At 64.0% G+C, this 56,719-nt stretch carries 54 protein-coding genes (2 of these 54 cut by a window edge); 37 read left to right on the forward strand and 17 right to left on the reverse strand.

Annotated features, from left to right (window positions below):
- From NOV72_RS12830 to NOV72_RS12845, 4 genes are all read right to left on the reverse strand, one after another.
- A protein-coding gene (locus NOV72_RS12830; RefSeq protein ID WP_106854967.1) for an MFS transporter crosses the window boundary here: on the reverse strand, positions 1–396 show its 5' end (the start). The gene continues 1,017 nt to the left of window position 1, outside the view; the window shows 396 of its 1,413 coding nt (coding positions 1–396); its start codon is at positions 394–396; the stop codon falls past the left edge of the window.
- Between the two features lie 50 nt (positions 397–446).
- A complete protein-coding gene (locus NOV72_RS12835) occupies positions 447–1,151 on the reverse strand; it encodes a GntR family transcriptional regulator (protein WP_106854968.1) in 705 nt (234 codons plus the stop codon).
- 83 nt (positions 1,152–1,234) lie between these two features.
- Entirely contained in the window at positions 1,235–2,050 is an 816-nt protein-coding gene (locus NOV72_RS12840) for a cytochrome c (protein ID WP_106854969.1), read from the reverse strand.
- Between the two features lie 57 nt (positions 2,051–2,107).
- Entirely contained in the window at positions 2,108–2,986 is an 879-nt protein-coding gene (locus NOV72_RS12845) for an NmrA family NAD(P)-binding protein (protein ID WP_106854970.1), read from the reverse strand.
- 201 nt (positions 2,987–3,187) lie between these two features.
- On the opposite strand from NOV72_RS12845, the gene NOV72_RS12850 reads away from it, so the two are divergent.
- The 3 genes from NOV72_RS12850 (at position 3,188) to NOV72_RS12860 (ending at position 5,212) form a co-directional block, all read left to right on the forward strand.
- Positions 3,188–3,778, forward strand: a complete 591-nt coding sequence (locus tag NOV72_RS12850) for a TetR/AcrR family transcriptional regulator (protein WP_106854971.1) — start codon at positions 3,188–3,190, stop codon at positions 3,776–3,778.
- 192 nt (positions 3,779–3,970) lie between these two features.
- Positions 3,971–4,807: an alpha/beta fold hydrolase gene (locus tag NOV72_RS12855; protein ID WP_106854972.1), complete on the forward strand. Its 837-nt coding sequence runs from the start codon at positions 3,971–3,973 to the stop codon at positions 4,805–4,807.
- An 87-nt stretch (positions 4,808–4,894) separates the two neighbouring features.
- Positions 4,895–5,212, forward strand: coding sequence for an HNH endonuclease (locus NOV72_RS12860; protein ID WP_106854973.1), 318 nt, complete (start codon positions 4,895–4,897; stop codon positions 5,210–5,212).
- A gap of 8 nt (positions 5,213–5,220) precedes the next feature.
- On the opposite strand, the gene NOV72_RS12865 is transcribed toward NOV72_RS12860, so the two are convergent.
- Entirely contained in the window at positions 5,221–5,499 is a 279-nt protein-coding gene (locus NOV72_RS12865; protein ID WP_106854974.1) for a hypothetical protein, read from the reverse strand.
- 331 nt (positions 5,500–5,830) lie between these two features.
- On the opposite strand from NOV72_RS12865, the gene NOV72_RS12870 reads away from it, so the two are divergent.
- Positions 5,831–6,889: an NAD(P)-dependent alcohol dehydrogenase gene (locus NOV72_RS12870; protein WP_106854975.1), complete on the forward strand. Its 1,059-nt coding sequence runs from the start codon at positions 5,831–5,833 to the stop codon at positions 6,887–6,889.
- 9 nt (positions 6,890–6,898) lie between these two features.
- On the opposite strand, the gene NOV72_RS12875 is transcribed toward NOV72_RS12870, so the two are convergent.
- Complete coding sequence (locus NOV72_RS12875) at positions 6,899–7,795, reverse strand: LysR family transcriptional regulator (RefSeq protein ID WP_106854976.1); 897 nt, start codon at positions 7,793–7,795, stop codon at positions 6,899–6,901.
- Positions 7,796–7,895: 100 nt separating this feature from the next.
- Here NOV72_RS12875 and NOV72_RS12880 point away from each other — a divergent pair, with 100 nt between their 5' ends.
- The 8 genes from NOV72_RS12880 to NOV72_RS12915 all read left to right on the forward strand — a co-directional run bounded on the left by NOV72_RS12880 (position 7,896) and on the right by NOV72_RS12915 (position 20,149).
- A complete protein-coding gene (locus NOV72_RS12880; RefSeq protein ID WP_106854977.1) occupies positions 7,896–9,200 on the forward strand; it encodes a CitMHS family transporter in 1,305 nt (434 codons plus the stop codon).
- 12 nt (positions 9,201–9,212) lie between these two features.
- A complete protein-coding gene (locus NOV72_RS12885; RefSeq protein WP_106854978.1) occupies positions 9,213–10,571 on the forward strand; it encodes an acyclic terpene utilization AtuA family protein in 1,359 nt (452 codons plus the stop codon).
- Entirely contained in the window at positions 10,558–10,869 is a 312-nt protein-coding gene (locus NOV72_RS12890) for an AtuA-related protein (RefSeq protein ID WP_106854979.1), read from the forward strand. Before NOV72_RS12885 ends, NOV72_RS12890 begins: the two co-directional genes overlap by 14 nt.
- A gap of 227 nt (positions 10,870–11,096) precedes the next feature.
- Positions 11,097–12,299 (forward strand): non-hydrolyzing UDP-N-acetylglucosamine 2-epimerase, encoded by a 1,203-nt coding sequence (wecB, locus tag NOV72_RS12895; protein ID WP_106854980.1) that lies wholly within the window; start codon positions 11,097–11,099, stop codon positions 12,297–12,299.
- Positions 12,300–12,493: 194 nt separating this feature from the next.
- Positions 12,494–14,722, forward strand: coding sequence for a cellulose biosynthesis cyclic di-GMP-binding regulatory protein BcsB (locus NOV72_RS12900; protein ID WP_106854981.1), 2,229 nt, complete (start codon positions 12,494–12,496; stop codon positions 14,720–14,722).
- Positions 14,722–16,899 (forward strand): glycosyl transferase family protein, encoded by a 2,178-nt coding sequence (locus NOV72_RS12905; protein ID WP_245933012.1) that lies wholly within the window; start codon positions 14,722–14,724, stop codon positions 16,897–16,899. Before NOV72_RS12900 ends, NOV72_RS12905 begins: the two co-directional genes overlap by 1 nt.
- Positions 16,896–19,298: an NfrA family protein gene (locus tag NOV72_RS12910; RefSeq protein WP_106854983.1), complete on the forward strand. Its 2,403-nt coding sequence runs from the start codon at positions 16,896–16,898 to the stop codon at positions 19,296–19,298. Before NOV72_RS12905 ends, NOV72_RS12910 begins: the two co-directional genes overlap by 4 nt.
- Positions 19,298–20,149, forward strand: a complete 852-nt coding sequence (locus tag NOV72_RS12915) for an alpha-amylase family protein (protein ID WP_106854984.1) — start codon at positions 19,298–19,300, stop codon at positions 20,147–20,149. The genes NOV72_RS12910 and NOV72_RS12915 overlap by 1 nt, the downstream gene beginning before the upstream one ends.
- Positions 20,150–20,160: 11 nt before the next feature.
- On the opposite strand, the gene NOV72_RS12920 is transcribed toward NOV72_RS12915, so the two are convergent.
- Positions 20,161–20,436 carry a hypothetical protein gene (locus NOV72_RS12920; protein WP_245933013.1) on the reverse strand — a complete coding sequence of 92 codons (276 nt, stop codon included), beginning with the start codon at positions 20,434–20,436 and terminating at the stop codon, positions 20,161–20,163.
- Positions 20,437–20,581: 145 nt separating this feature from the next.
- Here NOV72_RS12920 and NOV72_RS12925 point away from each other — a divergent pair, with 145 nt between their 5' ends.
- The 10 genes from NOV72_RS12925 (at position 20,582) to NOV72_RS12970 (ending at position 30,779) form a co-directional block, all read left to right on the forward strand.
- Positions 20,582–21,214 (forward strand): TetR/AcrR family transcriptional regulator, encoded by a 633-nt coding sequence (locus tag NOV72_RS12925; protein WP_106854985.1) that lies wholly within the window; start codon positions 20,582–20,584, stop codon positions 21,212–21,214.
- A gap of 160 nt (positions 21,215–21,374) precedes the next feature.
- Positions 21,375–22,457, forward strand: coding sequence for an alpha/beta fold hydrolase (locus NOV72_RS12930; protein WP_106854986.1), 1,083 nt, complete (start codon positions 21,375–21,377; stop codon positions 22,455–22,457).
- A gap of 222 nt (positions 22,458–22,679) precedes the next feature.
- Positions 22,680–23,660, forward strand: coding sequence for a hypothetical protein (locus NOV72_RS12935; protein ID WP_106854987.1), 981 nt, complete (start codon positions 22,680–22,682; stop codon positions 23,658–23,660).
- A 222-nt stretch (positions 23,661–23,882) separates the two neighbouring features.
- Positions 23,883–24,641 (forward strand): flagellar brake protein, encoded by a 759-nt coding sequence (locus tag NOV72_RS12940; RefSeq protein ID WP_106854988.1) that lies wholly within the window; start codon positions 23,883–23,885, stop codon positions 24,639–24,641.
- 52 nt (positions 24,642–24,693) lie between these two features.
- Positions 24,694–25,035 (forward strand): hypothetical protein, encoded by a 342-nt coding sequence (locus NOV72_RS12945; RefSeq protein ID WP_106854989.1) that lies wholly within the window; start codon positions 24,694–24,696, stop codon positions 25,033–25,035.
- An 87-nt stretch (positions 25,036–25,122) separates the two neighbouring features.
- Positions 25,123–25,788 carry a MarC family protein gene (locus NOV72_RS12950; protein ID WP_106855105.1) on the forward strand — a complete coding sequence of 222 codons (666 nt, stop codon included), beginning with the start codon at positions 25,123–25,125 and terminating at the stop codon, positions 25,786–25,788.
- A gap of 66 nt (positions 25,789–25,854) precedes the next feature.
- Entirely contained in the window at positions 25,855–27,618 is a 1,764-nt protein-coding gene (gene araD / locus NOV72_RS12955; RefSeq protein ID WP_106854990.1) for an L-arabinonate dehydratase, read from the forward strand.
- Positions 27,619–27,631: 13 nt separating this feature from the next.
- Complete coding sequence (locus tag NOV72_RS12960) at positions 27,632–28,363, forward strand: ribonuclease activity regulator RraA (protein ID WP_106854991.1); 732 nt, start codon at positions 27,632–27,634, stop codon at positions 28,361–28,363.
- Between the two features lie 103 nt (positions 28,364–28,466).
- On the forward strand, positions 28,467–29,723 hold the full coding sequence (locus tag NOV72_RS12965; RefSeq protein WP_106855106.1) for an MFS transporter: 1,257 nt from the start codon (positions 28,467–28,469) through the stop codon (positions 29,721–29,723).
- Positions 29,724–29,729: 6 nt separating this feature from the next.
- Entirely contained in the window at positions 29,730–30,779 is a 1,050-nt protein-coding gene (locus NOV72_RS12970) for a LacI family DNA-binding transcriptional regulator (protein ID WP_245933014.1), read from the forward strand.
- On the opposite strand, the gene NOV72_RS12975 is transcribed toward NOV72_RS12970, so the two are convergent.
- Together NOV72_RS12975 and nudC are read right to left on the reverse strand one after the other, a co-directional pair.
- Positions 30,780–31,364, reverse strand: coding sequence for a histidine phosphatase family protein (locus tag NOV72_RS12975; RefSeq protein WP_106855108.1), 585 nt, complete (start codon positions 31,362–31,364; stop codon positions 30,780–30,782). It abuts the gene before it with no gap.
- A gap of 84 nt (positions 31,365–31,448) precedes the next feature.
- Positions 31,449–32,363: an NAD(+) diphosphatase gene (gene nudC / locus NOV72_RS12980; protein ID WP_106854992.1), complete on the reverse strand. Its 915-nt coding sequence runs from the start codon at positions 32,361–32,363 to the stop codon at positions 31,449–31,451.
- A gap of 133 nt (positions 32,364–32,496) precedes the next feature.
- Here nudC and NOV72_RS12985 point away from each other — a divergent pair, with 133 nt between their 5' ends.
- Positions 32,497–33,201 (forward strand): glutathione S-transferase C-terminal domain-containing protein, encoded by a 705-nt coding sequence (locus NOV72_RS12985; protein ID WP_106854993.1) that lies wholly within the window; start codon positions 32,497–32,499, stop codon positions 33,199–33,201.
- A gap of 3 nt (positions 33,202–33,204) precedes the next feature.
- Here the strand turns inward: NOV72_RS12985 and NOV72_RS12990 are convergent, their stop codons facing one another.
- Together NOV72_RS12990 and NOV72_RS12995 are read right to left on the reverse strand one after the other, a co-directional pair.
- On the reverse strand, positions 33,205–33,912 hold the full coding sequence (locus tag NOV72_RS12990; protein ID WP_106854994.1) for an MgtC/SapB family protein: 708 nt from the start codon (positions 33,910–33,912) through the stop codon (positions 33,205–33,207).
- 76 nt (positions 33,913–33,988) lie between these two features.
- Positions 33,989–34,498, reverse strand: a complete 510-nt coding sequence (locus tag NOV72_RS12995; protein WP_106854995.1) for a response regulator — start codon at positions 34,496–34,498, stop codon at positions 33,989–33,991.
- A gap of 227 nt (positions 34,499–34,725) precedes the next feature.
- On the opposite strand from NOV72_RS12995, the gene NOV72_RS13000 reads away from it, so the two are divergent.
- From NOV72_RS13000 to NOV72_RS13015, 4 genes are all read left to right on the forward strand, one after another.
- A complete protein-coding gene (locus NOV72_RS13000) occupies positions 34,726–35,385 on the forward strand; it encodes a glutathione S-transferase family protein (protein WP_106855109.1) in 660 nt (219 codons plus the stop codon).
- A 27-nt stretch (positions 35,386–35,412) separates the two neighbouring features.
- The gene (locus NOV72_RS13005; protein WP_106854996.1) at positions 35,413–36,129 is read left to right on the forward strand and encodes a DUF899 family protein; all 717 of its coding nucleotides are present in this window, start codon (positions 35,413–35,415) and stop codon (positions 36,127–36,129) included.
- Positions 36,130–36,380: 251 nt separating this feature from the next.
- Positions 36,381–36,869 (forward strand): septal ring lytic transglycosylase RlpA family protein, encoded by a 489-nt coding sequence (locus NOV72_RS13010; RefSeq protein WP_425428727.1) that lies wholly within the window; start codon positions 36,381–36,383, stop codon positions 36,867–36,869.
- 68 nt (positions 36,870–36,937) lie between these two features.
- A complete protein-coding gene (locus NOV72_RS13015; RefSeq protein WP_106854998.1) occupies positions 36,938–37,999 on the forward strand; it encodes a phytoene/squalene synthase family protein in 1,062 nt (353 codons plus the stop codon).
- On the opposite strand, the gene NOV72_RS13020 is transcribed toward NOV72_RS13015, so the two are convergent.
- Positions 37,977–38,828 carry a LysR substrate-binding domain-containing protein gene (locus tag NOV72_RS13020; protein ID WP_106854999.1) on the reverse strand — a complete coding sequence of 284 codons (852 nt, stop codon included), beginning with the start codon at positions 38,826–38,828 and terminating at the stop codon, positions 37,977–37,979. The genes NOV72_RS13015 and NOV72_RS13020 overlap by 23 nt on opposite strands.
- Before the next feature lie 103 nt (positions 38,829–38,931).
- Here NOV72_RS13020 and NOV72_RS13025 point away from each other — a divergent pair, with 103 nt between their 5' ends.
- A complete protein-coding gene (locus NOV72_RS13025; RefSeq protein WP_106855000.1) occupies positions 38,932–39,801 on the forward strand; it encodes an alpha/beta fold hydrolase in 870 nt (289 codons plus the stop codon).
- A gap of 12 nt (positions 39,802–39,813) precedes the next feature.
- Here NOV72_RS13025 and NOV72_RS13030 read toward each other — a convergent pair whose 3' ends face one another.
- Positions 39,814–41,466, reverse strand: coding sequence for a D-alanyl-D-alanine carboxypeptidase/D-alanyl-D-alanine-endopeptidase (locus NOV72_RS13030; protein ID WP_106855001.1), 1,653 nt, complete (start codon positions 41,464–41,466; stop codon positions 39,814–39,816).
- A 312-nt stretch (positions 41,467–41,778) separates the two neighbouring features.
- Between NOV72_RS13030 and NOV72_RS13035 the strand changes: the two genes are divergently transcribed.
- Together NOV72_RS13035 and NOV72_RS13040 are read left to right on the forward strand one after the other, a co-directional pair.
- Complete coding sequence (locus NOV72_RS13035; RefSeq protein WP_245933027.1) at positions 41,779–42,183, forward strand: hypothetical protein; 405 nt, start codon at positions 41,779–41,781, stop codon at positions 42,181–42,183.
- A 164-nt stretch (positions 42,184–42,347) separates the two neighbouring features.
- On the forward strand, positions 42,348–43,244 hold the full coding sequence (locus NOV72_RS13040) for a fructose bisphosphate aldolase (RefSeq protein WP_106855110.1): 897 nt from the start codon (positions 42,348–42,350) through the stop codon (positions 43,242–43,244).
- A gap of 10 nt (positions 43,245–43,254) precedes the next feature.
- On the opposite strand, the gene NOV72_RS13045 is transcribed toward NOV72_RS13040, so the two are convergent.
- On the reverse strand, positions 43,255–44,487 hold the full coding sequence (locus NOV72_RS13045; RefSeq protein WP_106855111.1) for an NAD(P)/FAD-dependent oxidoreductase: 1,233 nt from the start codon (positions 44,485–44,487) through the stop codon (positions 43,255–43,257).
- Positions 44,488–44,736: 249 nt separating this feature from the next.
- Between NOV72_RS13045 and NOV72_RS13050 the strand changes: the two genes are divergently transcribed.
- Positions 44,737–45,039, forward strand: coding sequence for a DUF4148 domain-containing protein (locus NOV72_RS13050; RefSeq protein ID WP_106855003.1), 303 nt, complete (start codon positions 44,737–44,739; stop codon positions 45,037–45,039).
- Between the two features lie 56 nt (positions 45,040–45,095).
- Here the strand turns inward: NOV72_RS13050 and NOV72_RS13055 are convergent, their stop codons facing one another.
- The gene (locus tag NOV72_RS13055) at positions 45,096–46,037 is read right to left on the reverse strand and encodes a LysR family transcriptional regulator (RefSeq protein ID WP_106855004.1); all 942 of its coding nucleotides are present in this window, start codon (positions 46,035–46,037) and stop codon (positions 45,096–45,098) included.
- Positions 46,038–46,149: 112 nt separating this feature from the next.
- On the opposite strand from NOV72_RS13055, the gene NOV72_RS13060 reads away from it, so the two are divergent.
- The 3 genes from NOV72_RS13060 (at position 46,150) to NOV72_RS13070 (ending at position 49,870) form a co-directional block, all read left to right on the forward strand.
- On the forward strand, positions 46,150–47,661 hold the full coding sequence (locus NOV72_RS13060; protein WP_106855005.1) for a CoA-acylating methylmalonate-semialdehyde dehydrogenase: 1,512 nt from the start codon (positions 46,150–46,152) through the stop codon (positions 47,659–47,661).
- A 179-nt stretch (positions 47,662–47,840) separates the two neighbouring features.
- Complete coding sequence (locus NOV72_RS13065) at positions 47,841–48,755, forward strand: LysR family transcriptional regulator (protein ID WP_106855006.1); 915 nt, start codon at positions 47,841–47,843, stop codon at positions 48,753–48,755.
- Positions 48,756–48,784: 29 nt separating this feature from the next.
- A complete protein-coding gene (locus NOV72_RS13070; RefSeq protein ID WP_106855007.1) occupies positions 48,785–49,870 on the forward strand; it encodes an NAD(P)H-dependent flavin oxidoreductase in 1,086 nt (361 codons plus the stop codon).
- 131 nt (positions 49,871–50,001) lie between these two features.
- On the opposite strand, the gene NOV72_RS13075 is transcribed toward NOV72_RS13070, so the two are convergent.
- Both NOV72_RS13075 and NOV72_RS13080 read right to left on the reverse strand, forming a co-directional pair.
- The gene (locus NOV72_RS13075) at positions 50,002–50,376 is read right to left on the reverse strand and encodes an ester cyclase (RefSeq protein ID WP_425428728.1); all 375 of its coding nucleotides are present in this window, start codon (positions 50,374–50,376) and stop codon (positions 50,002–50,004) included.
- Between the two features lie 30 nt (positions 50,377–50,406).
- Positions 50,407–51,960 carry a hypothetical protein gene (locus NOV72_RS13080; protein WP_106855009.1) on the reverse strand — a complete coding sequence of 518 codons (1,554 nt, stop codon included), beginning with the start codon at positions 51,958–51,960 and terminating at the stop codon, positions 50,407–50,409.
- 508 nt (positions 51,961–52,468) lie between these two features.
- Between NOV72_RS13080 and NOV72_RS13085 the strand changes: the two genes are divergently transcribed.
- The 3 genes in view from NOV72_RS13085 to NOV72_RS13095 are tightly spaced (at most 50 nt apart) and all read left to right on the forward strand, a layout consistent with a single transcriptional unit that may run on beyond the window.
- A complete protein-coding gene (locus NOV72_RS13085) occupies positions 52,469–54,703 on the forward strand; it encodes a GNVR domain-containing protein (protein WP_106855010.1) in 2,235 nt (744 codons plus the stop codon).
- A gap of 50 nt (positions 54,704–54,753) precedes the next feature.
- Positions 54,754–55,959, forward strand: coding sequence for a hypothetical protein (locus tag NOV72_RS13090; RefSeq protein WP_106855011.1), 1,206 nt, complete (start codon positions 54,754–54,756; stop codon positions 55,957–55,959).
- Positions 55,960–55,987: 28 nt separating this feature from the next.
- A protein-coding gene (locus NOV72_RS13095) for a right-handed parallel beta-helix repeat-containing protein (protein WP_106855012.1) crosses the window boundary here: on the forward strand, positions 55,988–56,719 show its 5' portion. It continues 1,149 nt past the right edge of the window; only the first 732 of its 1,881 coding nucleotides appear in the window; its start codon is at positions 55,988–55,990; its stop codon lies off the right edge, out of view.

Below are 56,719 nucleotides of genomic sequence, written 5' to 3' on the forward strand. Positions count from 1 at the left end.
GCCCAGTCCGAGCCCCATGAAGAAGCGGCACACGATGAGCCACGTCATGTTCGGCGCGAACGCACCGGCGATCGATGCGAGGCCGAACACCGCGAGATTGAACTGATACGTGAACTTGCGGCCTTTCGCGTCGCCGAGCACGCCCGCCGCGAACGCGCCGATCAACATGCCGACGAACGTCGAAGAGAGGAACGCGGCGTTGAGCTGCATCGTCGACCAGCCGGTCTTCGCCAAAGCGCCGAGCACGCCGCCCGCGAGATAGATGTCGAACGAATCGAGGAACATGCCCGCGCCGATCAGCCACAGCACGCGTTTGTGAAAGCCGGAGATCGGTAATCGGTCCAGACGCGGGCCGGCGTTTACGGTGCTTATGGTTGTGCCATCGGTGCTCAGCATGTCGTGTCTCCTGTCGCTTCGTGACTCTTCAACGACTCGCGGCTGCAAACTCAGGGCGCGGGATGCTCCCGGTCGTAGCGGTCGAGCACCGCCTTTTCGGCGGCGAGAATATGGCAGCGCGTGATGGCTTCCGCCCACGCGGCGTTGCGCTGTTCCAGCGCCAGAACGATTTCGACGTGCTGGCGCGCGCTGCGCTCGCGGTCTTCGTCGCTATAGGTGTCGAACGTCCACTTGATGAGCGGCGTTTCCTTCATCGACTTCAGCGAGCGGTCGAGGCGCGCGTTGTTCGCGGCGGCCGTGATGATCGCGTGAAATTCGCCGTTCGCGGCGAACCACGCTTCGCAGGATTCGGATGTCGATGGACGCTGCGTGATGTCGAGCATCGTATCGGCGAGCGATTTCAGGCGCGCAATGTCCGATGCGCCGATTGCAAGCGCCGCGCGCCCGGCGAGATACGGCTCGATCAGAAGACGCGCCTCGAAGATCTCGCGCGCGTCCTGCAAGGTCCACGCTTTCACGCGCACGCCGTAGTTCGGGCGCGTTTCGACCCAGCCTTCGGCGTCGAGCCGGCGCAACGCTTCGCGCACGGGCGTGCGGCTCACGCCGAGGCTCTTGGCGACCTGTTCCTCGCGCAGATACTGGCCCGCGCCGTACTGGCCGTCCGCGAGCGCGTCCTTGATCGCGATGTAGACGTCATCCGCCGAACGCGCCGGTTCGGGCGAGATTGTATGCAAAGCGGGTTGAGTCTGCGCCACTTCGGCCTCGTTTCGCGCTATCGACGAGACTATTGTATGCAATGTTGGCGCGATGAAACGTGGGGATTTCCCGCAGTGTCCGCTTACTTCCGGCGTTTCGCCATGTAGCCGAGATAGGCGATGACCGCGTCGAGATCGCTGTCGCTGATCGCGTTCTTGTCGAAGGCGGGCATTTTCATGTCGGGCCACGCGCGAATCGACTTCGGATCGCGGATGAACGACTTGAGCACCCACGGCTGGAAGTATTCGGTCGGATTGTGCGGGCGATTCAGGTCCGGCCCCACCGATGCATCGCCCGCGCCGTTCAGCTTGTGGCACACCATGCATTGCGCCGCGAAGACGGTCTGTCCGCGGCGAATCGGCGAATTGGCGGGCACGCTCTTGCCGACCGCGATTTGCGGGAATCGCGCGGCGAGCGTCGGCGCGATGCGGATCGCGTCCACCTTGAAGGGCCACTGCTCGCTCGACACGCCCGACGCGGCCGGATCGATCCACACGATATAGAACGGACCGATATCGCCGCTGCCCGGCGTCTTCGGCCAGGGATCGTCCGGCGGCTCGATCGCGAGCCACGGCTCGGCGCGCTTCTTCGCGTCGCCGAAAAGCAGCTTCGAGGAAAAGTGCGTGACGAAGCCATCGCTCGCGGTGACCTGGAGTTCCTTGCCGGCGGGCAATTCCGTGATGCCGAGCAGCGCGCGCAACGGAACCGCGCGATACGTCATCGGGCGATGAAACGTGACGTCGTTCGGCACGCGGATGGTCGCGACGTCCGGGCGCGCGAGCAACTGCTCGGTCGTGAGCGAGCGCTCGCCGCCGACGTTGATCGCGAGCGTCGCGGCCATCGACGAGGCGCAGGCGAACAGCAGGCTGGCGAGCGCGAATGCTGGTCTGAAGCTCATTCGATTTCTCTTCGGGTGAAGCTCGCCCTCATACTACCGCGCCGATCACGACCGGCTTTATCCGAAGACCGCGCGATTCGCCCTCACGAAGTCTTCGACCGTCTGCGGAGCCGTTCCCGTCACGCGCTCGATGATGCCGTCCGTGCCCTCGAAGACGCCGTTCTGATAATCGACGGCCACTTCGACGAAATGCTGGATCATGAATTCCGGCAGGTCGTAGTGGCGCAGATGGTCCCGATAGCCGTCGAGCGTCGCCGGACGGTAGACGATTTTCCTGCCGAGGACATCGCTCATCACGGCCGCGATCTCCGCTTGATTCATTTGCGTCGTTCCGCACAACTCGTAGGACTTGCCGACGTGTTCATCGGGTTTTGCAAGCACCGCGGCGATGAAGCGCGCCTGATCTTCCGCCGCGATAGCCGCGTGTCGGCCCTCGCCGAACGGCAGCTCGATCGCACCGTCGCGAACGATCGTGTCGCGTACCCACGGAAAAACCAGCCACTCGGAGAAGAACGTCGGCCTGATGTGCACGGTCGGCACGCCCGACCAGTCGAGTATGCGTTCGGCGATCCAGTGGTCCCGCGCCGCGTGACTCTTCGCGTTTTCGCGAGCCGAGATCTGCGACATGTTCACGACCGCATCCAGTCCCGCACGGCGCGCCGCATCCGCGAAATAGGCCGTCGCCTGAATGAAGCCCGGACGAACCGGATAACAGAGATACGCCGCGTCCATGCCTTCGGTCGCGCGAATGGCGTCATCGTGCGAGAGAAGATCGCCGGTCATGATTTCCGCGCCGGCATTCCGAAGCGCCTCGCTGCGCTCGTCTTCCTTGCGCACGAGCGCGCGCACGGCGTGACCGCCGTCGATAAGGTCTTTTACAGTGTGAACGCCGGTCTTGCCGGCTGCGGCGGTGACGAGAATCTTGCGTTGTTCCATGATGTATCTCCTTTGAATGCCTGAAAAGTGCATATGCACTATTTGCGACGAGAAAACGCTATAGGAATGCGTTGATCTGGATGTTAGTCATAATCCAGAAACGCGGCAACCGTTCGTGACTCAACTCAGAATTGCCGGATGCACACCAATGGAAAACGCCTGGCGGGATTACACTTTGCCGCCGAAGCAGGGAGAAGCTGAATGGGTCATTCGCAAGCACAGAAGGTCGAGACGCGTCAGCGCATCGTCGAGGTGGCGGCGCGGCGATTGCGCGAGCGCGGCATCGATGGCGCGAGCATCGCCGATCTCATGAAGGAGGCCGGACTCACCGTCGGCGGCTTCTACAAGCACTTTGCTTCTCGCGACGAACTCGTGCGAGAAGCGTTCGAGTATGCGCTGCGAGACATCGAGTCGTGGCAGGCATCGATTCCCACCGAACCGCAACGGGCGATGCGCGCGTATCTGTCCGAGGCTCACCGCGACAACATCGAACGCGCCTGTCCGATTTCCGCGCTGGTCAACGACGTGAGCCGCTGCGCGGGCGCGACGCGCGAGGTGTATTCCGCCCGCGTCGAGAAGATCGTGGGCCTCATCGCTCGGGCATCGCCTGCGCTGCTCGACGCAACGAAGCGCGCGGAAGCGTTCCACATACTGAGCGCGTGCGTGGGCGCGGTGACGTTGTCGCGGGCCGTATCGGACCCCGAGTTATCCAGTCGGATTCTCGATGGCGCGCTGAGCGGTGTGCTCGCGATGCTGTCCCCCGAACGCGACGCCGGCCAAGAAAGCGCGTGACGGAGTCGTGCGCCGAAACCCCTTGCAGGCAATCGTACGTCGATGGCGGTAAGCGTGTACTGTTCTACTCGGACGAAGAAGCGAGCGTCGTCCGTCACCGTTGTCTTGCCTGCAAGAACGTCGAAGCCGGCGTCGAGTTACAAACTCGGCCCGGCGTCCTGTTTCCCCCCTTCTTACAAGTGAGGATTAACCATGCCGTTCGTCACGACCAAAGATAACGTCGAAATTTTCTATAAGGACTGGGGCCCGAAGGATGCGCAGCCCATCGTCTTTCATCATGGCTGGCCGCTTTCCTCCGACGACTGGGACACGCAGATGCTGTTCTTCGTGCAGAAGGGATATCGCGTGGTCGCGCACGACCGGCGCGGGCACGGCCGCTCGTCGCAGGTTTCCGATGGCCACGACATGGACCACTACGCCGCCGACGCCTTCGCGGTCGTCGAAGCGCTGGACCTGAAGAACGCGATTCACATCGGACACTCGACGGGCGGCGGCGAAGTCGCTCGCTATGTCGCGAAGCACGGCGAACCGGCGGGGCGCGTCGCCAAGGCGGTGCTCGTCAGCGCGGTGCCGCCGCTGATGCTGAAGACCGAAGCCAATCCGGAAGGTTTGCCGCTCGAAGTCTTCGATGGCTTTCGCAAGGCGCTCGCCGACAATCGCGCGCAGTTTTTCGTCGATGTTCCCGCCGGTCCGTTCTACGGCTTCAATCGCTCGGGCGCGACCGTTCATCAGGGTGTCATTCAGAACTGGTGGCGTCAGGGAATGATGGGCAGCGCCAAGGCGCATTACGAAGGCATCAAGGCATTCTCGGAGACCGACCAGACCGAAGACCTGAAGTCGATTTCCGTGCCGACGCTCGTCCTGCACGGTGAAGACGACCAGATCGTGCCTTACGCCGATGCCGCGCTGAAGTCCATCAAGCTGCTGAAGAACGGGACGCTGAAGACGTATCCGGGCTTGCCGCACGGCATGCTGACGGTCAACGCGGATGTGCTCAACGCCGACCTGCTCGCCTTCGTGCAGGGCTGACCGAAGAGCGGGAACGAGCCGGTACCGAGACCGGCTCGCACCTCACAGCGTCAGCCGAGCGTGCCGACGCGTTCGTCGAGGACTGCAATGGCGAAGCGCGCACCGGAGCCGTGGTATCACCCGCCGCAGGAGGAAATCTGCGCGCTGTGCGGCCGCGGGGTGCCGCCATCGGAACGCGATCTGCATCATCTCTTGCCGAAATCGCAAGGCGGAAAGCAGACGGCGGTGCTGCATCGCATTTGTCATCGGCAATTGCATGCGCTCTTCACCGAAAAGGAACTGGCGCAACGCTATTCGACCGTCGAAGCATTGCTCGCGCACGAAGCGGTGCATAGCTTCGTCGAATGGGTGAAGACCAAGCCGGACGCGTTCTATCAGCGCACGCGGCGCGCGCGTTCTCGCTGACAGCGCCCTCACTGCGCGCAGGAAGCCTCGCTGCGGTACGCCGTCATGCCGAAACGCTGAAGGATGAAGTTCTCGACGACGAGACGGATATCCGCTTCGCGCGGCCGCGTGCCCCAGCGGCTGTTTCCCGCCACCGACGCCACCGTGAACCACGATTGCGGCGGAAACAGTTCGACGCGCAGCACGTCGCGTTCGAAAATCCTGAGACGCCCCGTATCGATGTGAAACTCGGCGCTGACCGCGCCACCCGGCATGCCGATGCTTGCCGTAATTGCCTTCGCATTCATGTTTTCGTTCTCTCAGAGTGCGACGATGCTGTCATCTTTTCGCGCACGATTGTCAAATTCTCCAGCAGCGTAAATGCGCAGTCCTTTCGAAAGGCATAATCGCGCGGCCATTTCGGCAGAGTTTTTCCTATAGGCATACAGTAGCGGCGTTGCGATTTGCCGCCGAAATATCGGCGCAATCGGCAAGTCACTCGCAACGCTCGCAGTGAATGGCGGCGACGGTTCGCTGCCGCACATATCGATCACCTGACACGTCTCATCGGCCGGCCTTTCGCATCGCGCCGGGCCGGTCTGTGCACGCAAAAATCAAACCAAAGAGGGAAGCAGAATCATGCTGAAAGCGTATTCCTATGCAGCCGCCGCAGCCGACAAACCACTCGGCCCGCTCGACATTCAGCGCCGCGATGTCGGCCCGAACGATGTGCGCATCGACATTCTGTTCTGCGGCGTATGTCATTCCGACCTGCATATGGCGAGAAACGAATGGGGCGGCTCGAACTATCCGGTCGTGCCGGGACATGAAATCGTCGGGCGCGTCGCGGAAGTCGGTTCGGATGTATCGAAGTTCAAGGTGGGCGATCTCGCGGGCGTCGGCTGCATGGTCGATTCGTGCCGCACGTGCGCGGCCTGCCAGGAAGGACTCGAACAGTTCTGCGACGGCCCCGAAGGCTTCACGCAAACCTACAATTCGCCGGACAGGAAGTCGGGCGGCGTGACCTTCGGCGGCTATTCGACGAGCATCGTCGTCGACGAGGCGTTCACGCTGAGCATTCCCGCGAATCTGGAACTGGCGGCGGTCGCACCGTTGCTGTGCGCGGGCATCACGACCTACTCGCCGCTGCGCCACTGGAACGTGCAGAAGGGCCACAAGGTCGGCATCGTGGGGCTCGGCGGTCTCGGTCACATGGGCGTGAAGCTCGCCGCCGCGATGGGCGCGCATGTCGTGCTCTTCACGACATCGCCGGGCAAGATCGAAGACGCGAAGCGCCTGGGCGCGCATGAAGTCGTGATCTCGAAAGACCCGGATCAGATGGCGGCGCACGCGAACAGCTTCGACTTCATTCTGAACACGGTGGCCGCGTCGCACGATCTCGATCAGTTCATGGCGCTGCTCAGGCGCGACGGCACGATGACGCTCGTCGGCGCGCCGGAGCATCCGCATCCGTCGCCTTCGGTGATGAACATGATCTTCAAGCGCCGCTCGCTCGCGGGATCGCTCATCGGCGGCATCGCCGAGACGCAGGAGATGCTCGATTTCTGCGGCAGGCACGGTATCACGTCCGACATCGAAATGATCCGCATGGACGAGATCAACCACGCGTACGAGCGCATGTTGAAGAGCGATGTGAAGTATCGCTTCGTGATCGATATGGCGACGATGGAGAAGTAAGCGCGCGATTCAGCGGGGCGCGTTCATCGTCGCGCGCATGCGTTCGACGAAGCGCTCCGTCACCGCCGGCAGCGTCCTGCCGCGCTTCTTCACGATGGCGATCGGCCGCGCGAATCCCGGATGGTCGATCGCTTTCACGACGAGTCCCGGCTCGGCGCGCACCTCGCGCGCGGTTTCCGGCAGGATCGTCACGCCGAGACCGCCGCGCACCATCGCGACGGCGGTCATCATGTAAGTCGGCTCGCATGCGATATCGAGCGCTTCACGCGTTTCGCTGAGCGCCGCATCGACGACCGCGCGCACGCTCGTGCCTGGCGCGGTGAGCACCAGCGGCGAGCGCGCGAGATCGCTCAGGCCGACGCGGCGCTTCTTCGCGAGCGCATGTTCCTTCGGACACACGGCGACGAGCCTGTCCACGCCCGCATGCAGCACTTCGAGCATCGGGTCGAGCACATCGCCGCCGGTCAGCCCGATATCCGCCTCTTCATTGCGCACGAGCGCATTCACGGTGCTCGCCACCACGTCGCGAATCTGGAAGACGACGCGCGGCACGTCGCTCCGCATGCCGATGATCAACTCGGGCAACACGCTCGCCGCGAACGTGGGCAGGCACGCGATGCGGATCGTGCCGCTTTCGCCTTCGCCCATCGCGCGCGCGTCGCGCAGCACGGTCTCCATGTCGCGCAGCGATTTGCGCAAGAGCGGCAGCAGTTCGCGCCCGGTCGGCGTCAGCGCGACGTTGCGGCTGTTGCGATCGAAAAGCCGCGCGCCGACCGCTTGCTCCAGCCGGCGTATCTGCACGGTGAGCGCGGGCTGCGAGAGATGCAGCCGTTCCGCCGCGCGCGTGAAGCTGCCCGCCTCGGCCACCGCGACGAGTGCGCGGATATCGCGAAGATTCAGATCCATTATGGTTCGTGATAGCTGCGATCAAATCATTTCAATTGTGTTATCGCCGCTCCGAACTTACTCTCGGTCACATCAAAAGACAAGATTCGGAGACACGTTCATGCTGCCGTTGCTCGGCCTCGCCACCATCGTCGTCCTGCTCGGGGCGATTCTTTCGAAGCGCATGTCGCCGCTCGTCGCGCTCATCATCGTGCCGATCGCGGCGTCGCTGATCGGCGGCTTCGGCCTTTCGACGAGCAAGTTCGTCATCGACGGATTGAAGAGCCTCGCGCCCGTCGTCGGCATGTTCGTGTTCGCGATTCTCTATTTCGGCACGATCACGGACGCAGGCACGCTCGATCCGATCATCGACCGCATCCTGCGCGCCGTCGGCACGAAGCCGACGCGCATCGTGATGGGCACGACGCTGCTCGCGCTGCTGATTCACCTCGACGGCTCCGGCGCCGTGTGCTTTCTCGTCACGATTCCGGCGATGCTGCCGCTCTACGAGCGTCTGAACATGGACAAGCGCGTGCTGGCGGCGGCGGTGTCGATGGCGGCGGGCATCAACTTTCTGCCGTGGACCGGGCCGATGATCCGCGCGTCCGCGTCGCTGCATCTGCCGATATCGGCGCTGTTCAATCCGCTGATTCCGGTGCAGGTCATCGGCCTCGTGTTCGTGTTCGGCATGGCGTGGTGGCTCGGCCGCCGCGAGGAAAAGCGCCTCGGCTATTCGAGCGCGAGCGGTTCGATTCCCGTTCCGAAGCGCGAGCTCACGCCCGAGGAGCAGGCGCTGCGCCGCCCGAAGAACTTCTGGTTCAACATCGTGCTGACGATCGTCGTGCTCGGCACGATGGTCGTGATGGGCGAGAAGATTCCGCCCGCGATCATGTTCATGGTCGGGCTGTGCATCGCGCTGATGGTGAACTACCCGAACGTCGACATGCAGCGAAAGCGCATCGACGCCCACGCGCGCGCCGCGCTGATGATGGCCGGCATCCTGCTCGCGGCGGGCGTGTTCACCGGCATCATGCAGGGCAGCGGCATGCTGAAGGCGATGGCGCAGTCGGCCGTCGGCTTCGTGCCGCCCGCGATGGCCGGACACATTCCGGTCGTGCTCGGCCTTCTGTCGATGCCGCTCTCGATGCTCTTCGATCCCGATTCGTTCTATTTCGGCGTGCTGCCGGTGATCGCCGAAGTGGCGTCGCAACTGGGCGTGCCGGCGGTGCATGTCGGCCAGGCGGCGCTGCTCGGGCAGATGACGACCGGTTTCCCCGTGAGTCCGCTCACACCCGCGACGTTTCTGGTCGTCGGCTTGTGCGGCATCGATCTCGCGGATCATCAGAAGTTCACGTTCCCGCTGCTGTTCGGCGCGTCGATCGTCATGACGATCGCGTGCGTCGTGCTGGGCGTGTTTCCGTTGTAAGAGGTGAGCACCATGAAAGACACCATCAGAATTGGCGCGGGCGCGGGCTATTCGGGCGACCGTATCGAGCCCGCCGTCGAACTCGCGGAGCACGGCGCGCTCGATTTCCTCGTGTTCGAATGCCTCGCCGAACGCACGATCGCGATTGCCCAACAGGCGCGCCGCAACGATCCGGAGCAGGGCTACGACCCGCTGCTCGAAGCGCGCATGCGCGCGGTGCTGCCGGTCGCGGCGAAGAACGGCGTGCGCATCATCTCGAACATGGGCGCGGCCAATCCGCGCGCGGCGGCGAGAAAGACGGCGCACATCGCGCGCGAACTCGGCCTGCACGGATTGAAGATCGCCGCGGTCACCGGCGACGACGTGCTCGACGCCGTTCTCCAGTCGCGGCTGCGCTTCGAGGAATCCGGCGACGATGTGAGCGCGTATGCGGATCGCATCGTCTCGGCGAACGCGTATCTCGGCGCGGCGCCCATCGTCGATGCGCTCGCGGCGGGCGCGGATATCGTGCTGACGGGACGTGTCGCCGATCCGTCGCTGTTCACGGCGCCGCTCATCCACGCATTCGGCTGGTCGATGGACGACTGGAACACGCTCGGGCAGGCGACCGTCGTCGGTCATTTGCTCGAATGCGCGGGTCAGGTGACGGGCGGCTATTTTGCCGATCCGGGTTACAAGGACGTCGGCGATCTCGCGCGCCTCGGCTTTCCGATCGGCGAAGTGAGCGCGGACGGCTCGGTCGTCGTGACGAAGCTGCCGCACGCGGGCGGCGCTGTGACCGAAGCGACGTGCAAGGAGCAATTGCTCTATGAGATTCACGATCCGGCTCGCTACTTTCAGCCGGACGTCGTCGCGGATTTCACGAACGTTCGCGTGGCGCGGGAAGCGCAGGACCGTGTGCGCGTGACGGGCGGACGCGGCGCTCCGCGCACCGATACGCTCAAGGTTTCCATCGCTTACGCCGACGGTTTCATCGGCGAAGGACAAATCTCGTACGGCGGGCCGGGCGCGGCCGCACGCGGGCGGCTCGCGCTCGATATCGTGCGCGAGCGGCTCGCGATCACAGGCGTCGATACGAGCGAACTTCGCTTCGACCTGATCGGCGTGAACGCGCTCTACGGCGACACGCTGGCTTCTCGACACGACGAACCGTGTGAAGTGCGCGTGCGCGTCGCGGGGCGCGTATCGAACGCGAAGGAGGCGGCGCGCATCGGCAACGAGGTCGAAACGCTGTACACGAACGGCCCGGCTGGCGGCGGCGGCGTGACGAAAGCGACGCGCGAAGTCGTCGCCGTGCAGTCCGTGCTGCTCGCGCGCGAGCATGTGAAGCCCGTTTTCGAATTCGTGGAGGCAAGCGATGAAACTGCGTGAACTGGCGCACGGCCGCACCGGCGACAAAGGCAACACGCTGAACGTGTCGGTGATCTGCTTCGACGCGAAGCATTACGCGATGCTGCGCGAACGGCTGACGCCCGAGCGCGTCAAGGCCCATCTCGCCGATGTCGTGAAAGGCGATGTCGTGCGCTACGAGTTGCCGCAACTCGGCGCGTTCAACTTCGTGCTCGGTCATGCGCTCGGCGGCGGCGTCACGCGTTCGCTCGCGCTCGACGCGCACGGCAAGTCGATGAGTTCGGCGCTGCTCGACATCGATATCGGCGAGATTTCGTAAGACGAAAACACGCGACGATGCGGTGTCCGAATTTCGCATCACCGGTTGCGCCCAGATGTCGGGAAAGCTAACTGGTTAGGTAAAAAGCACCGCTCGAATCTGGACAAAAACTCGCCAAAAACGCGCACAAAGCTCTCGTTAGACTTTTTTACACTTTAGTTGGCTGGCGGTCCTAAACGTCTGAATACAATCGAAATTGTTAAAGATTGTGCAATCGTCGGGGCTGAATGAACACGAAGCGAAAAACGATACTTTCCATTTTTGGAACGCGGCCAGAAGCCATCAAGATGGCGCCGCTCGTGAAGGCGTTGGCAGCGGAACCCGGTATTCGTTCCGTCGTGTGCGTGACCGGCCAGCATCGCTCGATGCTGCAGCAAGTGCTGGATCTGTTCGACATCACGCCGCATCACGATCTCGCGGTGATGTCGGAGAACCAGAGCCTGAACGGGCTGATTGCGCGCCTCATCACGTCGATCGATGACGTCGTCACGAAGGAGCAGCCGGATCGCGTGCTCGTGCACGGCGACACCACCACCGCGACGGCGGGCGCGCTCGCCGCGTTTCACCGCCAGGTGCCGGTCGCGCACGTCGAGGCGGGCTTGCGCACCGGCGACATGAGCAGCCCGTGGCCGGAAGAGATGAACCGGCGCTTCGTCGATGTCGTGAGCGACCTGATGTTTGTCCCGACGCCGCGCTCGCACGCGAATCTCGTGAAGGAAACGCTGCACGGACGCGCGTTCGTCACGGGCAACACGGTGATCGACGCGCTGCACTCCGTCACGAAGCGCATCGATTCGCAGGATGCGCTGCGCCGCAAGCTCGACGCGCGCTTTGCGTTTCTCGATCCGTCGAAAAAGCTGATTCTCGTGACGGGGCATCGGCGCGAGAGCTTCGGACGCGGCCTGCGCGATATCTGCGCGGCGCTCGTGCGCATCGCTAAGCGCACCGACGTGCAGATCGTCTATCCGGTCCATTTGAATCCGAACGTACGTGCGACGGTGATCAGCGCGCTCGGCGGCGCGCCGAACGTGTTTCTCGTCGAGCCGCAGGACTATCTCGGCTTCGTGCGGCTGCTGCAGCGCGCGACGCTCGTGCTGACCGATTCCGGCGGCGTGCAGGAAGAGGCGCCGGCGCTCGGCAAGCCGGTGCTCGTGATGCGCGAGGTCACCGAGCGTCCCGAGGCCATCGACGCGGGCACCGCCGTGCTCGTCGGCACGGACAGCGACGCCATCGCCGCGACGGTCCATCTGCTGCTCGACGACACGAGCGCCCGTGCGGCGTTCTCCCGCAACGTCAATCCGTACGGCGATGGGCGAGCCTCGGCGCGCATCGTCGCGGCGCTCGCGGGCCGCCCCTTCGAGGAATTCAAACCGGTCACGCCCGGCGGAACGAAAGATTCGGCGCGTGTCTCGCGCGAGGCGTTCGCGTAGTCCTTCGGTTGCACACGCTAGCCTGTCGCGCCAAAGGCCGGGCCGCGACCTCGGGCATCGAATATTTCTTCGGCGTCGAGCGTTCGACTATTCCGGCCAGGAAGCAGGCTTCACGCCATCGAGGCGATCGCGCGCGACGTGCATGTGCCTTCGCGGCCATCCCGCCACGTTGCGTCAACTTCGAGTCATTCACCTTGGTCAACGACATCTTCAAGCGGCGCGGTCTCCGTGCCGTTCTGGTTTCAATCGCGCTGTTCGCGGGTTTGCAGCACGCAGCCTTCGGCGCCGCGACGGCGGACACCGGCATCGCGGGCGCGTTCGGGCGGCTCGGACTCGACGTGCCGGAAACGCGCACCGTGACCTTGCGCGAGCTCGGCCTGCTCGAAAGCGTGACGCTCAACGCGCCCGACACGCGCCGCGAGTTCTTCCTGCCGGTGCCCGCCGGCGTTCCGATCACCGATGCCACGCTGCAACTCGACGGCGGCTATGTGCGCGGCGACGGCGGCCGCGTGACGATGCTCCTGTCGCTCGACGGCGCGCCCGTCCTCGCGCGCGCGTTCACGCAGGACGCGGGCGGCGTGTCGGTCAATCTCGGCGTCGATGGCGCGGCGCGTTCCGCCGGCTTCGTGCGCATGGGCCTGGGCTTCGCGTCGGTGGTGAGCCAGGGCGAGTGCTCGGATCAGACGGCCATCGGCAACGTGCTGCGCGTCGATCCGACCACGCGCCTCACGTTCCGCTTCAATCCCGCCGACGTGCAGGACCTGCGCACCGCATGGAGCGCGCTGCCTTACGCGCCGGTGCTCGCGGTTTCGGGCCGCACGCTCTCGACGAACGCGTTCGACACCGCCTGGCGCACTGACGCGCTGCTGCAACGCGACGGCAAGCGGCCCGTGATGCAGGCGCTTCCCGCCGTGGGCGATACGGCCGACCTCACGGGCCTCGACGTGCCCGCGCCGCTGCGCGGCGTGCCCTCGTTCGCCGCGCTGGCGGCGGGCGGCAAGCACGTGATCGCCGACGACGCGGAACTCGGCGCGCTCGTCGCGCTCGGCGCGCGCGCGGCGTTCGGCCCGGATGTGGTCGTCGCCGACGAGACGATGCGCAAGACGATCAACCGCGCGCTCGACGCATTGCGCGCGCAGCTCGCGAACACATCGGGCGATGCGCTCGCCGCCTTCGACGCATGGCGCAAGCAGAGCGCCTCGCAACTGACCTCGCCGCTCGCGCCGGGCGAAGTGCGCGTCGCGCATGCGGGCGGCCGCGCGATGATCGTCGTCGGCGACACGCGCGGCATCGGCGCGCTCGCGCATGGCTGGCGGCCCATCGACGTATCGAACCGCGTGGTCGTGCATCGCATCGACGTGGCGCAGCAAACGCGCGGCGACACCATCGCGCTGTCCGATCTCGGCGGCGAACCGCGCAGCGTGGACGTGCAAACGGCCGCGTCGTGGGACGCGCGCTTCGACCTCGCCGCGGCGTCCGGCAACGGCCGCCTGCCGGAGCAAGTGGTGCTCGATCTCGCGGCATCGCCGACGCTCTCCAACGGCGGCGCGACCGCCACCGTCTACTTCAACGACGTGATGATCGGCGCGAAGCTCATCAACGTCGATGGCGCGCGCCAGCGTCTCGTCGCGCCGATTCCACGCTACGCGCTCGCGCGCACCAACGATCTGCGCGTGACCTTCCGCCGCCAGCCCGACGGCGGCTGCCAGGCGCGCCAGACGTATCCCGTCGCCGTGCTGCCGTCGAGCCATCTGCGTCTCGCGAAGGGCGCGCCCGACAACACGTTCGCGGGAATGGCGGCGCGCTATGCGTCGTCGGCGACGGTGTACGTGCCGCGCGCCTGGCTCGACGATGCCCTGAACAGCGTGCCGCGTCTCGCCGTGCTGACCGGCGCGGCGGGCATCGCGCCGGTATCGGCGAAATTCGCGGTGAGCGCCGCGCAAGCCGCCGCGCAGCCCGACGGCCCGTTCCTCGCCGCCGACGTCAAACTCGCCGACGAGAAAAATCCCGCCGTGTATTCGTCCGAGCGTCTTTCGCTGACATCGCCCGCGGGCGACACGCTGCTCGACATGTCGGGCTTGTCGCGCGTCGCGGTGGTGAGCGTCGCGAGCGCGGGCGGCGAGAGCGGCGTCGTGTATCGATCGGCGGGCGCGGCGCCGGTGCTGACCGACAAGCTCCAGCTTTCGCGCGGCAATATCGCTGTCGTCGACGGCAGCGGCGTGCTCAAGCAGTTCGATACGGTCAATCCGGAAGAGATGACCGACGAGCCCGCGTCTAGCGCCGACTGGGTTACGCGGCACTGGGCGCGCTGGGGCATTCCGGCCGTGCTCGTGGTGCTGCTGCTCGCGTTGATCGCGCTCGCGGGACACGCGCGCCGGCGTCATCGCAACGGGCGCGCCGGCGATGACGAGGACGGCGCGTGATGCTGGAAGCGCTCAGGTGGTACGGCGAGATTCTGCTCGCCGAGTACTACCAGGGACTCGAGTACGTGGCCGCGACGGTCGCGGCGATCATCCTGCTTTCGAGCCTGGACGATCTGTTCATCGACATCTGGTATTGGACGCGGAAGTGCTGGCGGCGCGTGACGGTCGAGCGCCGCTATGCGCCGCTCACCGTCGAGCAGCTTTATGCGCGCGACGAACAGCCGATAGCGATCATGGTGCCCGCGTGGCACGAGCACGACGTGATCGCCGCGATGATCGAGGATCTCGTGCGCGTGCTCGACTATCGCGCGTACACGGTGTTCGTCGGCACGTATCAGAACGATCCGGCGACGATCGCCGAAGTGGAGCGCATGCGGCATCGCTACAAGCATCTGCATCGCGTGGAAGTGCCGCACGACGGCCCGACGTGCAAGGCCGACTGCCTCAACTGGCTCGTGCAGGCGATCCTGCATTACGAGTTCGAAGCCGGAATGGAGTTCGCGGGCATCGTGATGCACGACAGCGAAGACGTGCTGCATCCGGTCGAGCTGAAGTTCTTCAACTATCTGCTGCCGCGCAAGGACATGATCCAGTTGCCGGTGGCGTCGCTCGAACGGCACTGGTTCGAGCTCGTCGCGGGCACGTACATGGACGAGTTCGCCGAATGGCACGGGAAGGATCTCGTCGTGCGCGAGAGTCTTGCGGGCGCGGTGCCTTCGGCGGGCGTGGGCACGTGCTTCTCGCGCCGCGCGATCCTCACGCTCGTCGAAGAGACGGAGCACCAGCCGTTCAACGCCGAAAGCCTCACCGAGGACTACGACATCGGCACGCGCATCTCGCGGCTCGGCATGCAGTCGATCTTTCCGCTCTTTCCCGTCGAATTCACGACGCGGCGCAAGGGCTGGTTCGGCCTCGGCCCCGAGCGCGAGATCAAACTGACGATGCCGCTGTGCGTGCGCGAGTTTTTCCCCGACACGTTTCGCACCGCGTACCGGCAGCGCGCGCGCTGGACGCTCGGCATCGGCTTGCAGGGCTGGGCGCTGACGGGCTGGACCGGATCGCTCGCGAACCGCTATCTGCTGATGCGCGACCGCAAGGGCGTGGTGACGGCGTTCGTCGGCATGCTCGCGTATCTGCTCGCCGTGCAGTTCATGCTCTTCGCCACGGCTTCGTATTTCGGCCTCGCGAGCGATTTCTTTCCGTCGCCGTTCATCGATTCGGGATGGCTGCAGGCGCTGCTTGCGGCGAATTCCGTCGCGCTCGCGCTGCGCGTCACGCAGCGCATCGTCTTCACGACGCGGCTCTATGGCTGGGAGCACGGCGTGCTTTCGGTGCCGCGCATGGTCATCAGCAACGTCATCAACTTCATGGCAGTGGCGCGCGCGTGGCGGCTTTTCATCGTGCATATGGTGACGGGGCGGCGGCTCGCGTGGGACAAGACGATGCACGATTTCCCCAGCAACGAAGGCCTGCGCGACACGCGTCAGGATCTGGGCGAACTGCTCGTTTCTTGGCAGGCGATCGCGCCCGAGCGGCTCGAAGAAGCGCTGCGCACCGATCACGCGCGCGAAGCGCCGATCGGCCGCGTGCTTGTCACGCGCGGCTGGCTCGACGAGGAAACGCTCGCGGAAGCGATCGCGTTCCAGGCGGACTTGCCGCGCGGACGTTTCGACGCGGCGCGCATGGATCTCGCGCCCATCGCGACGCCCGAGACGCTCGTGCGGCTGCGCGTGCTGCCGCAGGGCATCGACGCGAACGGGCACGCCGTGTTCGTCTGCGCGAGCCTGCTCGACGACGCATCGCTCGCCGAATTGCGCGCGATGGCGGGCCGCACGGTCGCGTTGCATATCGTGCGCGAGAGCGAGGTCGCGGCGGGTTTGCGGACGCTGCGCGCGGTCGGCATGCCGGTCTATATGGGCGATGCCGAAGACGACGCGGCGCCGGCGCTTTCGGATGCCGCCGCCGCCCGTGGCGTGCCCTTGCTCGGCGACATCATGATCGAGATGGGGCTCGTCACGCGCGGCGCGTTCGAGTCCGCGTTGCGGAACTATCGGCCGGAGCGGCACGGGCGCATCGGCGACTACATGGTGGCGAAGCGGATCATCGCGCCCGATGCGCTGACCGCCGCCGTCGCGGAGCAGCGCAGCCGCTATCTCGCGCGCGCCGGCATTCGATGACGTCGCGCGTTCGCATTGCGATGTGCGCCGCGCTCGCGTTGTGCGCGGCGGGAGCAGCGCGCGCGGACGAAACCTTGCCGCTGCCGTTGAGCGGCGCGGCGTATCGCGTGGCGCGCGAAGCGTTCGCGGCGTACGGCGAGCATCGTTATGCCGACGCCATCGCGGGCGCGCGCGAAGCGATTCGTCAGCGGCCCGATGTCGCGGAGTTGCGTGTGCTGCTCGCGAATTCGCTCGCGGCGCGCGGGCGTCTGAAGGACGCGCGCCGTGCGCTCGACGAAGCCATCGCGCAACTCGGTCCGCTGCCTGCGCTGAGCGCGCGGCGCAGGCAGATCGATATTCTGATCGCGTCGGGCGGCGCGGGCGGCGTGCCGGGCGACTTGCCGGAGCCGGCGCTGAAGGCGGCGCGCGCGGCGTATCGCGATTATGCGAAGAAGGATTACGCGTCGGCGGCGGCCGGGAGCCGCGAAGCCGTGCGCCTCGCGCCGCAGGCCGAGCGTCTGCGCTACTTGCTGATCGATTCGCTCGCCGCATCCGGCGACGATGCCGCAGCCTACGCCGCCGCCGTCGATGCATCGATGCAATTCGGCGACAACGACGCCTTGCGCGAGCGGCGGCGCTTCATCGGCGACCGGCTCGCGCCCGCGGAATCGAAGTCCGCGTATGCGGCGCGCGAACGCGGCGATCCGGACGCGGCGCAAGCCTTCGCACGGAAGGCCGTCATGTATGCACCGGCGCGGATGGACTTTCGCATGCAGCTCATCGAGATATCGTTCGCGCGCGGCGATCTCGCCGGCGTGGAAGCCGCGGCGAGCGACGCGATCGCCGTCGATCGCGACGATGCGCTTGCCTGGGCGTTGCGCGGTTATGCCCGCGCGGCGCGTGGCGGCGATGCGGACGCCGATTTCGCGCACGCGCTTTCGATCGACGCGAACGACGCGCGCAAGAATCGCGACGCTCGCGTGGCGCGCGCGATCGTCGCGGATGTGCGGCTCGCGCAAGGCAACCCGCAAGCGGCGCTCGATGCGCTGCCGCCGGTCACGACGCGAACGCCCGACGACGCCGACGCCGCGATCACGTTGCGCCGTCATCGCGCGCAAACGATGTTGCGCATGGCCGCGACGCAAGCCGTGAAAATCGATCCGCGCGCGCGCCCGGCTTTCGAGTGCCGCGAAGACCGGTTCGGCGCATCGTGCGATGTCTACGCGCACGATCCCGCGCTCGCCGCGACACGCGAGGCGCGTCTCGCCGAACGTCGCGGCGACCGCGGCGCGGCCATCGGTTTCTGGCGCACGGCGATTGCCGGAGTGCCCGACGATCCGCAGCCGCGCATCGCGCTGATCGACGCGCTCGCGGCGACGGGCCGCACGCGCGAGGCATCGAACGAAGCGCGCGCGCTCATCGACGCGAATCTGCTCGATTCGATGACCGATGTGCAGGCCGCGTTCATCGCCCGTCGCGCCGGCGACAATGCGCTCGCGCTCGATTACTTCGCGCGCGCCGAGCACGACGGCAAGCTGCCCGCATCGGCCGAGGCGGACGCCGGCTATGCCGCGCTCGGTCTGCATCGCAACGAGGAAGGCGCGAAGTATCTGGAACGCGCGATCGATCACGACGACGAGACGATGACGCCGCAAGCCCTGAACGACGCACGCGCCGCGCACGCCGAAGCCACGCGCAACTGGGGCTTCAGCGCGTCGGTGAACTATCGCGGCAACGGCGCGCAGCAAGGCTTCGCGTTCGCGCCGACGCCGGGCGTGTCGAACAACTGGCAGGCGGGCGCGGAGGCGTACTGGCGTCCGTTCGGCAGCCTCGGCGACCGCATGTTCGAGGTGTACGCGCGCGGCTACGAGAACTTCGGCGTGAAGGGCGGCGGGCCGTCGGGCGTGTCGACGTTGCAGGCGGCGATCGGCGCGCGCGTGAAGCCGTTCGCGTCGGCGAATGCGATTTTCGCGCTCGAAAAGATTCTGCCGATCGGCTCGGACGTGCGCTCCGACTGGCTCGCGCGCGCCGCGTACTCGAACGGCTTCGGCGACACGCGCAGGCTCGACGTGCCGAACTGGTGGACGGGCACGGTGTACGGCGAGGCGGGCCATTACATCGGGAACGATTCGACTTACGCGACCGCGAACGCGCGGCTGGGCCGCACGTATCGCGTCGATTCGGTGAGTCCGCGCCTGACGGTGTTTCCGCATGCGGTCGTCGGCATGGACTACGATTCGGCGATCGATCACAGCGTGCCGGTGGGCGTCGGCGCGGGCGTGGCGGCGCGCTACTGGTTCCGCGGCGGCCCGTATGACGCGCCGCGTTCGTTCGTGGACGTGACGGTGCAGTACCGCTTTCGCGTCGCCGGCGACGACCGCGCGCGAGGCGTGTTCTTCGGCGCGGTATTCTCGTACTGATGATGCGTTCGCTACTTTCTTCGTTGACCGTGCTCGTCGCGCTCGCGTGCGTTTCCTGCGTCGCGAACGCGGACGCGTCGCGCCTGCATCTCGTCGATGGCATCGTCTGGCAGCCCGACAACGCGCACGCCGATCCGCGCGGCGACTGGGACAGGCTCGGCGCGCATGAACTCATCGTGCAATGGACGGCGGTGGACGGCATCGCGTTCGTGCCCGCCAGCGGCTTGCGCGATGCGCCGCGCATGCCGGACTGGGAGCGCATCGGGCAGGAACCGTGGGCGCGCGATGTGATCGTCGGGCTCGCGGGGCGTTTCGACGAAGCGGCGGCGCGCGCGAATGCGGCGCAGTTGTTCATCGAATCGATGCGGCTCGCGGAAGTTCATCCGCCGGTGCATGTGACGGGCTACTACTTTCCCGTCGAGATCGATCCGACCTGGCAGAACGCGGGCACGCTGCGCACGATGCTCGATGCGCTGCCGCGTCCGCTGTGGGTCAGCGTTTATGATCGCGCGAACGTCGGTGGCGCGGCGCTCGCGCAATGGCTCGATCAATGGCTGCCGCGCGATGTCGGCGTGTTGCTGCAGGACGGCTGCGGCGTGTACGCGCGCGAGCCGCGCGTCGCGCGCGAGTATGCGAACGAGATCGCGGCGAAGCTCGGGCGGCATCGCGTGCGGATCATCGCGGAAGCGTTCCGGCCGCAAGTGGGCGGCGGCTTTCGTTCAGCGACCGTCGATGAACTGAGGCCGCAGATCGACGCGTATCGCGGGTACAAGACCTATCTCTTCGATGGCCCGCATTACGTGCCGGCGGACATCGTGCAAGGGCTGCTCGATGCTTATCGACGGCACTAGCGGCGTATCGCTTATTTGACCGAAGCCGTGTCGATCTGACGCGCCGAGTCAGCGGGCAACACCGACGTCAGCACATTGGCCGGCACATGCTGCGCCTCTTCCTTCGACACCGCGCCGACGAACTTCCATCCCGACGGCATCTTCACGAACGTAAAGCCGGTCGGCTGATCCACGAACACCGAATACGGCGCGGGCGCTGCCGACGTTGCCGTGGCTTGCGCGTGCGACATCATGGGGCTCATTAGCAGCAACGTCGCGGCAAGCGCGGACAAGGTCGATTTCATCATGACACTCCTTTCGGCATTTATGTAACGATCGATACAGATATTGAAGCATCGTCGCGTGACGGTGTCCAGATATTTTGTTACGATCGACACATAATTCAGAATTTCAGTGCGCGTACTAATCGATGGCGCGCGCGAGGAGCGAGACATGTCGGCGGAAATGCGGGACACGCAGCACAAGACGCGCGGGCGGCCGCGCGCGTTCGATCGCGAAGCCGCGCTGCGAAGCGCGATGGAAGTGTTCTGGGACAAAGGCTTCGACACGTGCTCGATGGCCGATCTCGTCGATGCAATGGGCATCAATTCGCCGAGCCTCTACGCCGCGTTCGGCAGCAAGGAAGATTTGTACCGCGAGGCGGTCGAGCTTTACACGGACACGGAAGGCGGCGCGGCCCTCAGGCAGTTGCAGGCGCACGAAGCCGTGCGGGACGGCCTGCGCGCGATGTTCCGCACGAGCGTCGAGCTTTTTACCGGCACGCGCAATCCGCGCGGCTGCATGATCTTTCTGGGCGCGATGTCCGTCGGCCCGGAGCACGCGCAGTTGCGCGGCGAGATGCAAAAGCGCAGGCGCAAGGTGGCGTCGATCGTGGCGGCGCGGCTCGCAGAGGGCGTCGCGAACGGCGAACTCGACGCGCGCACCGATACACCGGCGCTCGCCGCGTTGTGCATGACGCTGTTCGCGGGATTGTCGATTCTGGCGCAAGACGGCGTGCGCAAGGCGGCGCTCTTTGCGGCGATCGATCAGTTCATCGCGACGCTGCCGCTGCGTGCGAAACGGTGAAACGTCGAACGATTCCGGCTGGCGTCGCACGGACTGAAGCAGACTTTCCTCGCGCTCTATCCTTGACTTTCTAATCCATTACGCGCGAGCATGAGCCATCGCGCGGGGCTGCCGCGCGGGCATCGCCTTTGTACGTAGTCCCTACTTACACATCACTCCGATGGCGCCGCGCCCGTCCATGCCACGGCAGCAGATCCGCCTTTGCCAGGCGAGCGACGGCGTGTGCATCGCGTATGCGACGTGCGGCTTCGGAACGCCGCTCATCAAGGCGGCGAACTGGCTGAGTCATCTGGAACTGGATTTCACGAGCCCGGTCTGGAGTCATCTGATGCTGGAGTTGTGCAGCCGCCACACGCTGATTCGCTACGATCAGCGCGGCTGCGGTCTCTCCGATCACGACGTCGCCGACATTTCCTTCGACGCCTGGCTGCGCGATCTCGAAACCGTCGTCGATGCGAGCGGCCTCGAACGCTTTCCGCTGCTCGGCATATCGCAGGGCGCGTCGATCGCCGTCGCTTATGCGGTTGCGCATCCGGAGCGCGTCACGCATCTCGTGCTGCACGGCGGCTACGCGCGCGGCCGGCTCAAGCGCACGCGCGACCCGGCGCAGGTGGAAGAAGCCGAAATGCTCGTGAAGCTCGCCGAACTCGGCTGGGGCAAGCAGAATCCGGCGTTCAGGCAGTTCTTCACGACGCAATTCATTCCCGGCGGCACGCCGGAGCAGCATCACTGGTTCAACGAGCTAGAACGCTTGACGACCACGCCGCGCAACGCGGCGCGCATCATGCGCGTGTTCAACGAAATCGACGTGGTCGATCTGCTGCCGCGCGTGCAATGCCCGACGCTCGTGCTGCACGCGAGCGGCGACGCGCGCGTTCCCTTCGACGAAAGCCGGCTGCTCGCCGGGCAGATTCCCGGCGCGCGCTTCGTGCCGCTCGAAAGCGAGAACCATCTCACGCTCGAATTCGACGCCGCCTGGCAGCGCTGGCGCGAGGAAGTGCGGGCGTTCCTGCCGTCGGCGCAGGTGAGCGATCCCGCGTTCTCCGCGCTGACGCCGCGCGAGCGCGATATCGTCGAATTGATCGCGGGCGGGCGCGACAACGCGCAGATCGCCGCGCGCCTCGCGCTGAGCGAGAAAACCGTGCGCAATCACATCACCAGCATCTTCGCGAAGCTCGAAGTCGAAAATCGCGCGCAGGCGATCGTGCTGGCGCGTCGCGCGGGCTTCGACGCGTCTGCCTGAGCGCTTCGGGACACACGTCCCTCCTTTATCGCTGAAAACGCTCCGTCCCGGTTCGCGATCGGGACAAGCGCCTCATGTGCGAAAACGCGGCCGTCCCGAGAATGTTTCGCAGAACGGTGACGCGATCCGAGACCTCCATGCCGACCTGTTCGACGCAGCGCGCCGCCGGTTCCGCGCGCATTTCCTCGCAGCACCGAAACAGAGTCATCCCGGAGTTCTTACATGAAAGCCGTTCAGCACGAGTCCAGCAGGATCAGCACGCAACAACGCTATGCGAAGTGCATCGAAGTGTCTCGCCGTATCCGATGGGATACGGACCGCGACGTTTTGCGCGGCCGTCGTTTCGATCCCGCGCACAAGTTCATGCCCGACGGGTTGTCCGAAGTGAATCGCCTGCCGTTTCTAGACACGCGTGAACGCCGGCTCATGTCGCAGATTCAGGGCCGCACGTACGCCAACATGTTCGGCATGATCGAGCGCTTCATCGGCGCGAAAATGCTGGAAGTCGGCCGCGATCACGCGCTCGGCGATCAGACCGCGCTCGAAGCGATCGTTCGTTTCACCGATGAAGAGTTGAAGCATCAGGAACTGTTCCGCCGCGTCGAGGCGCTCGCGGCCGAAGCGCTGCCGCCCGGCTATCGCTTCGTTCCGCACGCCGACGAAGTTGCCGCGTTCGTGCTCGGCAAGTCCACGTGGTCGATTCTCGCGCTGACGTGCTGCATCGAAATCGTCACGCAGGTGCATTACCGGCAAAGCATGGAGAGCGACGCGACCTTGTCGCCGCTCTTCAAGGACATCTTCCTGTTTCACTGGAAGGAGGAGTCGCAGCACGCGATCATCGACGAGCTGGAATGGCTGCGCGAGGACGCGCGTATCGGCGACGACGCGCGCGATGCCGCCATCGTCGATCTGATCGATCTGGTCGCGGCCATCGACGGCATGATGCAGGCGCAGGCCGCCGCCGATGCGCATTATTTCCTCACGCAACTGGACCGCGCGCTGTCCGAAGACGAAGAGGCGCGCGTGCATGCGGGGCTGATCGACGCGTATCGGTGGCAGTACATCATCTCGGGCGTCGACGAGCCGCGCTTCGGCGAGATGCTGACGAGTCTCGTCAGCGAGGCGCAGGGCGAACGGCTCGGGGCCGCGCTCGCGCCGATGCGGCGCCGCGCGCTCGAAAGCGAGTTCGACGCGCTCGCCTGACGCGTTCAGCCGGAAGCACGAAAGGCCGGGCGAGCGCGCCCGGCCTTTCGCCGTTTTGAAGGCGAGCCGTAAGACAAATGCGTTTGCTGCCCTGCAAAACCCTGAATTAGCGTGGAAATCTAGTCGTTACCGACGTACTGAAGCGCTTTGTTTTCGGGCAACATATGAGCAATCAGGTAGTCGTCGCTCGCTGTCCCAAACTGATAACTAGATTGGACCATCATGCTCGCCGAACCATTGCCGCACGCATCCGACATCGAAAAATTAGCGGAAGACCACGAGCGCTTCGCGCGACACGCGCCATCCGAAATATCGATCGTTCTGCGCAACCTCGCGCAGCGTCGCGACATGCTGACGGTCACGAGCGGGAAAGGGCAGATCGTCACGCAATTGCTGGAAGTCGACGTGCGCGGCGCGCGCATCGTGTTCGATTGGGGCGGCGTGGAATCGGACAATCTCGCACTGCTCGAAGCGCGTCAGTTGTATTTCAAGAGCGCGCCGGAGGGCGTGCGCGTCGAGTTCACGACGCAGGCCGCCCAGGCCGTGACTCACGAGGGACGGCAGGCGTTCGAAGTCTCCTTTCCCGAGAAGCTCTATCAATTCCAGCGCCGCGAATACTTCCGCGTGCCGACGCCGATTCTCGATCCGTTCTACGCGAAAGGCGCCTTCGCCGACGGCGAAGCGTTCCGCTACGAAGTGCATGATTTGTCGCTCGGCGGGATCGCGCTGCGCATGGACACGCCGCGTCTCGCGGAAACCGAGATCGGCACCCTGTTCGACGACGTCGTGCTGCATCTCGGTCCGGGCGCGGCCTTCCCCGTCGATATCGAACTCGTGTCGCCGCGCACCGTGACCACGCCGCGCGGCGATGTGCGCTATGTCGTCGGGTTCCGTTTCGTGCAGCTTTCGGGCGCGGCGGAAAACGTGCTGCAGCGGCTCATCACGCGCATGGAGGCCAAGCGCCGCAGTCTGTCGGCGTGAGCGGGGCACGCGTGGAGTAGAATGCGTGCCTCTTTCCACTGCATGACGACGCATGTTGCGCAAGGCCTGGCGCGGAGAAGAACGCTTCTGGAAAGTCTGGTGGCTGTTGGGCGTGCCGATCCACCTCGCATGGTGGTTCGTCTATCTCGACCTCTGGACGAGCGGCGTCGCTCCCGAAACATTCCTGTTGATCACCGTCTGGTTCTGGCCCGGCATGGTTGGCGTATTCGTCATCTGCTCGGCGCTGTATCTGCTGTGGTGCATGCTTGCGTGGCGTTGCGCGGGCAATGTCGATCGCCGCGTGTGGACGGTCGTCGCGCGCGTGTTGATCGGCGTCGGGCTCGGGTCGTTTCTCACCGAATGCGCGCTGATTCTCACGGCGCCGTTCGCCTGAATCGTCGATCGCCGCGCACGCGCCCCGACTTCGCGTGCAAAATGTCCGGGCTTGCAGCAAGCCAACGACGAACGGACAACGACGCGCATGCTCAACGAATTCGCCAAGACGGTTCTCGTGATCGTCGCCGGGTTGTTTCCCATCATCAATCCGCCGGCGACGGCGCTCGTCGTGCTGAGCATGCTGCCGCATATCAGCGACGCCGATCGCGCGGAGCTCGCGCGGCGCATCTGCATCAACAGTTTCGCGATCCTGCTGGCGTCGCTCCTGATCGGCGCCTACGTGCTGACGTTCTTCGGCATCTCGATTCCGGTGTTGCGCGTGGCGGGCGGACTCGTCGTCGCGATGGCGGGCTGGAGCCTGCTCCAGGCGCCCGATGACGACGACGCCACCGAGACCGCGCCCAAGCCGCGAAGCGGCGCGACGCTGCGCGCCAAGGCGTTCTATCCGCTGACGCTGCCGATCACCGTCGGGCCGGGCGCGATCGCGGTCGCCATCGCGCTCGGCACCGGCTCGCCGCGCCACGGCCTGCAACCGGTGCATCTCGCGGGCGTGGGCGTCGCGCTCGTCATTCTGTGCGCGAGCATTTACGTGTGCGTGCGCTTTGCCGGGCATCTCGAACGCCTGCTCGGCACCGCCGGCACGCAGGTCGCGATGCGGCTCTTCGCGTTCGTCATCTTCTGCATCGGCGTGGAGATTCTCTGGCTCGGATTGTCGGAGCTGATCGCGTCGGTGCATCTCACCATCAAGTAGCGCCATTCCCCGGACAAACCCCAAAAGACGCTGCCGAATGACAGCGTTACCATCGGTCGGCATTGAATGGTAACGCTACCATCAGGGAGACGCCGCTTGACGCTGATTCGCAAGAAGCCGGAAGAACTGCGCAGTCACCGCTGGTACGGCGTGAACGACCTGCGCTCGTTCGGCCACCGTTCGCGCACGGCGCAAATGGGTTATCACTCGTCCGATTACATGGGCAAGCCGGTCATCGCCGTGCTGAACACGTGGAGCGAAATCAATTCGTGCCACACGCATTTCAGGCAGCGCGTGGAGGAAGTGAAGCGCGGGGTCTGGCAGGCGGGCGGCTTTCCCGTCGAAATGCCGGTGATGACGCTCGCCGAACCGTTTCAGAAGCCGACGACCATGCTCTACCGCAATTTCCTCGCGATGGAAGTCGAGGAAGTGCTGCGCTCGTATCCGTTCGACGGCTGCGTGCTGATGGGCGGCTGCGACAAGACCACGCCCGGCTTGCTGATGGGCGCGATCAGCATGAACCTGCCCGCGATCTATCTGCCCGCCGGTCCGATGCTGCGCGGCGACTGGAACGGCCGCACGCTCGGCAGCGGCTCCGACACCTGGAAATACTGGGCGGAACTGCGCGCGGGCAAGATCACCGAGGACGAGTGGAAGGGCGTGGAAAGCGGCATCGCGCGTTCGCCGGGCCATTGCATGACGATGGGCACGGCATCCACGATGACGAGCGCCGCCGAAGCGCTCGGCATGACGCTGCCGGGCTTCGCGTCGATTCCGGCGGTGGATTCGCGGCACGCGCAGTATGCGTCGCTGACGGGGCAGCGCATCGTCGATATGGTGTGGACGGATCTCAAGCCGTCCGACATTCTCACGCCGAAATCCTTCGACAACGCCGTGACGACCGTGCTCGCGCTGTCCGGCTCGACCAACGCGATCGTGCATCTCGTGGCGGTCGCGCGGCGCGCGGGCGTGCCGCTCACGACCGCGCGCTTCGACGAACTCGCGCGCGTGACGCCGGTGATCGGCAACATCCGGCCGGCGGGCAAGTATCTGATGGAGGATTTTTTCTACGCGGGCGGCCTGCGCGCGCTGCTCGCGGAACTCGGCGATCTCATCGATGGTTCACAACTAACCGTCAATGGCGCGACGCTCGGCGAAAACATCGAGGGCGCCGAAATTTTCAATGACGACGTGATTCGCCGGCGCACCCAGCCGCTCGTGCCGAACGACGGCCTCGCCGTGCTGACGGGCAACCTCGCGCCCGACGGCGCCGTCATCAAACCGGCGGCGATGGAATCGCACTTGCTGAGGCATAGCGGGCCGGCGATCGTGTTCAAGGATTACGCCGACATGGCCGCGCGCATCGACGACGAAGCGCTCGACGTCACCGCCGATTCGGTGATCGTGCTTCAGCACGCGGGTCCGGTCGGCGCGCCGGGCATGCCGGAGTGGGGCCAGTTGCCGATTCCGCAGAAGCTTTTGAAGCAAGGCGTGCGCGACATGGTCCGCATCTCCGATGCGCGCATGAGCGGCACGAGCTACGGCGCGTGCGTGCTGCACGTGGCGCCGGAATCGTTCGTCGGCGGGCCGCTCGCGCTGGTGAAGGACGGCGATATCGTCGAGCTGGACGTGCCCGCGCGCCGCCTGCATCTCCATGTCGCCGATGACGAACTCGCCGCGCGCAAGGCCGCATGGAAACCGCCGAAACGCCCGTTCGAGCGCGGCTTCGGCGTGATGCATCAACTGCATGTGACGCAGGCCGACAAAGGCTGCGACTTCGATTTCCTCGAAGAAAAGACCGCGACCGGCGGCGAGCCCGACATTCACTGAGACGCGCAAGATCATGACGACACAAGACATCGCCATTTCCGACGAAACGATCGAACTGCTGCGCCGCGTCAGCACCGCGACGCTCACGACGCAACTCTTCAAGCGCGGCCTGCGCAACGTGTTCCTGCAAGGCGTGGCGCCGCTCGTGAAGCCCGCGAAAGGCGCGCCGAACATGGTCGGGCCGGCGTTCACGCTGCGCAATATTCCGGCGCGCGAGGATATCGATCACGTCGGCGTGTTTCAGGACCCGGATCATCCGCAGCGCAAGGCCGTCGAGAGCGCGCCGCCGGGCAGCGTCCTCGTGCAGGACTGCCGCGGCGATCGCAGTGTCGCCTCGACGGGCTCGATCCTCACGACGCGCCTCAAGATTCGCGGCGTCGCGGGCATGGTGTCGGACGGCTGCGTGCGCGATTCGGGCACGATCGGCGATATCGGCCTGCCGCTCTTCTGCGCGGGCGCGAGCGCGCCGCTCAATCTCGCGAAGCATCACGCGGTGGACATGAACGTGCCGGTCGCATGCGGCGGCGTGGCGGTGTATCCGGGCGATATCGTCGTCGGCGACGTGGATGGCGTCGTGATCGTGCCGCGCTACATGGCCGAGGAAGTCGCGAAGGACGCGAGCGAGCAGGAAATCATGGAGGAATTCCTGACGTCGCGCGTGGAAGGCGGCGCAATGCTGCGCGGCACGTATCCGCCGAACGAGGAAACGCTCGCCGCCTACAAGGAATGGCGCAAGCAGCGCTGATCGTCCGGACGGCCACATTCGAGGAGACGCCGTGAGTACACCTTCGCAAACGCAGACGAACCTCGACGAGCAGCGGCTCATCAACCGCCTGGCGTGGCGGCTGATGCCGCTCGTCGGCTTGCTGTATCTCGTCGCGTATATCGACCGTTCGAATATCGGCTTCGCCAAGCTGCAAATGCTCGGCAGTCTCGGCATGTCCGAAGTCGCCTATGGCTTGGGCGCGTCGCTGTTTTTCATCGGCTATCTGATCTTCGAGATTCCGAGCAACGTGATGCTGCACAAGTACGGCGCGCCGCGCTGGATCGCGCGCATCATGCTGACGTGGGGCATCGTCACCATTCTTCTCGCGTTCACGAAGAACGCGACCATGTTCTATGTCCTGCGCTTTCTGCTCGGCGCGTCCGAGGCGGGGCTTTATCCCGGCGTGATCTATTACCTGACGCTGTGGTTTCCGCAACGGCATCGCGTGCGCATGCTCGGGTATTTCACGCTCGGCAGCAGCATCGGCAACATGGTCGGCGCGCCGATCTGCGGCTATCTGCTCGACAAGAACTGGTTCGATCTTCAGGGCTGGCAGCTCGTGTTCATCGTGACGGGCCTGCCTTCCGTCCTGCTGACGGTGGTCGTGCTGCTATGGCTGCCGGCATCGCCGCTGAAGGCCGCGTTCCTTTCCGGCGACGAAAAGAAATGGCTCGGCGACACGCTCGAAACCGAGCGTCGCCAGGCCGCGAAAGTCGAGAAAGGCGGCTCGCACGTGCTGCGCGTGCTCGCGGAACCGCGCGTGATCGGCATGGCGCTGTACTACATGATGCTGTCGATGTCGGTCTACGGCGTGAGCTACTGGCTGCCGACGCTCGTGAAAGGCTTCGGCGTGACGAACACGGTCAACGGACTGCTGAACATCGTGCCGTGGCTCGCCGCGACGATCGTCCTCGCGTGGCTTCCGTCGAAGCTGCGCAAGGGCAATCGCACGACGGCCGCGATGCTGACGGCCGCGCTGATCGGCGTCGTGTTTTTCCTCGGCAGCGTGTTTTTGCCGACCAATACGTTGCGCTTCATCGCGTTGTGTCTGGGCGCGCCGTGCATGTATCTCTTGCTGCCGTGTTTCTGGACGATACCGCCGAAGTTTCTCACCGGCGCGCGGGCGGCGGCGGGCATCGCGGCGATCAATTCGCTGGGCAATGTCGGCGGGTTCATCGCGCAGAATCTCGTGCCGTGGGTGCGGCAGACGAGCGGCTCCGTCAAGGCGCCGATGCTCATTCCCGCCGCTTGCCTGCTGGTCTTCGCCGTCGTGACGATGGTTCTGATGCGGCGTGAAATGGCTTCGCGCAACGTCGAGGCGCTCGAAAGCCGGGCTTGAGCCTCCATGAACACGAAGATGGCGTCGAGCAAACCGGACCTCGCACCCGCGCGCCGCGCCCGTTCGGGCGCGAAAGGCGTGCGCATCACCGACGTGGCGGCCGTCGCGGGCGTCTCGCCGATCACCGTCTCGCGCGTGTTCAACGCGCCCGGCACCGTCGCGCCCGAGACGCTTGCCCGCGTGCGCCACGCCGTCGCCGAGCTGGGCTATGTGCCGAACCGGCTGGCGGGCGGGTTGTCATCGGCGAAATCGCGGCTGATCGCGGCGATCGTGCCGACCGTCGCGCATTCGCTCTTCTCCGCGACCGTGCAGGTCTTCAGCGATACGATGTCGCGCGCGGGCTACCAGGTGCTGCTCGGCCTGTCCGGCTACAGCGACGATGACGAAGACCCGTTGCTCGACGCCGTGCTGAGCCGCCGCCCGGAAGGCGTGTTCCTGACGGGCGTCGCGCACACGCCGACGCTGCGGGCGCGCCTGCGCAAGATCGGCATTCCGATCGTCGAGACGTGGGACATGAGCGACGATCCGATCGACATGCTCGTCGGCTTCTCGCATTACCGCATCGGCGTGATGGTGGCCGAGCGCTTTCTCGCGCGCGGCACGCGCCATCCCGCGCTCGTGTCCGCGAACGATCAGCGCGCGCTCGCGCGGCGGCGCGGCTTCGTCGAGACGCTTGCAAAAAACGGCGTGAACGATGTCGCCGAAATGCTGATGCCGCCGCCCAGCTCGGTCGCGCTCGGCAAGGAAGGCCTGCGGCGCGTGCTCGACATGCACGCGGGCGTCGATGCGATCTTCTGCAGTTCCGACCTGCTCGCGCTCGGCGTCGTGTCCGAGGCGCGCCGGCTCGCGATCGACATTCCGGGGCGCATCGCCGTGTGCGGTTTCGGCGATCTCGAATTCACCGCCGACGCCATGCCCGCGCTCACGACCGTGCGCGTGGACGGCAAGCGCATCGGCGCGACGGCGGCGCGCTGTCTGATCGACAGGCTCGGCGGCGCGACGGAGAAAACGCGCGTCGATGTGGGCTTCGAACTGGTCGAGCGCGAGACGCTTTAGCTACGGCAGAAGATTCCACTTGATGATCGCGCGCACGTCGCGCTCGAAGCCGAGCACGCTCATCGCGGCGGTGTCCATCGCGAGATGCGCGCCGAATGCGGGCGAGCCGGTCGCCCATTGCGCGCCGAACACGCGCGAGAAATGCGCGTGCGAGAACAGCGCGATGTTCGTCGCGTTCGTGGCGAGCAGCTTGTCGATGAGCGCCTGCGCGCGGCTGCCGACATCGGCGAGATTCTCGCCTTCGGGAATCGGCGACGTCCACACGGACCAGTCCGGCGCTTCCTTGCGAATATCCGGCGTCGTGCGGCCTTCGTAGATGCCGTAGTTCCACTCGTGCAATTCCGGCTCGACCTGCGCGCGATCGCCGAGACCCGCGAGGCGGCATGTCTCGATCGCGCGGCTCATCGGGCTCGTCAGCACGAGATCGAACGATTGCGCAGCGAGGACCGGCACGAGCGCGGTTGCCTGCTTGCGGCCGTCCTCGGTGAGCGGGATGTCGGTCGTGCCGGTGTGCTGGCCCGACTTGCTCCATTCGGTTTCGCCATGCCGGATCAGCCAGATATGCACGCCGCCTTTCATGTTCATGTCGTTCACCCGGTGTCTGAGGAATGCGGTTGCGCGCGAGCGCGTCACAGCCTCGAATTCTGCACGGATCGGCGCTGCCGTGCTTCAGATCTCGCCGGTCGCGAACGCCTTCAGCAGATGATGCGCGATCGCGAACGGCTTCGGCGCCGACAAGCCCTGTTCGTGCGAAGCGTCGAGCATCGCGGCGACTTCCTCGCGCGAGAACCAGCGCGCGTCTTCGAGTTCGTTCCTGTCGACGGTGACCTCGAACGTGGCCGCGCGCGCGAAGCAGCCGATCATCAGCGACGACGGAAACGGCCACGGCTGCGACGCGAAATAGCGCACGTCCGTGCAGCGGATCCCCGATTCCTCCAGCACTTCGCGATACACCGCATGCTCGAAGGTTTCGCCCGGCTCGACGAAGCCCGCCAGCGCCGAGTACATGCCCGGCAGGAATTGCGGCTGACGGCCGAGCAGACAACGCTCGCCATCGGTGACGAGCATGATGACGACCGGATCGACGCGCGGAAAATGCTGCGCCTTGCAATTCGGGCAGATGCGCCGCCAGCCCGCGCCGGCGGAATTCGTCGGCTGGCCGCAGTTCGCGCAGAAGCCGTGACGGCGATGCCAGTCGAGCATGGAGCGCGCTTCGCCGAGCGCGCTGACGAGCGGCGGCGGCACGAGGCCTTGCATCGCGACGGGACGAAGCTCGATTGCTTCGACGTCGAGCGGGCTTTCGGTTTCGTCGCCGAACGAGGCGGCGAACAGCGCGCGCTGCTGTGCGTCGCGGCCGAGAAACACGGTTTGCAAGGGCGTGCCCGCCGCCGCCGCTTCCTGCGCGCTGAACAACGGCTCGTGCCCGTTCGCGCGCTTGAAGAGCGGAACATTGTTCACGAACAGCAAAAAGCGCGTGGAGGGTTGGTCGCGCAGGCTGGCGACGAACGCTTCGTCGTCGCGCTTTTCAGACACGCGATCGAGCGGATCGAGCGTAAAACCGATGGCATGAGGCGGCGTGGGCATAGTATTTTTCGTGTGTGGCGGCGCGGGGCCGGGCGAATGCCGGCAGGCGCGCCGCGTGACGGGAAGAGGCAAGGCCAATCGGGAATCGTAGCGAAGTTGGCGCGTCCTTGCAGGGCGACGCCCGGAGACGTCGATGATCACGCTCTATTCGTATCCTCAGTTGTTCGGCCTCGAAGACAACAATCCGTTCGGGCTGAAAGTGTTCGCGTTTCTGAAGCTCTCGGGTCTGCCGTTCGAGCATCGGCATGTGCTCGATACGAGCGCCGCGCCGCGCGGCCAGCTTCCGTATCTCACCGACGACGACGAAACCATCGGCGACAGCGACGCGATCATCGCGCATCTGAAACGCCAATACGCGCTGACGCTCGACGACGCGCTCACCGGCCCGCAACGCGATCTCGATCTGCTGATCCGCCGCGCGCTCGACGATCTCTATTGGGTGATGTCGTATTCGCGCTGGCGCGACGACAACTACTGGCCGCAATTCCGCGACGCGCTTCTGAAGCAGCATCCGGATATCGGCGCGGAGGCGCTGGAGGGCGCGCGCAAGTACAACTTCGAGCGCTATCGGTATCAGGGAATCGGACGATACGAGCCCGACGCCGCGTATGCGCGCGGCATCGCGAGTCTTCGGGCGATGGCGAATCTGCTCGGCGACGGACCGTTCATGTTCGGCGAAGCGCCCGCGAGCATCGATTGCGCGTTGTACGGGTTCGTCGCGAGCATCTGGTTTTACGACATCGATACGCCGCTCAAACGATTCGTGGCCACGCAACGCAATCTCGTCGCGCTTTGCGGCGCGCTGCGCGAGCGCATGGGGCAACGCGCGGCGCCGTGAGCGTCATTCCGGCGCCGTCTCCACGTCGTTGCCCGTCCAACTGATGCTCGACACGCCGCGCTCCATGCTCATGCGGCTCGCCATGCGTTCGAGTTTCGCCTGATCTTTCGGGTGCATGCGCACGGTCGCCGTGACCTTGATGCGCGGCGGCTCGCCGTCGACATCCTCGCTCGTGAGACCCTGGAACGAGAGCGGCTGCGCGTCCATCGCGTTCGAAAGCAGCGTGCGGATATGGATCTCGTCCTCTTGCCGTCCGACCACGGTCAGCACGTATTCCCGCACGATGTCCGCGCTCGATACGGGCGTCGCGTTGATGGCGCGGCTGACTTCGCGCAGGAGCGTGTTGGTCGCGAGCACGACGCCCGTTCCCGCGATCGCCGGGCCGTAATGCCCGGTGCCGCACAACACGCCGACGGCCGCCGAGCACCATAGCGTCGCCGCCGTGTTGATGCCCTGGATCGAGCCCTTGTCGCGCATGATGACGCCGCCGCCCAGAAAGCCGACGCCCGACACCACGTACGCGGCGATCTGCGTGACGCCGGCCACGCCGTTGCCCGTCAGCATGCCGAGCGTGACGAAGAGGCACGCGCCGCTCGCGACGAGCGTGATCGTGCGCAATCCCGCCGTGCGCTGGCGCAACTGTCTTTCGAGACCAATCGCGACGCCGCACGCGAACGCGGCGAAGAGACGCAAGGCGAAATCGACGCTCATCGGCTAATGGCGATGCCTTTTCCGGACATAAACCTGAAAGCATCGCACCGGGAGATGTCGGTGATGTGAAGGCGAGTCAGCGCCCGATGAACTGCCGGACGCTGACGCGCACGCGGCCATAGTCCGCGGCCGCGTCGAAGGAAACCGGCGCGCCGGGCGCGCTGCAGTAACTTGCGATGTGCGGCGTGACGATCCGCTGCGCACCGGAAAGCGCGCGCTCGCACAGGCGTTCGAAGACGTCCGCGTTCTCGCGCGGGCTCCCGAGGCCCGACGCGCCCGCATCCAGCATGTGGAAGAGCGCGCGCGCGTCGGTTTCGCCGGTGATGATGACCACGGGCGTTTCCGGGAACGACCGGCGCAACTCGCGCAGGAGCGCGAAGTCGTCCGCACGGGAGCCTTCCTGAGCGCCGCTCAAAACGATCAAGTCGTAACTCGCGGCCTTCAGCGTCGCAAGCAATTGACCGCCGTTCGTGACGCCTGCCGTCACCCGAAACCGCTCGTGCGCCTCGAACCAGCTTTGCAGTCCGCACAGAACGACGGGGCGATCGTCTGCGGCGACGATACTAATCTTGTATTCGTTCTTCATTCTTTTCGGCCGGATCGACGGACAATGCATCCATCGACCGCGCATCGGTTGTCTGGAATCGGGCACGTTAGCAAATCGGCCAGTCGCAGACCGCGCTGCACTACAAAATTTTTCGATTCTTGTCGATTGACCCGGCCGGCGTTCGTCGTTCAGATATCCGGCGCTGCAATCGCCGCATGGGCATCGCGCCGCGTTCCGAACCTGCCGGACGACCTGGAGGCTGTTACATGAGTTTGCAACTCTACGCACATCCGTTTTCGTCGTATTGCCAGAAAGTGCTCGTGGCGCTGTACGAAAACAGCACGCCTTTCGAATGGCGCGCGCTCACGCCCGACACGCCGCGATCGATGACAGAACTCACCGAAATCTGGCCGATGAAGCGCTTTCCCGTGCTAGTCGATGACGGCAGGCCGGTGATCGAATCGACGGTGATCATCGAATATCTGGGGCTCTTTCATCCCGGCCCGGCGCGCCTCGTGCCCGACGACCCGCGCGCCGCGCTCGAAACGCGCTGGATGGACCGTTTCTTCGACAACTATGTGGCGACGCCGCAAATGAAAATCGTGTTCGACGCGATGCGCGAGCCGCACGAGCGCGATGCGCGCGTCGTCGCCGATGCCCGCGCGATGCTCGATACGTCGTACGCCTTTCTCGAGCGCAAGATGGCCACGCGCGAATGGGCGGCGGGCGATACCTTCAGCCTCGCCGATTGCGGCGCCGCGCCGTTCCTGTTTTACGCGGACTGGACGCATCGCATCGGGGACGCGTATCCGAACGTGATCGCGTATCGCAAGCGCCTGCTCGCGCGGGCGTCGTTCGCGCGTGCCGTCGACGAGGCGCGGCCGTATCGGGCGCTGTTTCCGCTCGGCGCGCCGGACCGCGACTGAGCGGCCAACTTCCACAGGAGATCGGATATGAGCACGACCACGAATTACATTCCCGCCGATGAACTCGCGCGGCGCACCACGGTGAGATTTCCCAATGAAAGCGCCGACTATCGCCAGGCGCGCACCGCGTTGCTGGCCGAGGAAATCGAGTTGCGCCGGCATATCGAGCGCGTCGCGCAGATGCGTCGTGCGCTGCCGCCCGGCGGCGAAGTGAAGGGCGATTATCGATTCGAAGGCGAGCGCGGCGCGGTCGATTTCGCGGGCCTTTTCGGCGACAAGGACACGCTCGTCACTTATAGCTACATGTTCGGACCGCAGCGCGAGCGGCCGTGCCCGATGTGCACGTCGCTGCTGTCGGCGTGGGAAGGCGAGGCGCGCGACATCGAACAGCGCGTGGCGCTCGCGGTGATCGCGCGTTCGCCGCTCGCGAGGCTGGTGGCGTTCAAGAAGGAGCGCGGCTGGCGCGATCTCCGGCTTTTCTCCGATACGAACGGCGAGTTCAGCCGCGATTATTACGCGATATCGAAAGAAGGCGGCGACGAGCCCGCGCTCAACGTTTTCACGCGGCGCGACGGCGTGATCCGGCATTTCTGGGGCGGCGAGATGGACTTCGCTACCGCCGATCCCGGCGAAGATCCGCGCGGCGCGCCGGATCCGATGCCGCTCTGGACCGTGCTCGACATGACGCCCGAAGGACGCGGAACGGACTGGTATCCGAAGCTGGACTACGGGCCGCGTAGCTGAAGGCTTTTCGGTAAAAATTGGTCATATCTTCCCGATCTGGTCAACTTTGAGGCAGGGCGGACGTTGATAGCGAGTCGATGAAATGCGTCGGCATTTCATGGAGATACTCGCTTATGTATGACAACGGACTCACTACGCAGTGGCAGGCGGCCCGCGTGGCCGCTGTCGCGGCTTCCGGCGCGTGCGCCGCGTTCAGCGGATGCGCCAGCCAACCTCAGGAGGCACCGAAGGTTGCGAGCACGCATTCCGTTTTGACCCAAGGCGGCCACATCGCCGATTCGGTGCGCGCGCATCCGAGCCAATCCCTCAATGCGGAACCGCTCGACTATCGCAGCGCCAAAACGAAGACGGTTCCGAATATCGGCTGGGCGTCGTATTACAGCAAGAAGTTCCAGGGCCGCAGAACGGCCAGCGGCGAACGCTACGACATGCACGCGCTGACGGCAGCGCATCGCACGTTGCCGCTCGGCTCGTATGCGCGCGTCAGCAATCTCGCGAGGACGAGATCGGTCGTCGTGCGCATCAACGATCGCGGTCCTTTCGTGAAGGGCCGCATGCTCGATCTGTCGTTCGCGGCGGCCGCCGAACTCGGCATGCTACGGGCGGGAAGCGCGCAGGTGGTGCTCGAACCGGTCGATCGGCCCGTCGCGCTGGCATCGACGTCCCGCGCGCCCGAACGCATCATGCTGCGCATCGCGCCGCATCCGCGACATCACAACAAGCACCCGCATCGGCATTGACCCCGGACGGATACAATGCGGCGGCGCGCGATCATCGCGCGTCAGGCCGACGTCATCCGATCCCAGTCATGAACAATTCGCCTCGGGCCTTTTTGCTGGGTCCGCTTCTCAAGCGCGTGTCGCGCTCCTTCTACCTCACGCTGCGCATCTTGCCGGCGGGCATGCGCGATCCCATCGGACTTGCGTATCTGCTTGCGCGCGCCGCCGATACGATCGCGGATACGTCGCTGATCTCGCCGCAACGTCGTCTGGAACTGCTGCTTTCGCTGCGCGCGCAAGTCAATGGCGCGCCCGATGACGGCGCGCTCGCGCGCATCGCAGGCGAAGTCGCGGGGCAGCAGGCGCAGCCGGACGAGCGCGCGCTGCTCGAAAGCCTGAGCGACGCACTCGCGATCCTGCCGCAACTCGGCGCGCAGGATCAGGCCGCGGTCCGCGACATCGTCACGACGCTCAGCACCGGCATGGAGTTCGATTTGCGCACGTTTCCCGATGAAACATCGGGCGAGATCGTCGCGCTGAAGGAATTTGGCGAGTTGGACCGCTACACGTATCTCGTCGCGGGCTGCGTCGGCGAATTCTGGACGACGATGACCTACGCGCACATGCCCGGCACGCTGAAAGCCGCGCCCGACACGATGCTTGCGCTCGGCGTGCGCTTCGGCAAGGCGCTGCAGATGACCAACGTATTGCGCGATTGCGCGCGCGATCTGCGTATCGGCCGCTGCTATCTGCCCGAATCGATGCTCGCGCGTCACGGCCTGACGGCGCGGGATCTGTTGCGGCCGGAATCGTCGGCGCGCGGGCGGCCCGTGCTCTTCGACTTGCTGCGCATCTCGCTCGCGCTGTTCCGCGATGCGGTTGATTACACGCTCGCGATTCCGGCGAGCGCCGTCCGTCTGCGCCTCGCCTGTCTGTGGCCGATCATGATCGGCCTCGACACGCTCCTGCTGCTCGCGCGCAACGACGCGTGGCTCGATCCCGCAAAAATCTCGAAGGTGCGGCGCAACGACGTGTATCGGATCATGGCGGCATCGTTGCCGATGGTCGTATCGAACGGCATGCTGCGCGCGTGGACCTCACGCCGCCTGCGTGCGATCGAGGCGGAAATCAGCGGCGCAATTCGGCCGTGATGCGCTCGGCGAGAAAGTCGCAAGGCGGGCGTCTCGACGCCGCGCTGCGCGCGAGCACCACTTCGAGCGTGCCGATATCGGGCAGACCTTGCGCCGGCCCGAGCAGCGTGAAGTGCGAGGGCACCGCGCATTTCGCGAGCGGCGTCACGGCGAGGCCCGCTTCGGCCATTGTCAGGAGACCGAGCAGGCTCGGGCTTTCATACGACGTCCGATAGCCGATGCGCGCCCGTTCGAGGCTGCGGATCGCGTTCTCGCGCGCGACGCTGCCCGGCAAAAACACCGCGATCGGCAAGGGCCGCTCCTTCCAGATTTCGGTTGCGCCGGGCGCGGCGGCCCAGACCATCGGCTCGTGGCGCAGGAATTCGCCGGACAGGCCTTTCACGCGCGTCGCGCAGACGAGATCGACCGTGCCGTCTTTCAACATCGGCGCGAGCGCGAGGCTCGGCAGGCCGACCACCTGAATCTCGACCTTCGGATACGTCGCGGAAAATTTCTTGAGGATCGGCGGAAACAGTGACGACGCGTAGTCGTCCGGCACGCCGATCACCACGCGCCCGGTCACGTCCGGCCGCACGACCGCCGCCCACGCCTCGCCGCGCAGCGCGATCATGCGGCGCGCGTAGGTGAGCAGCACCTCGCCGTCCTGCGTCGGCACCACGCTGCGCGGCTTGCGCACGAAAAGCGGCTTGCCGAGCGCGGTTTCCAGCGTCTTGATCTGCATGCTCACGGCCGATTGCGAGCGATGCACGAGCTGCGCCGCGCGGCTGATGTTGCCGGTATCCGCGACGGCGACGATCATCGACAGGACATCCAGGTCAAGCGCTTTCATGGTGAACGGCCGTTTGCTATCAGAAAATCTGAACGATTCTATCAAAATTATGCGTTTTTCTTTTGCTTCGGCGTGGCGCATAGTCGCATCAAAGGAGCGACTCATGAACGCGCGTACCGATCTTTCCGTTCTCACCGCCGTACAAGGCTTGCCCGAACCGTCGTTCGCCACGACGACATCGGGGGTTTCGGTGCCGTTTATCGAGTGCGGCGAGGGCGAGCCGCTCGTCTTCGTGCACGGCTCGCTGTGCGATTACCGCTACTGGAACGCGCAGATTCTGCCGCTCGCGAAGCAGTTTCGCTGCATCGCGCCGAGCCTGTCGCATTACTGGCCCGCCGTCGATGCCTTCGTGCAGGGCGAATTCGGCTGGGAAACGCACGTCGCGGAAATGGCCGCGTTCATCGAAGCGCTCGATATCGCGCCGGTGCATCTCGTCGGGCATTCGCGCGGAGGCTGCATCGCGTTTCATCTGGCGCGCGAGCATCCGCGGCTCGTGAAGACGCTCACGCTCGCCGATCCGGGCGGTCCGCTGCAAGCCACGCCGCAGGCCGTGCCCGCGACGCTGCCGCCCGCCACCAACGCGCTGCGCGCACGCGTGGCCGAACTGATCGAACAGGGCGAGTTCGATCGCGGCCTGGAATTGTTCGTGGATTCGGTCAGCATGCCGGGCTTCTGGAACAAGAGCACGGAGAGCTTCCGCCGCATGGCGCTCGACAACGCGCTCACGCTGCCCAAGCAGTTCCGCGATCCCTTGCCCGCTTACACGCGCGAGGCGGCGCGCGACATCAAGTGCCGCACCTTGCTCATCGACGGGCAGAAGAGCCCGCGCATGTTCCGCAACAACGTCGAGAAGCTGGAAGAGTGGATCGAGTTCGCGGAGCGCCGGACGATCGCGGGCGCGTCGCACGGCATGAACGCCGCCAGCCCCGGCGCGTTCAATCGCGCGGTGCTGGCGTTTGCCGGCGCGTGGTGAGCCGAAAGCGGCTTATTGCAGCTTCCAGATGTTCGCCGCGATCGTGCCCTGATCGTTGAACACGTTGAGGATGTCGGGCACGTTCGCGATCGGCACGTTGTTCACCATCAGCGCGAACGCGAGCCGGCGTCCGCTCTTTGCGTCGATATAGCCGGCGAGCGCCTGTCCCTTGAGCGTCGTCTGCACCTGGCCGTCCGGAAGTTCGGTGCCGGTCGCGTACGTGCCCGTCTTCGCGTAGACCTTGCCCTTTGCGCCCGCGAGCGTCGGGTCGCTTTCGAAATCGGTCGTGCTCGCGAGCGAGCCGTCGACGCCGAGGAACGGCATCGAATCCACGTACGCCGGGAAGGCCGGACGGCCGTTCATCGCGCGCAACATCGCGATGACCGCGAGCGGCGTCGCGGTCGTCTCGCCGCCGCCGCTGCCGTCGATGAAATGCGTCTGACTCATCGGCACGTTGAACGGCGCGGCCGACAGCTTCGCGTTTTCCGCGGCCAGCGCCCCGTTCAACGTGGTCGAACCGTTGTTCGCGACGCCGAAGAGCATCAGGCTCGTGTCCGCGCCGATGTTGTAGCTGACCTTCAGAATCCACTTCGAGTATTGGCCGTACGGCTGCGACGTGAGTTGCGCGACGCGGGTATCGGCGGAATACGCGTTTTTCGCGGGCAGCAGTTGCACCGGATTGTTCTCGACCGCCGGCGCCGCGACCGTGACGCCCGCGCGCGCGAGCGCGTCGATCAGCACCGAGCGCGCATAGTTCGACGGCTGCGTGATGCGGAACGTGCGGATCACCGGGAAGCTCGGCACGATCGGCGGCACGTAATCCGCCGGAATCGAGCCGCTCAGCACGCCGCCGCACGGCAGCGTGCCGAAGCACGTCGGGTCGGCGGGCGTGACCGTGATCGTCGCGGGCGTGCCCGCCGCGCCCGTCGTCAAGGTGGACTGCACGGTGAACGCCGACGACTTCGGCCGGTAATCCACCGGCGACGCCGACCCCGCGCTGCCCTGGCTGATGATCGTATCGACCACGTCGTCGTTCACGAAGATCGGCCGCAGCTCGAACTCGTCGCGAAAGTCGAAGGGATCGAAAAGGCGGTCGTCGATCACGACTTCGCCGTTGATCTTCCTGATGCCCGATGCCGCGACCTGCGCCGCGAGCGAGTCGTAGCCCGCGAGCGGATCGGGCGCGGTGATCTGCGCGTTGCCCAGACTGTTCGCCTCGTTGTGATCGAAGTTCGTCCACGCGAGCGTGCCGTCGGGATTCGTGCGGCCGCCCATCGAAAGATCGCCGCTCGCGACGAGCACGAGATTGCCGTTGAGCGTGCCCGTTGCATCCACGGCGCCGAGCCGGTAAACCGGCGTCTGGAACTGATGATCCGCGCCGTATTGATCGAGCGCCGCGCCGAGCGAAAACACCTTGCGCACCGAGGCCACATACACCTGGGCGTTCGAATTCATGTCGTAGATGAGGTCGCCCGAGTTCAGATCGACGACGCGCAGCGCCCACGTCGAGCCCTGATACATGGGCTTTTTCATGATCTGCGTGATGGCGTCGGGAACGGACGTATCGTTCGAATCCGACCCGCCACATGCGGCGACGGACGCGACGAGCGCGCATGACAGCGCGAGAGCGGCAACGCGTGCCGGACTTCCTGAAAGCGGGTACATGACGCGGCTCCGATAAAGGCACATCGCGCTCCGTTCGGAGCGAACATCCAATACGTCGGGACTGCTTCACAGCGCAGACAGGAGATGTCGGCGGCCGGCCACCATTTTCGAAAGGGGCGGGTGAGTGAATTAAATACCTTACACGGGCCTTGTCAAGCGAGGGCTATCGCGAATTTAGTGCTTTAGGCAAGCGCTTTTTGTACGATTTCACGAACGCTTTTCATCTGCTTGTTGTGACGCGACAACGGAAAAGCGTTTGGCGCGGGCTAACATCTTCGGCACCTCATCGCGAAGAAGAGGACATCCGTGAGCATGGGCCAAGACGATCTCGATGCATGGAAACGCCGGCGCACGCTCGAGCTGGCGTTCGAACTCGCCGATAGCGGCCGCTACGAGGACTTCACCGACATCGCCTATGCGCTGCAATTCGAGCGCGGCATGACGACCGCGCAGACGCTGATCGACGACCCCGACATGCGCCGCGTGCTCAATCGGCGCTGCGGCGATGCGCGTGAAAAGCGCGCGCCGGTTTCAGAGCCCGAAGTGGTCGAAGCTGAACCGTTGCCTGTCAGCGAAGCGGTCGCGGAATCGTCGAACGATCATGCGCAAATGCCGCAAGCCGGCGACTTCGAACGCGCGCCGTCGCTGCTTCGCCGCGCGCTCGGCTTCGTCTGGCGCTCCGGCAATGCCGCCGATCTCAACTCCGCCGCTTCCTGAACCTTTGCACGGCGCGCCCCGCGTTTGCACGGCCACGGCGCACGAATGGCGGATTTGCACGACTTGAGCGCCCGCCAAAACCATTACACTTGAGGAAGCTGAACCATAAGCCCGGCCGATGCGCGCGCATCGGCCGGAGTTTGAACTTCGAGGAGGAAATGTTCGTGGCTAACGAAAAGATGCTCGCGCAAATGGCTGAGAAGGATGGTTTCATCGCTGCTCTGGATCAGAGCGGCGGATCGACGCCCGGCGCGCTACGGCAATACGGAATTCCGGACGACGCCTATAACGGCGACGCCGACATGTTCAAGCTGATGCATGAAATGCGCGTGCGCATCATGACGGCGCCTTCGTTCACGGGCAAGAAGGTGATCGGTGCAATTCTATTCGAGCGAACAATGGACGGCGAAGCAGAAGGCAAGCCGGTCCCCACGTTCCTGTGGGAAGACCGTGGCATCGTGCCGTTCCTGAAGGTCGACAAGGGACTCGAAACCGAAGCCGACGGCGTGCAGGTCATGAAGCCGATTCCCGGCCTCGACGATCTGCTCGCGCGCGCCGTCAAGCTCGGCGTGTTCGGCACGAAGATGCGCGCCGTGATTCATCAGGCCGACGAAAAGGGCATCGCGGCGGTGGCGAAGCAGCAGTTCGAAGTGGGCGCGCAGATCATCAGGCACGGCCTCGTGCCGATTCTCGAACCCGAAGTTTCCATCAAGAGCCCGGACAAGAAGGGCGCGGAAAAGATTCTGCGCGACGAATTGCTGAAGGGCCTCGACGCGCTGCCGGAATCGAGCAAGGTCATGATCAAGCTGACCATTCCGGACGAGGCGGATTTCTATCGTCCGCTGATCGAGCATCCGCGTGTCGTGCGTGTCGTCGCGCTGTCGGGCGGCTATACGCGCACCGACGCGTGCAAGAAGCTCGAACAGAACCACGGCATGATCGCGAGCTTCTCGCGCGCGCTCATCAACGAGCTGAAGAAGTCGATGAGCGACAGCGAGTTCGACAAGACGCTCGAACAGTCGATCGACGAGATTTACCAGGCGTCCGTGAAGAAGGCCTGACCCTTCGGCGTCAATCGGCGCGTTCGGTGGGCGGCGGCGTTTGCACGACAGGCGCCGCCGCCCGAAACAGATCTTCGCGCGTGCCGTTTTTCGGCGGATAAATGCGCTCGCCGTTGATCGTGCGCTTCGTCGCCTTCGCCGTCGCGCCTTCGGAGACGAGCTTCCTGTCCCATCCTTCCGTATAGACCGCGCCCCACGGCCCGAGATCGCAGATGGTCGTGTACCAGTCGATCGATAGCGGCAGCATCTCCAGCCCGAAGAGATCGCAGGCGGCGTTGTTGCCCGCGTAACGTCCCATCGGCCGGCCATGCTGGCACGACATCACCGATGGCCGCGTGCCGTCGATCAGCACGCGCGCGCAATCGCCCGCCGCGAACACGCCCGGCACGCTTTCCGCGCGCAGAAACGTATCGACCGGCACGCGTCCGAGCGGATCGAGCGTGACCGGCAATTGCGCCGCGAGCGTGTTCGCGTGCATGCCGCCGCACCAGACGACCGTCGCCGCCGCGATGCGCTCGCTCGTGGCGCCGTCGTGCAGCGTCACGCTCTGGCCGTCGAGCGATTCGAGCGACACGCCGGCGCGCGTTTCGACATCGAGTGTAGTCAGCGCGCCTTCGATGACGAGCTGCGCGCCGCCCATCGATTGCGCGATCTTCGCCGAGCGATCCGCGAGCACGACGCGCACTTTGTCGCGATCGCCTTCCCCGACGATCTCGCGCAGCCGCGCGGGCAACTCCGCCGCGAGCTCGATGCCCGTCAACCCCGCGCCGACGACGACCGCCGTGTAGCGGCCCGGCGTATCGGGCAGCGCGGGCAAGGTCAGCAGATGTGCCTGCAGCTTGCACGCGCCCGCGTACGTATCGACGTCGAACGAGAAGCGGTCGAGACCGGGGATCGGCGGACGCACGAGCACGCTGCCCGCCGCGAGAATCAGCCGGTCGTAATCGAGCGATTCCGACGCGCCGTCCCGCTCGATCGTCACGCGGCGCGCCGCGCTGTCGATATCCGTCGCCTTCGCCTGGATCAGCCGCACGCCCGCGGGACCGAGCACGGTGTCGAGTTGCACGAGTGTCGGTTCGAGCGGCTGCTCGTAATTGCGCACCCGCACGCTGTGAAAAGGCACCGGATTGACGATGGCGACTTCGGCTTCACCGGTGCGGCCGAGTTCGTCCAGCTTGCGCGCGGCTGAAAGCGCGCTCGACAGACCGGCGAAGCCTGCGCCGATCACAAGGATTCGTTTCAAGGTCATTCCCCTGCATAAACGATCGTTCGTGCTATAGGCCGCGTACGGCGTGCGCTCTGCTAATGGTTATAGGCGATTCGCGAAGCGTTGGTTCCGCGAGGATTAGTCAGGTTTTCGCCAAAAGTGATTTCGCCGTTTAAGTATTTACCCTAGATCGCGCGATATCTAAACTCTGTTCAACGGTCGCGAACGAGCCAACCCAGCCAACGTAAGCGGCGATTCAAAAACTTCTGTACGGAGGAAAGCATCATGAACAAGTTCATCGGTATTGCAGCGGTCGCTCTCGCTTTTGCCGCTCCGGTCGCATCGTTCGCGCAATCGAATCAACCTTTGACGCGCGCGGAAGTTCGCGCACAGATCGTGCAACTGGAAAAGGCCGGCTATAACCCCGGCGTGATCAGCGACTCGAAGTATCCCGCCGACATTCAAGCGGCCGAAGCACGCGTCGCAGCGCAAAACGGCTATGGCGGCGTGTCGGAAGGTTCGGGGCAATCGGGCGCTCGCGTGAATGCGGTTCAAAACGACGTGTTCCCGACGTTCGCGCATCACTAAACCAAAACGAAACGCGCCCGCATCGATGCGGGCGCGTTTCGCCGTTTACGGACGGTTTAAAGCGGAAATCCACCCGCAAAAGTCTCGCGCAAATAACCGATGAAAAGCGCAACCGCGCGCGGCACATGCGGCGAATAAGGCCGCACCACGAATAGCTGATCGGCGAATGCGCCGACCGGCCGCCATTCCGGCAACAGCACGACGAGTTTGCCCGCTTGCACCGCGGCCTGCGCCGTGAAATCCGGCAGCAGCGCAATGCCGAGATCGTCGAGTGCGGCGTCGCGCAAAACTTCGCTGTTATTCGCCGAGAAGGGCCCGTTCACCGCGAGCGTATAAGGCCCGGTCGAACTCTTGCGGCCGCCCTTTCTCTGAAACGACCAGATGCTCGACGCCTGCGGCCGCGGATAAACGAGGCAATCGTGCGTGGCGAGATCGTTGGGCGTCATGGGCGTGCCGCGCCGCTTCAGATACGCGCGCGTCGCGACGATCACCGAATGCGTATCGCACAGCTTCCACGCGACATGCGTATCCGGAACCTGCGCGCTGTGCCGCACGGCGAGATCGAAACCTTCGGTCGCGATCGAACTCAATTTGTCCGATGCCTCCAGTTGCACGCGCACGTCAGGATGCGCGTGCAGAAATCCCGACATGCGCGGCACGAGTTGCTGCCGCGAAAAGGCCATCGGCGCGGTCACGCGGATCAGGCCGCGCGCGACGCCCGCCGTCTCTTTCACGCTCAGAAAACTCGACGCGATGCGCTCGTACTGCCCGCGCGTATCATCGACGAGCCGGCGGCCCGCCTCCGTGAAACGCACGCTGCGCGTCGTGCGCGTGACGAGCGGCACGCCCGCCGCGCGCTCCAGTTCCGCGATGCGCTGGCTCATCGCCGCTTTCGACACGTTCAGGCGCGCCGCCGCCGCCGTGTAGCTGCCCTGTTCCGCGAGCACGGTCAGCCAGTGCAAATGGGTCCAGAGACCTTCGATCTTTTGCTCGTCCATCAGCCGATTGTTTGCCAATATAAACAATGAGTTCAATCATAGCGCCTTTGCACGGAGCGCGACGCTTCCTACACTGTGTCCATAGCCAAACCAGTCAGTGAGAGGAGTCGAGATGCAAGCGTTCAACGATACGGCCGACGTGGTCCATTACATCCACGGCGAGCGCACGCATGGCTCGGCCACGCGCACGCAGCCGGTGTTCAATCCCGCGACGGGCGAGCGTCCGCGCAAGCTCGTGCTGGGCGAAGCCGCCGATGTCGACGCCGCCGTCGCGAGCGCGAAAGCCGCATTTCCGGCGTGGCGCGACATGCCGCCGATCCGCCGCGCGCGCGTCATGCTCAAGTTCCTCGAACTCATGAACAAGCATCGCGACGAACTCGCCGCGATCATCACCGCCGAGCACGGCAAGGTGTTTTCGGATGCGCAGGGCGAAGTGTCGCGCGGCATCGACGTGATCGAATTCGCGTGCGGCATTCCGCAACTGCTGAAGGGCGACTACACGGAACAGGTATCCACCGGCATCGACAACTGGACGACGCGCCAGCCGCTCGGCGTCGTCGCGGGCATCACGCCGTTCAACTTCCCGTGCATGGTGCCGTGCTGGATGTTCCCGGTCGCGATCGCGTCGGGCAACGCGTTCATCCTGAAGCCGAGCGAGCGCGATCCGTCGGCATCGTTGTTCATGGCCGATCTGCTGAAGCAAGCAGGTTTGCCCGATGGCATCTTCAACGTCGTGCAGGGCGACAAGGTCGTCGTCGATGCGCTGCTCACGCATCCGCAAGTGAAGGCGATCAGCTTCGTCGGCTCGACGCCCATCGCGAACTACATCTACGAAACCGGCGCGAAGCACGGCAAGCGCGTGCAGGCGCTCGGCGGCGCGAAGAATCACATGGTCGTGATGCCCGACGCGGACATCGAACAGGCTGTCGATGCGTTGATCGGCGCGGGCTACGGTTCGGCGGGCGAGCGCTGCATGGCGATCTCGGTGGCGGTGCTCGTGGGCGATGTCGCGGACAAGATCGTGCCGATGCTGGCCGAGCGCGCGAAGGCGCTCAAGATCAGGAACGGCATGGAATCCGACGCGGAAATGGGCCCGATCGTCACGCGCCAGGCGCTGGAGCGTATCGAAGGCTACATCGCTCTGGGTGTCGAAGAAGGCGCGAAGCTCGTCGTCGATGGACGCGGCTACAAAGTGCCGGGCCACGAGGACGGCTTCTTCACGGGCGGCACGTTGTTCGATCACGTCACGCCGGAGATGCGCATCTACAAGGAAGAAATCTTCGGCCCGGTGCTCGCGTGCGTGCGCGCGAAGGACTTCAGCGAAGCGGTCGATCTCATCAACGAACACGAGTTCGGCAATGGCGTCGCGTGCTATACGCGCGATGGCCATATCGCCCGCGAGTTCGGCCGACGCATCGAAGTGGGCATGGTCGGCATCAACGTGCCGATTCCGGTGCCGATGGCATGGCACGGCTTCGGCGGCTGGAAGCGCAGTCTCTTCGGCGACATGCATGCGTACGGCGAGGAAGGCGTGCGCTTCTACACGAAGCAGAAGTCGATCATGCAGCGCTGGCCCGAGAGCACGGAGAAGGGCGCGGAATTCGCGATGCCGACCGCGAAGTAATCGCCGGTCACGCTTGCAAGACGTCGCCCGCTTTTTCCTCGCAGGAAGAAGCGGGCGATTGTTCTTTGGGCTTTCGATCGATCTGTTCCCGCGCGTCACAACTCAAATGAAAGGGTGTCGGTTGACCGTGCGGCGGCAAGCGCGGAAGATGCAGCGACAACGACGCGAAGCCATTCGACATGCAGCGGCAATTCGACGATCTCCTTCTCGGCAGCATCGAACTCTTCTGTCTTGCGGCTGAACTCGGCAGCTTCACGCTCGCGGCAACGGCAGCGAGTGTCACGCCGGCGGCGGTGAGCCGCTCCGTCGCGCGGCTCGAAAAACGCCTGGACGTAAGGCTTTTCGTGCGCACGACGCGCCAGATTCGACTGACCGATGCGGGCCGGCGCTACTTCGAGCAATGCCGCGACGCGCTCAATCGTCTTGCGGAAGCGGAGCGCGAAGCGACCGGCCAGCAGACGACGCCAAAAGGCGCGCTGCGCATCAGCGTGCCGACGCCTTACGGCCACTATCGCATGCTGCCGCTGCTCGCCGAGTTCAGAAAGCGTTATCCCGATGTGACCGTCGAGGCGCATCTGAGCAACCGCAACATCGACTTCGCCGACGAAGGCTTCGATCTGGCGATACGCGGCCGCGCCCCGCGCGATTCCGGATTGATCGCGCGCAAGCTCGAAGATGCGGAACTGGTCGTGGTCGGCTCGCCGGCTTATCTGAAGCGCGCCGGCATGCCGAAGCGCATCGAGGATTTGCCCGAACACGAATGCATTCAGTTCGAGATGCCGAGCACCGGCCGCCCCGTGCCGTGGCTTTTCATGCAGAACAACGAGCCCGTCGAGATCACGACGCAAGGCGGCTACGGCACGTCCGGCGACGCGCTCGCTGGCATTCCGCTCGCGTGCCACGGCGCGGGCCTGTTTCAGACGTATCGCTTCACTGTCGAGGACGAATTGCGCGCGGGCACGCTCACCGAAGTGCTGCGCGAGTTCGGTGGCTGCAGCAGACCGTTCATCCTGCTGTATCCGCACGGCAGGCATTTGTCGTCGCGCGTGCGGGCTTTCGTCGACTTCGCCGTCGAACGACTCGCGCAGCGTTGAATCATGCAATATTTAAAGGATGCATATCCATGAGCAAGAACGCATTGACATCGCTACTCGGCATCGACACGCCGATCATTCAGGCGCCGATGGCAGGCGTCAGCACGCCTGCGCTCGCGGCGGCCGTATCGAATGCGGGCGGCCTGGGCTCGCTCGGCGTCGGCGCGATGAACGCGCAGGGCGCGCGCAAGGTGATTCGCGAAACGCGCGAGCTCACGAGCAAGCCGTTCAACATCAACGTGTTCTGTCACGCGCCGGCCAGCGCCGATGCCGCCGTCGAGAAGGCGTGGACCGAATGGCTCGCGCCCGTGTTCGCGCAATTCGGCGCGACGCCGCCCGCGAAGCTGAGCGAGATTTACACGAGCTTCGTCGTCGATGAGGCGATGCTCGACGTGTTCGTCGAAGAGAAGCCGGCTGTCGTGAGCTTTCACTTCGGCTTGCCGTCGAAGGAATTTATCCATGCGTTGCGCGGCGCGGGCATCAAACTGATTGCATCCGCAACTAATGTGCGTGAGGCGGAGCAGCTCGTCGCGGCGGGCATGGACGCGATCGTCGCGCAGGGCATCGAAGCGGGCGGGCATCGCGGCATCTTCGACCCGCAAGCCGACGACGACCACCTCGGCACCTTCGCGCTGACGCGCCTGCTCGCAAACACATTCGAAGTTCCGGTGATCGCGGCGGGCGGCATCATGGATGGCGCGGGCATCGCGGCGGCGCTGGCGCTCGGCGCGCAGGCGGCTCAACTCGGCACGGCGTTCGTGCCCTGCACGGAGACGTCGATCGATGAGGGGTATCGCCGCGCCATTCTCAGCGACGCGGCCAACCATACGACGTTCACTGCCGCCATCTCGGGACGCAAGGCGCGCAGCCTCGTCAACAAGTTCACCGAACTGGGGCGCGGCGCGCAAGCGCCTGCGATTCCCGCCTATCCCGTCACCTACGATGCGGGCAAGTCGCTGCACGCGGCGGCCAAAGCGAAGGGCGAATTCGGTTACGGCGCGCAATGGGCGGGGCAAGCGGCCGCGCTCGCGCGTGAATTGCCCGCAGCCGAATTGATGACGCGGCTGCAAGCGGAACTGCGGGAAAGCATCGCGGGCCTGCAACGATATGTGTAGTCGAAACGCTTCGTTGGTTGGGCGTTCTGTCGGTGCTTCAATGTTTCCGCCGCGCTCGTTGCGGCCTGCATCCGACAAATACAACCTAACGGAGCTTCTTCGATGCCGGATGCGTTTTTCACCGACGCCGCCTAAAGCTGTGCTTCGATCGCGGCTTTGTCGATGACGGACCAGACGGTGTCGATCTTGCCTTCGCGGAACTCATAGAAGACGTTTTCGCAAAAGACGACGCGTTTTCCGTCGATGCGCAGCCCCATGAAGACCGCTTTCGGCGCGCACTCGAAGCGCAATCGGGCAGCGATGCGCGGGGGTGCTTCAATCAACAGTCGAATATCGAAGAAGAGATCAGGGATCTCGCGGAAGTCCTTCTTCAGCATCTCGCGATAGTCGTCGAGCGTCAGCGCGCGCTCGTTGTAGTGCAACGTGTCATGAACGAATGTGCCGAGGTTCGGCCAGTCCTGCGCGTTCAGACAGGCGATGTATCCGCGATAGATATCTGAAAGTATCAATTGCACCCCGCGACAGATAGCGTCGTATCAGCTACATACTTCGTCGCCATCATACTTGAGCGTGGGGGAATAATCGATTGCTCCACGGTTCTTCAGCAAACGGGACAATTCGTCGAAGTTCGGATAAGCGGGGGATAACGCATAAATGTCGAAGCGCTGACAGCCCGGACGTCTTGTCGATGCTTCGGAAGAATAGGCGCAGAGATGCGAGGCCGAACAGGCGATCCCGTTCATCAGAACCGGAACCAGAAGGACTTTGTATTGCTTCTCCGTCATGTAGCTGGTCATAACATGGCAGAGATTGTCCCAGGAACGCGGTGGATTCGAGGGTAAGGATATCGGATTGCTAAGGAGTCCAATCTTGCAGTGCGCGACGATCAAATCATAGGAACCTGCATCGATTTCCCGATAATCGACAAGCTTGTGGGCATACTGCGGCGTGTTGAGTCCCCAGGCATCGTGTGTGACCCAATTACTGTGATAGGCGAGTCGCCCCGCTTCGGTCACGAGCATCTTGCCTTCGAGCCGGGCGAGATCCTGCGAGACGTAGGAGTACGTTTCCGAACTCGATTCCGCGACGGTTTCCGCCGTCTCGGCAGTGATCTTGATTCCGCACGCGACCGACAGGATCGTGAACAGGACCATCGGACGAAGTTTCGTTTCCCGACTTAACAGCAACAGGGTGCCGAAGAACATCGGAGCAAGAAAGCGATTGCCGACGTTCTGTTCGAGTCTCATCCAGCTATAGAACACGCAGGGAAGAAAGAAGAGCCACGCGAGGCGGCGCAGCAGTCGCGCACGGTCTTCCGACATCCACGACGCAGGGACAATGGGCGCGAATGCCGACAATACATACAGCCCCGAATAGCCATAGAAGAGAATCAGGTTGCGGTCTCCGGCAGACTTCACCAGGAAGGGCAAAGGCAGCAATTCCGAAAAGTACCACGCCCGCCAGCCGAAGTAGATGAGACCCGGCACGCACAAATAGAGCAAGAAGTTACGAAGTTCCTTGCCGAGGGCACCGCGGCTGTGTCCTTCCACCAGTCGCAGGAGCACGGGGCCAGCCGCCCATACGACGCCATCGGGGCGAATGAGGCACAGCAGAAGAACCCACCCGTAGAAGGAAGCTTGCGGACGCATGCTCGCCGTCAGGCAGAGGACATAGACCGCACAGAAGAGCAGCGGGCCGAAGCCTTGAAGAGCCGCGTACAGGTATGGGGTAAGAAGCAAACCGAATAGGGCAATGATCCGGCGAGCACTGTCTTTCAACTGCGACAGGATGATCAATGCACCGGCGAAGTTCAACGCGAGAGCGGAAAGGAATTCGGGAACGCCGGCTTTTTTCAGGGCGGCGATCATCAGCATCCATAGAAAGTCCGTTGCACCTTCTATGGGAATTCCCGAGTGCCCATAGCTGATGACTCCGGTCTGCGCAAGACTTTTCGCATACTCGAAGAGGATGACGGCATCCTCTGTCGGGACCGCATACATGTACGCCAGCCAGAACAGCGGCAACATCGCCACGGCGCACAGCGCTAGCGTGAGCGTAGTCGGAGCAGTCTGCCGGAAAGTAATATCCATGACGGTCCCTGTACGATGCCAGCCCGCAGGATCATGGTGTGAAGCGACGTCCGGATGACCGCTAAGCCATGTCGAACACGAATTGGGGGCAAGCCGGCGAAACAGATCATAGACCGCGCTTTTTAAGGATGCTGGACAACATATTGGCTATTTTCGCCCATCGTCGAAGATGGAAAACTCCACTTGACAGCGCCAAGCTGGTTCGACGATTGTTCCTCGAGGACTGGTGAAATTCGACGAGCAAGTCTTGCTGCGCCAGGCGAAGCGAACACAATGTGCACTGTTAGTCTGCACTCCGCAGCGTGCCTTCCATTTCGTTTCCTCCAGCGTTGCGCGCTAAAAATCAGATGAAAGTCATCAGTGCAACGCCAAGCTTTTATGCGATGTATTGGGCAAGCATTGCGCTCGACGGCAAAAGCAAAACGAGAAGGCTAGTGGCTTTCTGACCCATGACGTGTCACGCGAATCGGCCGCTCTGAAGGTATTTCCCGGCCATTGGAGAGCGAACATGCACCGCGACAGTACATCGTTCGAAAAAGGCTATCCCGACGAAGATCCGCCAGCGCGATTCGCAAATTATCTCGACACGATCTACGACAACCGCAAACTGATCGCCGTGATTACGGCGGCGGTGCTGGCACTCGGCATCTTGTACGCATTTCTGGCACAGCCGATCTATCGCGCGGACATGCTCGTGCAGGTCGAACAAAGCGCCGATTCGTCGGCGACGACGAAGAACATATTGGGCGACGTCTCTTCGATGTTCGACGTCAAGACAGCGGCATCGGGCGAGACGCAGGTTATCGGCTCGCGTTCCGTGGTGAGCCAGGTGGTCGACAAGCTGCATTTGTTCATCGAGGCAAAGCCGCGCTATTTTCCCGTTATCGGACGCTGGCTCGCGGAGCATTCGGATTCCCTCTCGAAGCCGGGCCCGTATGGTTATGCCTGGAGCAAGGAACGAATCGAGGTCTCGCAGTTCGACGTGCCGCGGCAGTTATACGGGCGTCTGTTCGTACTGACCCGAGGACCGGGCCGCGACTACGAACTGCGATATCGCGACATCGCATTGCGAGGGACGATCGGCGAAGTATTGCAGGCAACGACCATTCATGGACCTGTCACGCTGCTCGTCGATAGTATCGATGCGATGGACGGCGCGTCGTTCACGCTACGGCGCTTGTCGCCTGTCGTCACTACGGAAAAGCTGCGCAAGGAACTGGCGATCGAAGCACCGGCCAAGGATTCGAACGTCATCGGCGTGTCACTGACCGGCCCCGATCCGCAAAAGATCAGCGAGATCCTGGCCGCTATCGGAGCGGAGTATGTCAGCCAGAACGTGCGACGTAAATCCGAGGAAGCGGAACGCTCGCTCGCGTTTCTTCAAGCGCAGTTGCCGGAGTTGAAGCATAGCCTGGATAGTTCGGAAACGCGCTTGAATACCTATCGTGCGACTCACGGCACGGTCGATCTCGGTGAGGAAGCGACGAATCTGCTTCAGCGTTCGGTCACGGCGCAGACGAAGCTCATGGAGCTTGAAAAGAAACGCGGCGAATTGCTTGCCCGCTATACGGACGACCATCCGTCGATACGTGCCATCGATGCACAGATTCAGATTGCGCAGCGCGAAGCGGACGACGTAGGTCGCGCGACGCGCATGCTGCCCCCGCTGGAGCAAGACGTCCTTCGACTTCAGCGCGACGTGACGGTAGGCGCCGGGCTTTACACCACTTTGCTGAACACGTCCGAGCAACTCAAGCTGGTCAAAGCGGGAAAAGCGGGCAACGTCCACCTCATCGATATCCCTGCAGTACCCGAAGAGCGGATTCGCCCAAAACCGGTGCGCATCATTGCGGCATCGTTGGTGCTCGGCCTGTTCCTTGGCATTCTGACATCGTTGGCGCGTGTGCTCGTGTTCGATGCAATCGACGATCCGCACGAAATCGAAATGCGCACTGGACTGCCGGTCTTTGCCAGCGTCGCATACAGCCGGCGAGAGGAAAAGCTCAACCGCATCCGACGTCGCTCCGGCATGAAGAACATGTTATTGGCGAGCGATTCGAAGGGCGATCATGCGATCGAAAACCTGCGCGGCTTGCGTGCGGCGCTGGAGTTCGCGATGCAAAAGGCGCGCAACCGTGTGGTGCTCATCTCAGGCCCTACGCCGGGCGTCGGCAAGTCGTTCATCGCGCTGAACCTCGCCGCCGTCATGGGTGCGTCGGGCAAGCGCGTGCTGCTCGTCGATGCCGATATGCGACGAGGGGTTTTGCATGGCTATATGGGCGGCGATCGGGGACCGGGGCTATCCGACCTGATGCAAGGCACGTCGCGCAGCGAAGAGATTATCCGGTCGACCGCGCTGGCGGGCGTCGATTTCCTTCCAGTCGGAAATCTGATTTCGAGTCCGAGCGACGTGCTCTCGCGTCCCGACCTGCAAGCGCTGGCGAGCGAACTCGCTGCGGCGTATGACGTTGTTCTTCTGGATGCGCCGCCGGTGCTTTCCGCGCCCGACGCTGTGCAGTTGGCGTGTCTTTCGGGCGTCACTCTGCTCGTCGCGCGACAAGGCGTGACCGGACTCGGCGAACTGCGCGAATCGATACGTCGATTCACAAAGATCGGGCTTGCAGTGCGTGGCGTGGTCGTGAACGGGCAACGCCTGCGGCCCGGCCGTTATAGCTACGACTACGGACGTTACCGCTATTCGAACCGAACCTACAAGCGGCGCGAGACCGAAATGGTGCAGTGACAGCGTCTTGTCCCATTGTTTAGACGACAATCAGAGTAAGGCAGTCAGCCATGGCCCGAGCGAAAATAGCGCAATTCATATTCTGGGCAACCGTGATCGTTGCGCTCTTGTACTCGTCGTATCGCTATCCGTTGCAGATCAATTCCGCGCAAACCAGCCCGACGTATTCGGATACGCCGCCGCTGTTGCAGGCGGCCAAATACTTGATTCTTGTGGTTGCGTGCGTAGTAATCGCATTCGTAGCTGGCGGATTGCATATTCCACGACGCAGGTTGGGTTTCATAGCGGTGTATCTCATGCTGTTGACGTGGCCAATCGCTCATTTCGTGTTCGACAGCGATGCGAAACATCTCGCCCTCCCTATCGTTGCGGGCGTTGCATTCTTCATTTCGTTATCGGTGCGCGGTGTGACGCTGAAGGCAATCGACGCATTCATGAAGTTCACGCTGTACTTTTCGCTCGTCGTCAATCTCATACAGATGATTCTGTTCTATTCGATCGGGCGACTTCCCGCTCTGGCATACGAAGATACATTGGCCGTCAGATTCGGCAGTTTTTTGGATGATCCGAATGGGTTTGCGGCTTTGTCATTCCTCCTGCTCGGGTACGCCTATTCCTTGCCGAAGACGATGATGAATCGGCTTTGCATTCTCGGCGTGATCTTGTCCATATTTTTTTCACAGTCGCTTACCGCGATAGCTTTCCTTGCACTTTTGATCGGCCTATGGGGACTCACGAATCATTTCAAGGCGACCTTATTCCTTTTGATGATCGGTTGTCTTGCCGTATTCCTGCCATACCTTTTCAACGGTTTTAATCTAGACGGAAACGGATTGCTGGATGTCGTTTTTGCGTCGAAGCAGGCGAGCTCGGATGCGCATTTCGCTTCGTTCAGCCTCGATAAGCTCGCCGACATTTCCGTGTGGATTCTTGGCGGGGACGATTACCTGATATCGGAATCTTGGTGGGTGACCTCGTTGAATAACTATGGGTTGATCTGGACGGCATCGCTGCTGCTCATGCTGACGGCATTCTTGTGGAAACTCTACGTTATTTTCAATGAAGCGCGTAGCCAAAGGGTGAGGCGTGTGACCCTGTCTGTTCTATTGTTTTCAATCTATGTCGTGGCTGCATCGTTCAACTTGCCGTTTCTGACCGTGTTCCCTATCAATTTTATCCTCATGTTATTCGTCTCTATCTTTATGCTCGATAAGCTGCAGGAACACGAAGCGGTGGAAAGCTTCGCGCCGATTTGAGTACCGAAAGACCGCACTGATATCCCCAATGCACGTCTGGCTCGCAATCCCGATCTACGCAGCTATGAAAAGGTTATGGCACTGGTTCGCAATCGCAGTTCTCGCGTACGGCAACGTGGCCTTCTCCCAGGACGCTTCCGTTCCTGGACGCAGCGAGACGAGACGCCTTTCGTCGTCTTCGGAGACGGGCACTGCCGGTTATCGATCGGCGGCGGCAAACGCGATCGCAAAAAAAATCAGCAGTAGATTCCGTTCGAGCGTGGAATGCCATGCCGACTTCGCAGCCGATAACACGGGTACGACCGACGCGACTAAAGCGCTCAACAAATGCTTTGCCGCAGGCGGAAAAGTCAGGCTAAAGGCTGGTATCTACAAGATATCGTCCTATCTGCTCGTGCCGGCGAATACGTTCGTCACGGGCGACGGACCTACCGCCACGATCATTCGATTGAGCGCGAATGTCCCGCTCCATGTGCCCTGGGGCAGCCAGGATCAGCATCAAATCATGCTGATAAACGGCGACAATGCGGGCGTGTTCAACCTGCAAATCGACGCGGATGGTTTCAAGGGCTGTGGCATTGGTGTCTGGTACTTCGCAAATAACTTTATCGGCGGCAACGACATACGGAATTGCGGGAGCAGCGCGCAGGGCATCCTTCAATCAGGTTCAAGCTATCAGTATGTTTATAACAATCACATTTTCAACACAATGCACGGCATGCAAATCTGGCAGGTTACGCACGGCCAGTATTCCGACAAC

It is taken from the genome of Caballeronia novacaledonica (genome assembly GCF_900258035.1).
Lineage (GTDB): Bacteria > Pseudomonadota > Gammaproteobacteria > Burkholderiales > Burkholderiaceae > Caballeronia > Caballeronia novacaledonica.

Coding starts and splice junctions, on each gene's coding strand:
- NOV72_RS13060 (WP_106855005.1), top strand. CDS start 46,150: ATGCAAGCGTTCAACGATACGGCCGACGTGGTCCATTACATCCACGGC.
- nudC (WP_106854992.1), bottom strand. CDS start 32,363: ATGCCCACGCCGCCTCATGCCATCGGTTTTACGCTCGATCCGCTCGAT.
- NOV72_RS13070 (WP_106855007.1), top strand. CDS start 48,785: ATGAGCAAGAACGCATTGACATCGCTACTCGGCATCGACACGCCGATC.
- NOV72_RS12930 (WP_106854986.1), top strand. CDS start 21,375: ATGGCGCCGCGCCCGTCCATGCCACGGCAGCAGATCCGCCTTTGCCAG.
- NOV72_RS13020 (WP_106854999.1), bottom strand. CDS start 38,828: ATGAAAGCGCTTGACCTGGATGTCCTGTCGATGATCGTCGCCGTCGCG.
- NOV72_RS13030 (WP_106855001.1), bottom strand. CDS start 41,466: ATGTACCCGCTTTCAGGAAGTCCGGCACGCGTTGCCGCTCTCGCGCTG.
- NOV72_RS13085 (WP_106855010.1), top strand. CDS start 52,469: ATGCACCGCGACAGTACATCGTTCGAAAAAGGCTATCCCGACGAAGAT.
- NOV72_RS13015 (WP_106854998.1), top strand. CDS start 36,938: ATGAACAATTCGCCTCGGGCCTTTTTGCTGGGTCCGCTTCTCAAGCGC.
- NOV72_RS12885 (WP_106854978.1), top strand. CDS start 9,213: ATGAAAGACACCATCAGAATTGGCGCGGGCGCGGGCTATTCGGGCGAC.
- NOV72_RS12890 (WP_106854979.1), top strand. CDS start 10,558: ATGAAACTGCGTGAACTGGCGCACGGCCGCACCGGCGACAAAGGCAAC.
- NOV72_RS12875 (WP_106854976.1), bottom strand. CDS start 7,795: ATGGATCTGAATCTTCGCGATATCCGCGCACTCGTCGCGGTGGCCGAG.
- NOV72_RS12935 (WP_106854987.1), top strand. CDS start 22,680: ATGAAAGCCGTTCAGCACGAGTCCAGCAGGATCAGCACGCAACAACGC.
- NOV72_RS12845 (WP_106854970.1), bottom strand. CDS start 2,986: ATGGAACAACGCAAGATTCTCGTCACCGCCGCAGCCGGCAAGACCGGC.
- NOV72_RS12945 (WP_106854989.1), top strand. CDS start 24,694: ATGTTGCGCAAGGCCTGGCGCGGAGAAGAACGCTTCTGGAAAGTCTGG.
- NOV72_RS13090 (WP_106855011.1), top strand. CDS start 54,754: ATGGCCCGAGCGAAAATAGCGCAATTCATATTCTGGGCAACCGTGATC.
- NOV72_RS12850 (WP_106854971.1), top strand. CDS start 3,188: ATGGGTCATTCGCAAGCACAGAAGGTCGAGACGCGTCAGCGCATCGTC.
- NOV72_RS12920 (WP_245933013.1), bottom strand. CDS start 20,436: ATGATGAAATCGACCTTGTCCGCGCTTGCCGCGACGTTGCTGCTAATG.
- NOV72_RS12985 (WP_106854993.1), top strand. CDS start 32,497: ATGATCACGCTCTATTCGTATCCTCAGTTGTTCGGCCTCGAAGACAAC.
- NOV72_RS12960 (WP_106854991.1), top strand. CDS start 27,632: ATGACGACACAAGACATCGCCATTTCCGACGAAACGATCGAACTGCTG.
- araD (WP_106854990.1), top strand. CDS start 25,855: ATGGTAACGCTACCATCAGGGAGACGCCGCTTGACGCTGATTCGCAAG.
- NOV72_RS12855 (WP_106854972.1), top strand. CDS start 3,971: ATGCCGTTCGTCACGACCAAAGATAACGTCGAAATTTTCTATAAGGAC.
- NOV72_RS13080 (WP_106855009.1), bottom strand. CDS start 51,960: ATGGATATTACTTTCCGGCAGACTGCTCCGACTACGCTCACGCTAGCG.
- NOV72_RS12970 (WP_245933014.1), top strand. CDS start 29,730: ATGAACACGAAGATGGCGTCGAGCAAACCGGACCTCGCACCCGCGCGC.
- NOV72_RS13055 (WP_106855004.1), bottom strand. CDS start 46,037: ATGGACGAGCAAAAGATCGAAGGTCTCTGGACCCATTTGCACTGGCTG.
- NOV72_RS12880 (WP_106854977.1), top strand. CDS start 7,896: ATGCTGCCGTTGCTCGGCCTCGCCACCATCGTCGTCCTGCTCGGGGCG.
- NOV72_RS12925 (WP_106854985.1), top strand. CDS start 20,582: ATGTCGGCGGAAATGCGGGACACGCAGCACAAGACGCGCGGGCGGCCG.
- NOV72_RS13025 (WP_106855000.1), top strand. CDS start 38,932: ATGAACGCGCGTACCGATCTTTCCGTTCTCACCGCCGTACAAGGCTTG.
- NOV72_RS12905 (WP_245933012.1), top strand. CDS start 14,722: ATGCTGGAAGCGCTCAGGTGGTACGGCGAGATTCTGCTCGCCGAGTAC.
- NOV72_RS12995 (WP_106854995.1), bottom strand. CDS start 34,498: ATGAAGAACGAATACAAGATTAGTATCGTCGCCGCAGACGATCGCCCC.
- NOV72_RS13050 (WP_106855003.1), top strand. CDS start 44,737: ATGAACAAGTTCATCGGTATTGCAGCGGTCGCTCTCGCTTTTGCCGCT.
- NOV72_RS12870 (WP_106854975.1), top strand. CDS start 5,831: ATGCTGAAAGCGTATTCCTATGCAGCCGCCGCAGCCGACAAACCACTC.
- NOV72_RS12975 (WP_106855108.1), bottom strand. CDS start 31,364: ATGAACATGAAAGGCGGCGTGCATATCTGGCTGATCCGGCATGGCGAA.
- NOV72_RS12940 (WP_106854988.1), top strand. CDS start 23,883: ATGCTCGCCGAACCATTGCCGCACGCATCCGACATCGAAAAATTAGCG.
- NOV72_RS13000 (WP_106855109.1), top strand. CDS start 34,726: ATGAGTTTGCAACTCTACGCACATCCGTTTTCGTCGTATTGCCAGAAA.
- NOV72_RS13035 (WP_245933027.1), top strand. CDS start 41,779: ATGGGCCAAGACGATCTCGATGCATGGAAACGCCGGCGCACGCTCGAG.
- NOV72_RS12950 (WP_106855105.1), top strand. CDS start 25,123: ATGCTCAACGAATTCGCCAAGACGGTTCTCGTGATCGTCGCCGGGTTG.
- NOV72_RS12965 (WP_106855106.1), top strand. CDS start 28,467: ATGCCGCTCGTCGGCTTGCTGTATCTCGTCGCGTATATCGACCGTTCG.
- NOV72_RS12840 (WP_106854969.1), bottom strand. CDS start 2,050: ATGAGCTTCAGACCAGCATTCGCGCTCGCCAGCCTGCTGTTCGCCTGC.
- NOV72_RS12865 (WP_106854974.1), bottom strand. CDS start 5,499: ATGAATGCGAAGGCAATTACGGCAAGCATCGGCATGCCGGGTGGCGCG.
- NOV72_RS13065 (WP_106855006.1), top strand. CDS start 47,841: ATGCAGCGGCAATTCGACGATCTCCTTCTCGGCAGCATCGAACTCTTC.
- NOV72_RS12860 (WP_106854973.1), top strand. CDS start 4,895: ATGGCGAAGCGCGCACCGGAGCCGTGGTATCACCCGCCGCAGGAGGAA.
- wecB (WP_106854980.1), top strand. CDS start 11,097: ATGAACACGAAGCGAAAAACGATACTTTCCATTTTTGGAACGCGGCCA.
- NOV72_RS13005 (WP_106854996.1), top strand. CDS start 35,413: ATGAGCACGACCACGAATTACATTCCCGCCGATGAACTCGCGCGGCGC.
- NOV72_RS12910 (WP_106854983.1), top strand. CDS start 16,896: ATGACGTCGCGCGTTCGCATTGCGATGTGCGCCGCGCTCGCGTTGTGC.
- NOV72_RS12915 (WP_106854984.1), top strand. CDS start 19,298: ATGATGCGTTCGCTACTTTCTTCGTTGACCGTGCTCGTCGCGCTCGCG.
- NOV72_RS12990 (WP_106854994.1), bottom strand. CDS start 33,912: ATGAGCGTCGATTTCGCCTTGCGTCTCTTCGCCGCGTTCGCGTGCGGC.